Raw genomic sequence first — 57671 nt, forward strand, 5'->3', positions numbered from 1 at the left:
TAAAATTAGACCTAACCTTCGATCAATTTGAAAGAAAAACAAACTACCAACTTTACCAAGTTGGATTAACAGATGCCGCTAACTTAGACAATAAAAGCTCTAACTTAACTTTATCTGTTACTTTTAATATGTAAAAAATACATCTTAATACACAATCATAAAACTCAGACTATAAACGTCTGAGTTTTTTTTACATTAATGTTTATGAATACTATCTACTGAAAGCTATAAAACAAACACTCTTTAAGCAGTTTCACACTTGATATTAAACAACAGTCCCTAACAATAGTCAAACAGAAACCTTAATAGAAACAACAAATCATAGAAACAACCTCAGCAAAAGAAAACATAACACATAGGCTTTTAAAACAGTAAGCTTGCTCTACTTTAAACATTCACTTACAACATAAGAAAGAAATAGCACGACTAATTTTAATACCCTATGATAATTCCATTATCAAATTATTATACTCCAACAAATCACAGTCCTTATAAAACAAAAAACTCAGATACTTAAAGTATCTGAGTTTTTATCTATGGAATAATATTTAAATTATCTTTTTAAACTAAAGTGGGCTTTAAATTCTTTTTGCTCACCTGTAGTATCTCCTAGCTCTCTATACTCTACCGTAAACCAGTAATCACTAGAAGGCATTAACTCTCCATTAAAAGTTCCGTCCCATGCTGCACCACCTATTAATTGTTTCAGTAATTTACCGTAACGATCATAGATATAAATTTTAGCATCGTATTGACCATTCAATCCTGGTATAGACCAAGTGTCATTATAACCATCGTTATTAGGCGTAAAGAATAATGGGTAGTCCATAACAAACACCGCAGCACTGTTAATACCACAACCATTAATATCTCTTACCTGTATAACATGCTCCCCAAAAGAAACATTAGTAAAGGTATAGGTATTATCATTTGGCTCATTACTTAACCAAGGGCCATTATCAATACTAAACTCAAATACTGCTGCTCCATCTCCTGTTGCCGAAACTTCAATGATATGAGTATCAGCAAAAGCATCTGTAGTTACTGTAGCAGTTACTATAGGTGGCGAACTAATTTGAGCTACTGCAGAATCAAAACTTTCACATCCATTATTAATATTTGTAACCTTTACCGTGTAGTTCCCAGGAACTGTTGGTTCAAAGAAAGAATCCACACTTAAAACAGTAGCAGGATCTGCATCTTCATACCATGCAAAAGTATAATCAGCAGTACTTAATCCTGTGTCCATTATAGGAGCTCCTACAACTTCGGTTCCATTTACATTTTCACAAATAGTATACATATCATCTAAATCGAAAGATGGAATTGGATCTACTATTAAAGTAATTGGTTTAATATCATAACAGATAGAATCTGCATTGGTATCATTATCAATTCTAACCCAAATAACTTGCGGGTTTACAATATTGAAATAAGGAACAGATGTATCAATTGGATTATCTGAATCTTCAGCTTGTTGCTGTGACTCATAATATGTCACCGTGTAATTAGCAGGGTTTTGACCATTTAATAAATCTGTATTTTGAGACGCTAAATCAAATCCTACAGTATCATTTGTTGTATCTGCATCAAACTCCATAGTATCATCACATAACACATAAGTATCATAGTTTGGATTTACTTGAGCCGCTTCTTGTACTTCAATAAAGAAACTTACTGTTGCAATATCACAACCTGTTGTAGTATTCAAAATATTCACAAAAATCTCTTGCGGATTAACAGCTTGTCCTGGGTTTGCAGGATCTGCCATATTCGTATAAGCAGATGGGTTTGCTATTTCACCTGTTCCAGATTCAGCTGCAGCCAAAGTTGTATAGTAATTTACTGTAAACTCTGAAGCTGGTTGCCCGTTTAATATTGCTGCTGTTTGTGTCGTTAAATCGAAAGTATAGAAACCATCTGTATTTAATTCACAAGCAATCATATCATCTACAGCAACAGTTTCTGGTAATGGATTTACTACAATATCAAAAGTCACAACTGTATAACATCCAGTTCCCATATCTGTTGGATCAGCAGGATCTCCTGTATTAGTTACACGTACATATATGGTTTGTGTAGGACTAGTATTAGGGTAAGCTGTTGGATTTGGAATTGCATTTGTTCCAGACTCTGCATCATTCATATTAGTATGGTAGGTTACAGACTCGTTAAACGCATTAAGCATTGCAGCTTCATTAGCTGTTAAATCGAAATCTTCCTGTAAATCTCCCGTATTATTATCATCACATAACTCTAAGTTAGGTAAATTATCATTAGGTGTTGGGTTAGTATTTACTACTAAAGTTAAAGTTGATAATGCATAACAATCTACACCATTTGCTGTTGAAGAAACTGTCACAAAAATTGTTTGTGGGTTATGTGGTGCTCCTCCAATAGATACATTCTCATAAGCTTCATAATCTGCAATAGGATTGTTTGCTGCCACATCTGCCATAGTTTCAAAATAATCAACAGACCAGCTAGAGTTTCCTCCGGTAATAATTGCATCTTGATTCGTTAAATCGAAAATAGCAAATCCATCATTATCAGCTGTATCATCACAAATTTCATATTGTAATGCTTCGGTAGTTGTTACTGGTACTGGTAACGGATTCACAATTAAGTCTAATGAAGTTACCGTGATACAGTTTGTTGTATTATTCTCCACACGAACCCAAACCGTTTGATTTGGTGCAACCGTATTTGTGAAAGCTCCCGGAGTTGCAATATAAGTTGGATCTGTTGTTCCTACCTCTGCTCCTGCTTGCGATGTGTAATAACTTACCGTATAATCTGCAGCGTTTAATCCGTTAAGAATTTCTGTATTTCTTACTGTTAAATCAAACGGTGTCATTCCATCTGCTACACCATCATCATCACATAACACAATTGGTTCTGGATTCATTTCAATTTCTGGTGTCTCATCTACTATTAATTCTAATTCTAAAATAGTTGGACAATTAGTACCTGTACCGTAATCTACACGAATATAAATAGTCTGACCTGCAACATTTGTAAATACATCTGGTTGCGGAAGTACATCGTTTGTAGCATCTGTATTCGTTAGGTGGAAAGAAACTTCGTAAGTTGAATCAATCGCTTCAATATCATTTCTAATATCTGTTAAATCGAAAACTCCTAATCCATCATTATCAGGATCACAGTAATGTAAAGCTGCCGGTGTTGGTACTGCAGGTGCATCCACTACACTAATATCTAAAGTAGTAGTATCAAAACATCCTGTTGTAGCATCTTCAACTCTTACCCATAATGTTTGACCATCTGTACCTATAAAGGCATCATCTGAAGGCAATACTTCTGGAGTTCCGTTTTCAGCAGAAACTTGATCTAAATAATAGGTAACTACATAGTTCGCGTTTCCTCCTGCTATTTCATTGTTTTTTACCGTTAAATCCATTTCAGTTACACCATCTGCTACGTTATCATCACAAACAACTAATGGAGTTGGAACCACAATAGTTGGTAACGGATTGATAGTAACTACAAAGCTATTCTCTGCCGAACAGTTTGGAGTTGTTCCTGTTTCTGCATAAACATAAATAGTTTGTGTTGAAGTTATAACATCACCTGCGTTTAACACAGTTCCTGCACCTCCAGTTTCTGTATAATAGGTTCCGTCTGTTAACGCTGGTAAAGTATAACTAACACACATAGCAACATCAGCCGGATCATCTACTTCTGGAGTATTATTAATAGTGATATCAAAACTGTTTTCATCAGAACAATTTGGATTGGTAGCTGTTTCAGCATACACGAATAATGTTTGCGAAGTTGTAATTACATCTCCTGCGTTTAACATTGTTCCTCCTCCATCTGTAGCTGTATAATAGTTTCCAACATTTAAAGCAGGTAAAGTATAAGCATCACAAGCAACAACATCTGTTGGAGCATCTACTACTGGAGTTTCATTTATAGTTACTTCAAAACTATTCTCATCGGAACAATTTGGATTCGTTCCAGTTTCAGCATACACATAAATAGTTTGTGAAGTTGTTATAAGATCTCCTGCAGCTAAACTAGTACCTGTTCCATTTGGACCTGTATAATAAGCTCCACTTGTTAAAGTTGGTAATTCATAAGAATCACACATAGTAACATCTACTGGTGCATCTACTACTGGCGTAACATTAATTGTAAGTTCAAAAGTATTTTCTGCAACACAATTTGGCACTGTTCCTGTTTCTGCATATACATATATAGTTTGTGAACTAGTAAGAACATCCCCTGCATTTAAAAGTGTTCCTGTTCCTCCAATACCTGTATAATAATCACCCCCAACGGTTAAAGCTGGTAATACATAAGAATCACAAGCAACAACATCTGTTGGAGCATCTATAGTTGGTGTATTGTTTATTGTTACCACAAAGCTATTTTCATCTGTACAGTTAGGTGTTGTTCCTGTTTCTCCGTACACATAAATAGTTTGTGATGTTGTAATAGCATCTCCAGCATTTAATGCTGTTCCTGTTCCTCCTGTACCTGTGTAATATGCTCCACTTGTTAATGCTGGTAAAATATAGGTATTACATTCTGTAACATCTATAGGAGCATCTACTACTGGCGGATTGTTTACCGTTACAGTAACGGTATTGGTTGCTACATCATTTGGTGCTACCAAACCACTATCGGTTAAAGTAACCTCATAAGTTGTAGTGGTTGTTGGAACAGTTGTAAGCACTAAAGTTGCATTTGTTCCTAATACAGTTGGATCACCTTGTACTGTCCAACTATATGAATAAGTCCCAACTGCTACCGTAGGTGAAGGATTCGCTGTTAAAGTAATATCTGCTGGAGCAGCATCACTACAAAAAGCAGGCGTGTCTGCTGTTGCTGTAACAGAAGTTGTACATTCCTCGATAGTTAGTACAAAACTATTTTCATCAGAACAATTTGGATTTGTTCCTGTTTCAGCATATACATATATAGTTTGTGTCCCTACAGTAGTAATAGTATCACCCGCATTTAGTACCGTACCTGTACCTCCTGTACCTGTATAATATGTTCCGTTAGTTAGCGCTGGTAAGATATACTCATTACAAACGGTTACATCTGCTGGTGCGTCTACCGTTGGTGTAGTATTAACTGTTACTAAGAATTCGTTTTCTACAGAGCAGTTTGGATTAGTACCTGTTTCAGCATATACATAAATATTCTGTGTAGAAGTAATAACATCACCTCCTGCAAACATAGTTCCAGTTCCTCCTGGAGCACTATAATAATTACCTTCTGTTAAAACAGGTAAAGTATAACTATCACAAGCAGTTACATCTTCAGGATCTACAATAGTTGGTGTATTATTTATGGTTACTAAGAATTCATTTTCATCTGAACAGTTTGGTGTAGTGCCTGTTTCTGCATATACGTAAATAGTTTGAGTAGTAGTAATTGCATCTCCTGCATTTAACTGAGTTCCTGAACCTCCTGGTCCTGTATAATAGTTCCCACTTGTTAATGCTGGTAAAGTATAGGTGTCACACTCTGTAACATCTGTTGGAGCATCTACCACAGGTGTATTGTTTACCGTTACCGTAACAGTTGTTGTTGCCGTATCGTTTGGTGGCGTTAAACCATCATCCACTAAAGTCACTTCGTAAGTAGTAGTTGTAGCTGGTGGTGGAGATAAAACTAATGTTGGGTTTGTTCCCCATACAGTTGCATCCCCTTGAACAGTCCAACTATAAGTATAATTCCCTACTGGAGTTGCTGGAGTAGCTGTTGCAGCTAAAGTAACATCTGCTCCTGCATCACTACAAATCACAGGTGTATCTGCTGTTGCTGTAACAGAAAGCGAGCAACTATCAATTGTTAAATCAAAACTATTTTCTACAAAACAGTTAGGAGTTGTACCCGACTCGCCATATACATATATAGTTTGTGTTCCAACAGTGGTTATAATGTCACCAGCATTTAGCTGTGTACCTGTTCCTCCTGAACCTGTATAGTATGTTCCTCCTACTGTAAGGGCTGGTAAGGCATATTCGTTACAGGAGGTTACATCAACTGGAGCATCTATAACAGGTGTAGCATGCACAGTAACTGTTTCTGAAACTGTTATAGCTCCACCACATGCAGAGTTATAATTATCTACGGTTAATAAATTAACCGTTTGATCTGTAGTTACACCAGTAAGCGTAATTATTTCTTCTCCGGAAGCATCTAATGTTACCGTTTGCGTTGCTCCGCCATTAATATTGTATTCTACGATATCTCCTTCAGCACCTGAAATTGTAAAAACAGCATCGCCTGCATCACAAAAATCATCACTACTTGCTAAAGTCACTACTGGTGTTGGAGAAACAACCACCGTAATTGGTTTATAAGCCACATATTCTACTCCAGATAAAGCATCAGTATAAGTTACTTGGGCAATATAAGTGGTAGTTTCACTTGGTGTTACTGTTAAGTTTGTTGGATCTGTACCTAATACAGTACCGTCTTCTGCTAACCATTCAAAACTTGTAATTGGTGCTCCATCAGGGTAAAACTGCCAAGCTTCTGGACTTGTGAAAGGAATATTCCATGCACCTGTATTCCTACCTGGTGGTGCAATACCTTGTGTTCCTGCTGGGTTTTGAATACCTATGGCTGCACTACCATTATTCCAACTTGAACAAAGATCTTTTTGAAAGATATAAGTCTCTATGATGTTAGTTGTTTCATAAAAAATAATCATTTGAGAAGTCCTTGTACTACCCCAACAACTTGAGCCAAAATGACCTACATTATAAAAAGAAAAAACAAAGGCTCTAAAAGGAGCTTCCCCTTTCACACTGTATGTGGTTCTATAATCTCCAGCAACAATAGGGGCTCCTCCACCACCCCCTGGATGCGGTGATGGGTACAAATCATGCATTGCTCCAAAAATATTACCTCCTGCAAAAGCCGGGGCATTATTAGGTATCTGTTGACTAGCATTAAAACCCCATGGATGAGTTTGATTAGCTAATCCTGTATTAAAACTCACAGCTCCGTTTGTAGATAGAACACATTGCGTATAGTTTTGTTGATAAAATTCAAATTCAAAATCTAAAGCCAAAGGTCCGTTCCATCTATCATCTTGATTTAAAGGTGTATCTGTAGCTGTATCTGCAAAAGAAAATGGAGGGTTCATTGGTATTGATCTAACACCATAAGCATTAGACTCTCCTACTTCCTGATATGCAGCACTAAGAGTTAATGGTGGAATGGTCCCTGTATTTAAATCTATACATCCTGCAGAGGTAATTGCTCCGTTAGAACTGTTGTTTATGGAACCATAACTTGTAGAAATATCCATTTCAGAAGAACCTTGTCCTGAACTCTGTGTTGCAGGAAAAATTCTAATCTCAATTTCAGCTGTAGCACAGTTTGTTGGATTAGCATTTTCGCAAATTTGATAAGTTATATAATATATACCTTGAGGGGTGTTTGGTTGAATTGTTACAAATTGTCCCCCTCCATTAAATACGGTGTTACCAGTAGGGTCTGGTATTTGTTCTGTAAAAGTAAAATTATTACGTGTAGCAAATGTGATTTGATTGCCATCAAAATAATCGTTTAAAAAAATACGATCCCCAATAGCAGTATGTGAATTAGGGTTATCTGCTCTACCTACAACTACATCATCTATGGCAACAAGCTGCCCATAGGTAGTACTAATAAATAAGAAACAACATAGAGTAATTAACTTTCTCATAATTGATGATTAAACGGGTGTTTTCCTAACACATTACATGTTAGCTGGTTAGTTATTTTGGTTTATGTTTTAATGTCGAAAATTAAGGAAATTATATTAAAAAATAGTTAAAATTGAATACAAATTAAATCTGTGTTAAGAGGATGTCAATAAATATGGAAATTCATATCTTTGTGGATTAAACACTTATTAAAATAATTCGGATGAAATTTGATGAAAAGTTAGAGGAATTTGAGTCTTTAGGAGAAAACCATATTGGCACATCTTCAGACACTCCTATGCGAAAAGATGCTTTTAAACTCTCAAACGATGAGAAAATTGAAATTATCAAAGATGATGTAAGACATATCATGGAAACCTTAGGTCTTGACTTAACAGATGATAGCCTTAAAGGAACGCCTAACAGAGTAGCTAAAATGTTTGTGAAAGAAATTTTTGGAGGTTTAGATCCAAAAAGCAAACCTAATGCCTCTACTTTTGATAATAAATATAAATATGGCGAAATGCTTGTAGAAAAAAACATAACCGTTTACTCTACTTGCGAGCACCATTTATTACCTATTGTTGGAAGAGCGCATGTTGCATACATATCTAACGGAACTGTAGTAGGATTATCTAAAATGAATAGAATTGTAGATTATTACGCAAAAAGACCACAGGTGCAAGAGCGTTTAACAATTCAAATTGTAAAAGAACTTCAAGAGGTATTAAACACCGAAGATGTTGCATGTGTTATAGATGCTAAGCACTTATGTGTAAACTCTAGAGGAATTAGAGATGTAGATTGTAGCACTGTAACTAGTGAATTTGGAGGAAAATTTAAAGATCTAGAAACTAGAAGAGAATTTTTAGACTATATTAAATTAGACACTACTTTTTAAAGAAATCAACTTTACAATATTTAGACAAACAACCTAACAACCATGCAGATTTTCAAAAATCAAAACATAGAAATTTACAATTCTCTTTCTGGTAAAAAAGAAACTTTTAAACCAATAACAGAAGGTTATGTTGGCATGTACGTTTGCGGACCTACAGTTTACAGCAATGTGCATTTAGGAAACGTAAGAACTTTTATGTCTTTTGATGTTATTTATCGTTACCTATTACATTTAGGCTATAAAGTTCGCTATGTAAGAAATATTACAGACGCAGGGCATTTAGAAAATGATGCAGATGTTGGGGAAGATAAGATTACTAAAAAGGCAAGATTAGAAGCTATTGAGCCTATGGAAATTGTACAGCGATATACTGTAGATTTTCATAATGTACTTAATACTTTCAATTTTCTCCCTCCTAGTATCGAACCTACTGCAACAGGTCATATTATTGAACAAATTGAACTAATTGAAAGCATTATAGAAAACGGATTTGCTTATGTAGTGAATGGATCGGTGTATTTTGATGTTCATAAATATAACGAAGCTAATGACTACGGAATATTAAGCAAACGTAAGTTAGAAGATTTAATTCACAATACTCGTGAGTTAGACGGACAAAGCGACAAGAAGAATCCGCAAGATTTTGCACTTTGGAAAAGAGCAGAACCTACACATATTATGCGTTGGCCTTCACCTTGGAGCGATGGTTTCCCTGGTTGGCATTTAGAGTGTACTGCAATGAGCACCAAATATCTTGGTGATTATTTTGATATTCATGGTGGAGGAATGGATTTAAAATTCCCACATCACGAATGTGAAATTGCACAAAACAAAGCTGCAAGAGGACAAGACCCTGTTAAATACTGGATGCACGCCAATATGTTAGAACTTAATGGTGCACGTATGAGTAAATCTACAGGAAATTACATAAACCCTGCCGAATTACTTTCAGGAGAAAACGATATCATGTCTAAAGCATATAGCCCAAGCGTAGTTCGTTTCTTTATGATGCAAGCTTCATATAGATCTGTTTTAGATTTAACCGATAACGGATTATTAGCAAGTGAAAAAGGTTTAAACAGACTTTTTGATGCCATTAGTTTATTAAAAGACTTACCAAGTTCTGCAAGTTCAAGTATTAACGTTTCAGAATGGAAACAAAAATGCTACGACGCAATGAACGATGATTTTAATACTCCAATTTTAATAGCAACATTATTTGAAGGGGTGAAATTCATCAACCAAATAAAAGATGGAAGTGCAACCATTACAGCATCCGATTTAGAAGAACTAAAAAACACTATTCATGTTTTTGTTTTTGATATTCTAGGTCTAGAAAATACAGGTAAATCTGAAACTAGCACCGACAAGCTTTCTGGTGCAGTAGAACTTTTAATCAAATTACGTCAAGAAGCTAGAGCAAATAAAGATTTTGCCATGTCTGATAAAATTAGAGATGAATTAGCCGCTGTTGGTATCCATTTGAAAGATGGAAAAGAAGGGACTAGTTTTTCTGTGAATTAAAAAATTAAGTGGATTTTGTATTTATCTCAAAATCCACTTTTACTTTAAGTAGATTCCTGCCTTCACGGGAATAACAAACACTAATAGAATCTATCACAAATAAGATAAATGTTTTGAGAAACTACTTTTTAAACAACTAACAACTCCACAACAATCCATCATCAATTTGAAGAAAATTCTAATAGCGCCTTTTTTATTCTTAATTAAAGTATATCAAACGGTAATTTCACCTTTAACCCCTCCTACTTGCAGGTTTCAGCCAACGTGTTCGCATTATGCGAAAGAAGCTTTAGAAAAGCATGGTTTACTTAAAGGGGGTAAATTAGCTATTATTCGGATTTTTAGTTGTCACCCATGGGGTCGTTCGGGTTATGACCCTGTTCCAGAAAAGGAAGAACTTTAATGATATTCCTTTAGTTTCTTTTTACCTATACCATTTCCACTGCTTTTTCGGCTTCAAGAAAATAACAATTCATTAGCTTTACTTTCTTTTTAATCCATTTTCATTTTTCTATATTTACCACTATAAAATAAAATCTATGCATTTATTAACTTTCGATTGGAATCCACAAAGTGGAATTGACCTTTTTGGTGTTTTCAAATTACATTTCTACAGTGTTATGTGGATTATTGCTTTCCTTTTAGGACTTCAAATCATGAAGTATATTTTCAAAAAAGAAAATATAAAAGCAGAATACCTGGACCCTTTGTTTTTATACACCATTTTGGCAACTATGCTTGGTGCGCGTTTAGGCCATGTTATTTTCTACCAATCGGAACTTATTACACAAGACTTTTTTAGCATCTTTTTACCTTTTCGCTTTGTACCAGAAATTGAGTTTACCGGTTTTCAAGGTTTAGCAAGTCACGGTGCAGCAATAGGGATTATTATAGGAATGTATTTATACCGAAGAAAATATAAGTACAAATCTTTAATGTGGATTTTAGACAGGGTGGTTATTCCTGTGGCAAGTGGTGCTATTTTTATTCGTTTGGGGAATTTTATCAATTCTGAAATTATAGGAAAAATCACAGATTCTTCGTTTGGAGTTCGTTTTATTCAAGATGAATATGCTCCAGGAGAAGCAATGCAACTAACCGGAATGAAAACACCTACCGAAGCATACGATGCTATTGCTAACAATCCGCAGTTTCAAACCTTATTAGAAGCAGTTCCTTTTAGACATCCAGCCCAATTGTATGAGTCTTTTAGTTATGTGTTTGTTTTCTTAATTCTATGGTATTTCTACTCTAAAACAAACAAAGCAAACCAAGCCGGATTTTTATTTGGTATCTTCTTAGTTATGCTTTGGACGATTAGATTCTTTGTTGAATTTGTAAAAGAAGCGCAAGTAGATGAACGTGCTACCTGGTTATTAAATACCGGGCAGTGGTTAAGTATTCCTTTTATTCTTATTGGTTTTTACTTTATGTTTGTTTATAAACCGAAAAACGCTGTAAAATAAACACTATGAAATTTAGATTTCTTTCCACTACTCTATTATGTACAACGATTTTTTTCAGTGCATGTAAAGAAGAGAAAAAAGACATAAAACCTATTGAAATTCCTTTTACAAAGGAAGGAGAATTAACTATTTTTAAAGCAGCAACAGATTCTATTGTAGCTAATATAGATATTGAAATAGCAGACACCGATTACGATATTCAAACCGGACTGATGTACCGAAACTCTATGGAAGAAAATCAGGGAATGTTGTTTGTTTTTCCTAGCATGCGCGAAAGGTTTTTCTATATGAAAAACACTAGAATTCCTTTAGACTTAATCTATTTAGATAACAATAAATATATCGTGAGTTTTCAGGAAAACGCAGAACCTTTTAACGAAGCTTCTTTACCATCTATTGCACCTGCACAATATGTATTGGAAGTTAATGCCGGGCTTGCTCAAAAATGGTTTTTAGAGGTTGGCGACAGAATAGAATACACCGATAACCAAAAGAAATAAACAGGTTTTTCCTTGTTAAAATATCTTAAAAAAAAAGCTATAAGTCTATAAAGATTTACAGCTTTTTCTTTTGTTATACTACTGTTGTTTCTTCAATTAAAAACGACCTATCTACGTTTCAATTAAGTACAAAGACTTCTCTTCTTATAAGTTGGTTCCTTAGTATATAAAAGGCGTCTTTAGCTTCCATAGAAAAATGAAACTCCAGACTACATTCCATTAAAATCTTTAGGGAGAATTAGTTTCATCAAAACAGTATTACTAAATAAAAAAGCCTTTCCGCATAAGACGGAAAGGCATTTATAACTTTATAAAGTTTCTAGTTGCTTACGCCTCTAGTTCTTCTTCAACTTCTTTGTTTTTTAATGCATCTGCTGCATTTCCTTTTTTCACTGCATCATACATAAGTGGAGTTGCAATAAATAAAGAAGAATAAGTACCTACAAGCACACCTACTATTAAGGCAAACATAAATCCTCTAATAGAATCTCCTCCAAAGATAAAGATTGCTAATAATACTACTAATGTAGTTAAAGAGGTGTTTAATGTTCTACTTAAAGTACTGCTCAAAGAGGTATTAATTACTTTATCAAATGCCCATCCTGTTTTCTCGTTAAAGAACTCTCTAATTCTATCGAATACAACAACCGTATCATTCAGCGAGTAACCAATCACGGTTAATATTGCCGCGATAAACGCTTGGTCGATTTCCATAGAGAATGGCATGAACTTGTATGTGATAGAGAATACCCCTAATACGATTAATACATCGTGGAATACTGCTGCAACCGCACCAAGTGAGAATTGCCATCTTTTAAAACGGAATAAGATATATAAGAATACAACTATTAAAGAACCTAAAATAGCCCAGAAAGATGCTCTTTTAATATCATCTGCAATAGAAGGACTTACCTTATAAGACTCCATTACACCAATTTGTTTGTTTACATCGTTAAGATCTACAAACTCGTCGTAAGAAATATTAGATAAGTGTGGTTGTAATGCGTTGTATAATTTATGTCTGATTTCTTCATCTACTTCAGAAGCAGTTTCATCAATTTTATATTTCGTCGTGATTTTTACATCATTACTATTACCAATTAACTTAGCATTTGCACTTCCGAATACTTCTTCAGAAGAAAGTACATCTGTAATTTCGGAAGCACTTACTGGTTGCTCAAAACGTACTTGGTAAGTTCTACCTCCAACAAAATCTACACCTTGGTCTAATCCGTTAGTAAATAACGATCCTAAACTTCCAAGAATTAATATTCCTGAAATCACAAAGGCAACTTTTCTTTTGTTTAAGAAGTTGATGTTGATGTTTCTGAATAAGTTTTTAGTTAATCCTGTAGAGAAATCTAATTTACCTCCTTTATCTGCATGCCAGTCAATTAATAATCTAGTGATGAAAATTGCTGTAAATAATGAAGTTGCAATACCAATAAGTAAAGTAGTAGCAAAACCTTTAATTGGTCCTGTACCAAATACGAATAAGATTAAGGCAGTTAAACCTGTTGTAATGTTTGCATCTAAAATAGAAGATAATGCATTTGCAAAACCGTCTTTAATAGAAGTTGCTTGGTCTTTACCTTTGGCTAACTCTTCTCTGATACGCTCGAAGATAAGTACGTTTGCATCTACAGACATACCAATAGTTAATACGATACCCGCAATTCCAGGAAGTGTTAATACAGCTCCTAAACCAGAAAGAATACCAAAGATTAATAAAATGTTTAAAGCCATTGCAATATCTGCAAATAACCCAGCTTTACCATAGTATAAGAACATCCACACTAACACTAATGCTAATGCAATCATGAAAGATAATTTACCACTATCAATAGCTTCTTGACCTAAAGATGGTCCTACAACATCACTTTGAATAATGTCTGCTCTAGCAGGTAATTTACCTGCACGTAAAACGTTTGCTAAGTCGGTTGCTTCATTAAGTGTGAAGTTTCCAGAAATTTGAGAGTTTCCTCCAGCAATAGCTCCAGTTGTAACACCAGGCGCTGAATAAACGATATCATCTAATACAATAGCAATTTGACTTCTTTGCGTAAAAGCTCTTCCAGTCATTTCTTCCCAGATTTTAGCTCCTTTACTATTCATTTGCATACTTACAAGAGGCTTCCCTAATGGGTCGTAATCTTGTCTTGCATCTACTACAACTCCTCCACCTAATTCTGGTACATTTTCTCTGTTACCTTTTAAAGCGTATAAGTCTACTAATTCACTATTTGCTTTTGCTTTTCCGAATGCAAACTTTACATAACGTAACTCAGCAGGAAGTAAACTTCTTACTTGTGGCATATTTAAATACTCAGCTACTTTATCTTTATCATTAATGCTTACTAAAGCTAAAGCTGCTGGGTCTGGAGAACCAATTAATTTATCTAATAATGGATTTGCTTGAACAGCTGTAGAATCTGGATCGTCTCCTAAAAGATCTGCGATTTTATCTTCTTCAGCAGTAGTTTCTTTTTCTACTTCTTTATTTACTTCGTTAGATTTTTCAATGCTCTTGATAGTTTCGTTTGCTTGAACTAAGAAGCTATTGAATTGCTCTTTGTTATACACATCCCAAAACTCTAATTGCGCAGTACTTTGTAATAATTTTGTAGCACGTTCTGCATCTTTAACTCCTGGTAGCTCTACTAAGATACGCCCTGAGCTTCCTAAACGTTGGATGTTTGGAGATGTTACACCAAACTCATCAATACGTTTACGTAATACTTCAAAAGCAGAAACAATAGACTCATCGATTTTTCTAGAAATTACAGGTTTTACCTGCTCATCTGTCATTGTTCCATCAATTTCTCCATCTAAAGCTCTAGTGTAGAAAATATCAGCAGAAGCTAATTTAGTATCTCCTTTAATAGCATCAAAAGCGATATAAAAATCTTCTAAATAAGTGTTCTGGCTACTTTTTTGAAGTTCTGTAGCATCATCTAATGCTTTGTTGAATATTGGGTTAGTTGTATTGTTAGCTAATCCTTTTAATATGTCTTTTACAGAAACTTGTAAAATAACGTTAACCCCTCCTTTAAGGTCAAGTCCTAGGTTCATAGCATTTTCTTTCACTTCATTATAAGTGTATTTTGCTATTCCTATATTATAAACTTCTTGGTTAGATATAGAATCTAAATACTTGTTTTCTTTTACAGCATCACCCTTTGCGAAAGCGGCTGCTTCCTTTTCAATGCTGTTGTTTTTAAACGTGAATGAAAGTTGGTAAATACTTACCAATCCAAACAACAAGGCAAATAACTTTACTAATCCTTTGTTTTGCATTTGTATAATTTTTTTGTGTTAGTTTCTCACTTTAGTGAGCGTTACAATTTTAATAGGTTTTACAAGGGGAAACCTTGCTCAAAAAACTGATTAATTTTTTAAAACGTGCAAATATATAATTTACGCGTTTCAATTAACAATTAATTGAATTTAAATAGGCTTAAAGCTTTTTAAATTGGAAATCACTTCCTAAAAAGCATTAAGCTATAATTATGAAGTTTTATTAAGAGTAGGACCTGCTCTAACCTCAGGTATTTTATAAGAAAAAGTATCTATTGCAATCGCAATATTGGAAGATACTTTATAAGCAGTTTCAATATCTGTATACACAGGTTTTTCTTCTGAAAAACATGCTAAAAAGTTAACATTAGGATTGAAGAACCTATCGCTCTCTAATCTTGGCTCAATTGCTAGTTTCCCAGCAAAACCAGAATCAGCATCTGAAGCATCTTGGATTTTAAAAACATCTAAGTTATAATTAGCTGTTTCAGGATGCGATGGTAGCTTAGGTGATTCTTCTTTATTTGAAAGAAAACCTAAGGCTATTTGCGTTTCTTGTGAAAGCGTATCTTTAACAATAACAACATCCACATCACTGTAATAGGTGATTTTTAGCTGTCCGTTTTCAATTTCATGAATCTGAATATTATCAACACCAATTTCTAATAATTGTTTTTCAACAATAGAAATAGTGTATTTTATTTCAGAAGAAGATACGGTGGTATCGGAAAATTGTAGAACAATTTTCTGATTTGGTAATACCGCTTGGTCTTTACTAATAAAGCCTAGTAAAGTAAAAGCAGTAATTAAAGCACCTATGTACCATTTTTTCATGTTCCAAATATAAAAAATAAAGACTGTATTTCTACAGTCTTTATTATAATAACCAATAAATTTTAAATTATTTGGCAAATATGTTTAATAGAAGATTATAATTCTAATAATCCGTTTGTTTTCTTAACACCTTCAGCAGACTCTGCTAATTTTGCTTTTTCTGCATCGCTTAAGCTAATTTCAACGATTTTTTCTATTCCGTTAACACCTAAAACACAAGGAACTCCAATAGATAAATCACTTAATCCAAACTCGCCGTCTAATAAGGCAGAGCAAGGGAATATTTTCTTAGTATCACAAGCAATTGCTTGAACCATTGCAGACACTGCTGCACCTGGAGCATACCAAGCTGAAGTACCTAATAATCCAGTAAGAGTTGCACCTCCTACTTTAGTATCTTGTACTATTTGTTCCATTCTTTCTTCTGATAAGAATTCAGAAACTTTTACACTGTTTCTAGCTGCTTTATTGATTAATGGCACCATTCCTTTATCTGAGTGTCCACCAATTACCATACCGTCAACATCACTAATAGGCGCACCTAAAGCTTCCGCTAATCTATATTTAAAACGAGCAGAGTCTAAAGCTCCTCCCATTCCTATAACTCTATTTTTTGGTAAGTCTGTAGTTTTGTGCACTAAGTAAGTCATTGTATCCATTGGGTTACTTACTACAATGATGATTGTGTTTGGTGAGTGCTCAATTAAGCTAGAAGAAACTGTTTTTACAATTCCTGCATTAATACCAATTAACTCTTCACGAGTCATTCCTGGTTTTCTTGGAATACCTGAAGTAATTACACAAACATCAGAACCTGCTGTTTTAGAATAATCGTTTGTTACTCCAGTGATTTTTGTATCAAAACCATTTAAAGATGCTGTTTGCATTAAGTCCATTGCTTTACCTTCAGCAAAACCTTCTTTAATGTCTAATAATACTACTTCTGAAGCAAAGTTTTTAATTGCGATATATTCTGCACAACTTGCACCTACTGCTCCTGCTCCTACTACCGTTACTTTCATAATTATATGTTTTTATTTAATGTGAAACTATATATTTAAAACGAGTGTAAAATTACGAATAAAATTACTGTTAACGAAAAAAGCACAAGAGTAAATCTTATGCTTTTTAGAATTTAATATACATTTAATATTTATCTGAAACCAAAATTCACCCCTACAGAGAAAGCATGGTATTCTGAGATATGATACTCAGCATTAAGCCTAAAGAACCCTAACTTCAATCTTGTTCCTATAGAAGCTCTAACATCGGTCACTTCACTTTTAACCGAAAACGGATCTACAATGGTTTCTGAAGTTAACAACCCGTTGGTCACTCTATAATTTCCTAATAAATCAGATTGCGACTCGCCGTTGACATAACCAATTCCACCATAAAAATTAATAACCGGTAATTTGGTAGAAGCTATTAACTGAAACAACCAAGTGTTCGTGTCATTTTCAATTCTTTGGTTTTCTCCTTCAATTCCTGAAGATCCTGTAAGATCATACGAACCATCAATATGGTTATAGGCAACCAAACCTGAAACTGCTATAGGCCAAAGTTTACTTGCTGGAAGCCAATCTGTAAACTCCATTTGTATACCTGCACCATACATACTTAAACTCACATCATCTGTTTTAATATTTGGAACAAAACGAGCCTTTAGCTCTAATCCACTACTTAAACCAACAGCTCCTTGAATAAATGCCGTTGGCAATAAATTTTTACTTCCAGAACCTATTCCTTGTGGGAGTTCAAATTGTGTGGTTTGTGTACCAAAAATAGGATCATCGTATTGTACTTCTACAAATATATCTGGCTCATTTTCTCCCAAGACAGAAGCTACTGATTGTACGTTTGGTCCTTGAACAAATTGTACGTTATTATATTCGGAAGTATTTAAAGTAAATGCTTTATGCTCGTCTTTTATCATGACTGCATTTGCAATAACGGAAATTTCAAAACCTCCAAGCGGCTTTACTTTTGCTGAATTAAACCAATTAGCATTCATGCTATGCATGATTCCGTTAGTTCCAGGTGCTAGATAATCTTTAGCAAAACGTTGTGCATCTTCCACACCAGCAGCTAATAGTACATCTATATCATTTTGAGCTTTTACTCCGATAGATACCATAATAAGGGTAACATAAATTATAATTTTTCTCATAAAAATTGATTTTTCTGTATTAGTAAATATAATGATTTTGAATTTAAACTAGTTAAAACCCAATCCTTAAACTTAAATTAGGAGTAAACCCTAAAGACTTATTATTATTCTCAATTATTGTATTAAAATCATTAGGATTAACCTCATAATACTTATTTATGTCATTTTCTCTATCAAACAAATTAAGCACTCCAAATTTAGCAGAGAGCTTGCTATTTTTAAAATTAATATTATAATTTATAGAAGCATCTAATCGCATAAAATCATTTATGTTTTCACTATTAGGTGAATCAAAATTTACATATGTATTATTCCCGTCTTGAACCATTTCATTTCCTTCAATTGTTTTTGTGTACGGCTGACCTGATCGCCAAATTCCTCCTATGGAAACCCCTAAACTTTCGAATATATCATAATTAAAAGCTAGCGAAACTGAATGCCTAATATCTAAATTATTAGGGAAAACAGAAGGAGTTAGTGTTCTAAACTTATAATTATTTATACTATAAGTATAACTTAACCAAGCACCGTATTTATTGGTGCTTTTATTAATTAGAAGTTCCACACCTTTAACATTATATTCACCAATAGCATTAATAAACTGAAAATTATTATAGAATCCTTGGTTTGGAACTGTAATACCATCAACTACCTTATAAAAACCTTCTATATCAATAATGAAATCATTTTTATTGTAACTTACTCCAAAAGAAACCTGCTTACTTTCTGAAATAGGAATACTCTCTTCATTAGCTAGTGTCCATCGCCTATTTTCGACGCCTAAAAAGTCATATTGAAAGTCGATTATTTGTGTTGCTGATTGGTTTTTAAATTCCCCTTGCAGTTTCATGGCAAAGCCATTTGACCATTTATACCTTACATTAAGTCGAGGTTCTACTAAAAATTTCTCAAACTTTTGAAAATAATTAGACCTTATTCCCGCTCTAATAAAAAGAGAGGAATCATGATACTCAACCTCGTTAAAAATCGCATGATTTAAAAGAACATCCTTTTTTGTTCGACTAAATTCTGGTTTACTAACTTCTGTACCATTAAGTATTCCAACTTCTGTGAATTGATAACCATTCAATAGTTTTAAATGATCATTTAAAATATAAGTAGATTTCAGCTTTAGGCCTGTATCTATTACTTCATTTTCTTGATTTAATTGTTGATTTGTTTCAAGCTTATAATCAATTGCGTATACATTATACTGTGAATAATATAAATTTAACTCCGTAGATAGAACTGAATTCCACTCTGCAGACCAATTTCCACCAAAACCAATATTCTCTTGTTTCAAATTATTTGTTTTTGTTTCCGTTTCATTTGATGTATTAGTAAAGCTCTCATTATAATCTAAGCTATTACTGACACCAATAACATTTACTCTTAACTTATGACTGTCGTTTCAGCTGGTGTAGATTCTGCTAATGAGTTTTCGGAATTTACTATAAACTTTGCAAACGATTTATCCGTAACGACACAAAATACAGTTAACACAACTGTTGCCGATGTTAACGGAACCTACCAAGTGGTTTCAGAAATTGAAGTGCTTTTAAACTTAACGTTTCACGGAAACAGCTCATTTCAAGCCTTAAACAACACATGGGAAGTAACAAGCTATTCTAACACAACTGTTTCGTTAAGAAGCACAACTAATGGAGCTGTAACTTTAGTTTTATCAAAAATATAAAGTATTGCACCAAATCTAAGCAGTTACTAAATCAGTAACTGCTTTTTTTTATCTTTAAATAACCATTATGAAGAAGACATATTATATTCCTTCCTTTTCATTTTATTATTTAATTTTTCAACGGAAGAAACTAAAGGAATTTATATTTCTTCTGAAGAACAAACTAGCTCAAACACACAATCTATTGGAAGTTTGGCTAACTATATTTTATTTGGTAAAACTTTCAAAAGTTTAGTATTGGAGATTGTTTATGTTGCAGGATTTGATTCTAATGAATCTACTGTTTATAATTTAGTAGATTTTATAAGCCTAACTGAATAATAGTAGAAAAAAGTGCTTTAGCTTCTCCTCGTTTAGAGGCTTATTCTACACAAGACATAGTAAGTGTTAAAATAGAAAATACTATAATACAGAAAATCAGATTACAGTTTGGGTTTTTATTGCAGATGCAAAATCGGCAAGTGACACGGAAAACAACTATGTATTAGGTTCTGCTTATTGAAATACCCCCTTTGCAGTTTTTGAGGAAAGAATCCAAGAGCTAAGCAATAGTCCTTTAGAACCAAACAGAGTTGTTTTAGAAGCAACCGTTATGACTCATGAATTTGGTCATATTCTTGGCCAGACCAATTTAGGACCTGAAATGCAAACAAATCATGAAGACGAAACACATCCAAAACATTGCAAAAAATCAAGGTTGTTTAATGTATTGGGCTACAGAATCCTCACAAGGAATGATAAACCTAGTAAATATATCATCGGCACCACAAATTGACAGCCAATGTATTGCTGATTTAACAGCCAACGGAGGTATATAACAAATTAATAAGTAAAGAAAACAATACAAATCAAAAAAAGCTGAACAATCATATGATTATTCAGCTTTAAATAACAAATTTAATCCTTTAATAATCTGTATTTATTATTTAGGACTAGACAGACACTAATTAAGCATCAATATTTGCATAAATTGCATTTTTCTCGATAAACTCTCTACGAGGTGGAACCTCATCTCCCATTAACATAGAGAAGATTCTATCGGCTTCTGCTCCATTGTCAATTTGTACTTGACGTAAAGTTCTGTATTCAGGATTCATAGTTGTATCCCAAAGTTGTTCAGCGTTCATTTCCCCAAGACCTTTATAACGTTGGATCTTAGCTCCATCTCCATATTCTTTCATTAAAGCTATACGCTCTTCGTCTGTCCAAGCATACTCTTTTTTTGCTCCTTTTTTAACTAAATAAAGAGGTGGCGTTGCAATATAAATATGTCCGTTTTCAATTAGCTCCCTCATATAACGGAAGAAGAATGTTAAGATTAAAGTTTCAATATGTGCACCATCGATATCGGCATCACACATGATTACAATTTTATGGTATCTTAGCTTAGAAAGGTTTAATGCCTTAGTATCATCTTCTGTTCCGATAGTAACACCAAGTGCCGTATAAATATTTTTAATCTCTTCGTTTTCAAAAACTTTATGAGACATTGCTTTTTCTACGTTAAGAATCTTACCACGTAAAGGTAAAATAGCTTGGAAATTTCTATCACGACCTTGTTTTGCAGTTCCACCTGCCGAATCTCCCTCGACTAAGTAAACTTCACATTTTGAAGGATCTTGTTCTGAACAGTCAGATAATTTTCCAGGTAAACCACCTATACTCATTACTGTTTTACGCTGAACCATTTCACGAGCTTTTTGTGCTGCGTGACGTGCTTGAGCGGCAAGAATTACTTTTTGAACAATTGTCTTAGCATCTTCTGGATGCTCTTCTAAGTAATCGGTTAGCATTTCTGAAACTGCCTGACTCACAGAAGCAGAAACTTCACGGTTTCCTAATTTCGTTTTTGTTTGTCCTTCGAACTGTGGCTCTTGAACTTTTACCGAAATAATTGCAGTTAATCCTTCACGGAAATCATCTCCAGCAATGTCAAACTTTAACTTGTCTAACATTCCAGATTCATCTGCATATTTTTTAAGAGTATGTGTTAATCCACGGCGGAATCCTGATAAGTGTGTTCCTCCTTCATGCGTATTAATATTGTTTACGTATGAGTGTAAGTTTTCGGCATAACTAGTGTTATACACCATCGCAACCTCTACAGGAACGCCATTTTTCTCTCCTTCAAAAGCTATTACTTCTCTTGTAATTGGCTCACGGTTTCCGTCTAAGAATTTGATAAACTCTTTAAGACCTTCTTCTGAATGGAAAGTTTCTCCTTCATAAGATCCATCTTCTTTTTTAGATCGCTTATCAATTAAATGAATAGTAATTCCTTTATTAAGGTAAGCTAACTCACGCATTCTGCTTGCTAAAGTATCATAGCTATACTCTAATGTTTGTGTAAAAATTGTTGGGTCTGGCTTAAAAGTAACAATTGTTCCTCTTTTATCTGTATCTCCAATTTTCTTTACAGGGTACATTGCTTTACCTTTTTCGTACTCTTGTTCCCAGATTTCTCCTTTTCTGTAAACTGTAGCTTTTAAGTGTGTAGACAGTGCGTTTACACAACTCACACCTACTCCGTGCAGTCCTCCAGAAACTTTATACGAATCTTTATCGAATTTACCTCCCGCACCAATCTTAGTCATTACAACCTCTAATGCAGAAACTCCTTCTTTTTTATGTAAATCAACAGGGATACCACGACCATCATCTTCTGTAGTAATCGAGTTATCCTCGTTTATAGTAACGCTAATATTATCACAATGTCCAGCTAAAGCCTCATCAATAGAGTTATCTACAACCTCATATACTAGATGGTGTAAACCTCTAACTCCGGTATCTCCAATATACATGGAAGGACGCATGCGCACATGCTCCATTCCCTCTAACGCCTGAATACTATCCGCTGAATAGTTATCCTTGTTAAATTCTTCTCTTTTTTCGCTCATTATAAAACGTTTGATGTTTGTTATTTAATTAATTTGGTTTCCGTTTTGCAACGGAGTTCATGTGTTTTCTATGTTTTAAAAAAACTTTCTTGTAAAAAACATCGTTGGTCATTTTCACAAAAAAATCCCGGACTTTTCGGGACACCTGAACATAACAAATATACAACTTTTTGACGCTATTTGAAAGCTTTTCAGCCTCTGAAACGGATAATTATCAACAATTGTTAATTATTTAAAAGTGTCTTAAATCGCCTAAAAAACACCTTAAATTTAATTTTAACGATTTTTTACATTCTCGGAATTGTAAAAAAAGACAAAATCCCGCAGAAGCGAGATTTTGAATAAAATAAACTAACCAATTTTAACTAAAAACAACCAAATTCTTCTAGATTTTCACATAGGAATCTGCATGCACCTTCGCCACAGCTCTACCAGACGGATCATTCATGTTTTTAAACGCCTCATCCCATTCTAATGCTATTTTGGTGCTACACGCTACACTTGGCTCTTGAGGAACGCTTAAAGCAGCTGCATCGCTTGGGAAATGATCTTCAAAAATTGTTCTATAATAATATTCTTCTTTATTTATTGGTGTTTGAATAGGATAACGGAATTTGGCATTTGCCATTTGCTCATCGCTTACTTCTTTTTCTACCAATGCTTTTAATGTATCTATCCAACTATATCCTACTCCGTCACTAAATTGTTCTTTTTGTCTCCAAGCAACACTTTCTGGAAGCATGTCTTCAAACGCTTTTCGGAGTACCCATTTTTCCATACGTTCGCCATTAATCATTTTATCTTGAGGGTTGATGCTCATAGCAACATCCATAAATTCTTTATCTAAAAACGGAACACGTCCTTCAATACCCCAAGCAGCTAAACTTTTGTTTGCTCTTAAACAGTCGTACATGTGTAACTTATCTAATTTACGAACCGTTTCCTCATGGAAATCTTTTGCACTAGGAGCTTTATGAAAATATAAATAACCACCAAATAATTCATCTGCCCCCTCACCAGATAGCACCATTTTTATACCCATAGATTTAATTACACGAGCCATTAAACACATAGGTGTAGAAGAGCGAATAGTAGTAATATCATAGGTTTCAATATTATAAATCACATCTCGAATAGCATCTAGGCCTTCTTGAATAGTGAATTTTATTTCATGATGCACTGTACCAATATGGTCTGCCACTTTTTTTGCTGCAGCTAAATCTGGAGAACCTTCTAAGCCAACCGAAAAAGAATGCAACTGGGGCCACCATGCTTTTTCTTTATCATCTGCTTCAATTCTTCTTTCTGAATATTTTTTTGCTATTGCAGAAGTTATAGAAGAATCTAATCCGCCAGATAATAGTACGCCGTAAGGAACATCACTCATTAACTGTCTGTGAACGGCATCTTCTAAAGCTTGACGAACTTTAGCAATACTAGTTTCATTGTCTTTTACTGCTTCATATTCTCTCCAATCTCTTTTATACCATTTAACAAATTCTCCGTTTCGGCTAGACATATAATGCCCTGGAGGAAACAATTCTATTTTAGTACAAATTCCTTCTAAAGCTTTTAATTCGGAAGCCACATAAAAGGTACCATGTTTATCCCAACCAATATATAGTGGTATAATCCCCATATGGTCTCTAGCTATAAAATATTCCTCTTTTTCTACATCATAGATTGCGAAACCAAAAATACCGTTCATATCATCTACAAAATCAAATCCTTTATCCTTATAAAGCGCTAGTATAACTTCACAGTCACTTTGTGTTTGAAAATCGTACTTACCCTTTAATGATTCCCTTATTGCGCGATGGTTGTAAATCTCACCATTAGCTGCTAACACTACGGACTTATCAGCACTCAATAAGGGCTGTTTCCCTGAAGCAGGATCTACAATCGCTAAACGCTCATGTGCCATAATTACTTTTTCATCACTATAAATTCCGCTCCAATCTGGACCACGATGACGAATCTTTTTTGCCATCTCCAGAACCTGAGGACGTATATCTTCTACTTTTTGCTTTACATCAAACGCACATACAATTCCGCACATAATATTCTTTTTTATAAGACTACTCCAAAAGAAGTCTTCTTGTTAATAATTACAGCACAAATATGAAACAAAACTATACAAATGAAAATAGATGACTATATAATGGTTTCAATTTGATACTTAAAATTAATAATTAACTTAAATAAATAACTTTGAAGCTATTAAAGCTATAAAGCAAGTTTTAATCTGTTATTTACTTGCATGGAGATTAAATTGATTATTTTTATAGAAAATCAATATTAAATATTATGAAAAAACTAAAACTTATTACCGCTATTACTTTTGCATTTACCTTGTTACTATCCGTTAACACAACTGCTCAAGAATTTAAAGGCTTAGATAAAAGCCCAATGGATATGGCTTCATACCCTAGTTCCTATAAAGAATCCAATAAACTAATAAGAATTTCTTACGGTCGCCCACAGTTAAAAGGTCGTACCTTAAATGAGCTAATGAAAAACGGCGAAGTATGGAGAACCGGAGCTAATGAGGCATCAGAACTTACACTTTATAAGGATATGTATTTAGGCGATACTCTAGTAAAAGCTGGAACTTATACATTTTATATGATTCCGGGAGAAAAGGAATGGACAGCCATTATAAACAAAGACATCAACGTATGGGGAAGTTATTATTATAACGAAGCAAACGATGTAGCAAGATTAAAAGTCCCTGTTTCGGAAGGAAAAGAAGGTTTAGAAGCATTCTCTATAGCATTTGAAAAAGGCAAAGAAACTATAGACATGCATTTAGGATGGAGCAAAACTAGAGTTGTTGTTCCTTTTAAAATGTAATTAAATAATTGTTATAACTAAAAAGTTCCGAGGATACATCATCTTCTCGGAACTTTTTTATTCTATTTACTTACATCCTATTCTAAGGAATATTCAAGTATTTATGTGTTTGTAAAGAAACTTTCCACTTCGGGTTTTTCATGACATAATCAACAATTTGTGGCATCATTTTATCACGCTTACTCCATTCTGGTTGCAGGTATAATATGCAGTCGTCATTAATCTTTGCTGCTTGTTCTTCAGCAAATCTAAAATCGTCTTTATTGTAAACAATACACTTAAGTTCATGTGCTTTTGCGTACACTTCTTCGGTAGGGAGTTTGTTTTTCTTTGGCGATAAGCAAATCCAATCCCAAATTCCTGTAAGCTTATAAGCTCCAGAAGTTTCAATATGAATTTGAAGTCCTTTATCTTTTAACTCTTTAGTTAAAGGTCCCATATCCCACATTAACGGTTCTCCACCAGTAACCACAATTGTTCTGCTATATTTAGCTGCATTTTCAGCAATATCAACAGCTTTAGTTGCAGGATGCAATTCTGGCAACCAGCTTTCTTTAACGTCACACCAATGGCAACCAACATCGCAACCACCAATTCTCACAAAATAAGCAGCAGTCCCCTTATGGAAACCTTCTCCTTGAATGGTATAAAACTCTTCCATTAAAGGCAATAATAATCCTTTATCTAGTAACTCTTGTCTTTCACTTCTTGTCATAGCCTGCAAAGATAGTTATTTATGTGTGTAAAAATTAATTGCTACTTAAGTATTTAATCCAAAATAAACTTCTACTTTATAAAACAAAATAGGTGAACCTTAATCCATTAAAGGTTTTTAGTTAAAAAGTTGAGAGCTTTTTTAAAAGGTTTTAACTGAAAGATTACTATTTTTATGCAAATTTTTAATCATATTATGAGTAAGAAGGAAGAATTTATTAAACATATTACAGAAGGCAATAGCACCAAAGGGGATTATATCACTTTAGGTTCTGCAATGTTAGATGGCGAAACCATTACAGATGCTTTTATAAAAGTACCTCTAAAAACCATGAATAGACATGGTTTAATTGCTGGTGCAACTGGAACAGGAAAAACAAAAACCCTTCAAGTTTTAGCTGAGAATTTAAGCGAAAAAGGAATTCCTGTTTTACTTATGGATATAAAAGGGGATTTAAGTGGATTGGCACAGCCAAGCCCTGGTCATGCGAAGATTGATGAACGACATGCAAAAATTGGTTTACCATTTGAAGCAAAAGGTTTTCCGGTAGAAATCATGTCACTTTCACAACAAGATGGGGTTAGACTTCGAGCTACAGTAAGCGAATTCGGACCTGTTTTATTATCTAGAATTTTAGATCTTTCTGAAACGCAAACCGGAGTTGTTGCCGTAATTTTCAAATATTGTGACGATAATAAATTACCTCTTTTAGATTTAAAAGATTTCAAAAAAGTATTGCAATACGCTACACAGCAAGGAAAAAAAGAATTTGATGAAGCTTATGGAAGAATCTCTTCTGCTTCTACCGGAGCTATTTTACGTAAAGTCGTAGAAATTGAACAACAAGGCGGAGATATTTTCTTCGGAGAAAAAAGTTTTGAAGTAGAAGACTTAGTGCGTACAACAAGAGACGGAAGAGGTTATATCAATATTATCCGATTAACAGATATTCAAGATAAACCGAAGTTGTTTTCAACATTTATGCTAAGCTTATTAGCTGAAATATATGAAACCTTCCCAGAACAAGGTGATTCTGACAAACCAGAATTAATCATGTTTATTGATGAAGCACATTTAATTTTCAACCAAGCTTCCAAAGCATTGTTAAATCAAATTGAAAACATTGTAAAGCTTATTCGAAGTAAAGGAATCGGGCTATACTTTGTTACGCAAAACCCAACAGATGTACCTGAAGCTGTTTTAGGTCAGTTAGGTTTAAAAATCCAACATGCTTTACGTGCGTTTACTGCTAAAGACAGAAAAGCAATCAAGCTAACTGCGCAAAACTATCCGCTTACAGACTATTATGATACTGCAGAAGTACTAACCTCTCTTGGTATTGGTGAAGCACTAGTTTCTGCTTTAGATGAAAAAGGAAGACCTACGCCACTAGCAGCAACCTTGGTTCGTGCACCAATGAGCAGAATGGATATTTTAACGGAAACCGAATTAAATGCTCTTTTAGACGATTCAAAATTAGTTACAAAATATAACGAAACTATAGATAGAGAATCAGCTTATGAAATGCTTAAAGCAAAAATTGAAAAAGCAGAAAACATAAAAGAGGAAGAAGAAGAAAGAGAAGCTAGAGAAAAAGAAAGACAAAGGACTCAAAGAACCACTAGATCTAGAACTACAAGTAATAGAATGAATCCTGTAGTAAAAGTACTAACTAGCGCAACCTTTATACGTTCTGTATTTGGTATTCTAAAAAAGGTTATGAAATAACCGCCTCAAACAAAAAAAAAAAAAAATAATTAATCCTAAAAGTTCCCATCATCTTGGGAAATACACATGAAAAAGACAATAATAGCAATTATCACTTTAGCACTTTTTAGTGCTTGTAAAAAAGAAATTAACCCATACACCATTTCAAAACAAAACATTGGTTTACTTACAGATTCTACTCAAGTAAAAGATATAGATGCCATTTACACTAATGATTCTATTGTAAAAAGAATTGCTGGCGATGAATTTATTGGAGGTATAAACGATATAGAAATCTATGATAAAAACGGTAAACTTTTACTGTTACTTACCCCTAAGCAGGTTTTAGATTCTACCTCTACTATTACAACCATTAAAGTAGTTGATCCAAGATTCAAAACAGATAAGGGCTTAAATACTGCAAGTACTTTTGCAGACATAAAAAATAATTATACCATTTCAAGTATTCAAAATACCTTAAGAAATGTGGTTGTGTTTGTAAACGATATCAATGGCTTCTTTACCATTGATAAAAAAGAATTACCTGCAGAGCTTCGAATTGATATGAATAAAAAAATTGAAGCGGTTCATATTCCAGACGGAGCTAAAATCAAACATTTCATGATAGGCTGGTAATTCCCTCCACTTATCAATAAAGATAAATTTCAACAAGTATTTAGGTATAACATTAAAATAATAGATGAAGCAATTCTTAGGTAAACTAATAACAAATATTGCCCAAAAAAGGCTAAAAACAGAGAATCAAAACGCTACAGTTTCAGATATCACTTTAGCGCCAATAATCGATAATATCAAGGTTGAAGTTTCTCATGCTATAAAAGAATTCATCTTTATTATTATAGGTGTTTTTTCAGCAGGATTTGGGTTAAATGGTTTTTTATTACCTAATAATTTTATTGATGGTGGAGCAACAGGTATTTCGCTTTTGCTACAAAACACAACTTCTCTATCATTAAGTGCTTTATTACTTATAGTTAATATTCCGTTTTTAATTTTAGCCACAAGAACGATTGGCGTAAAATTCGCCATAAAAAGTGTACTTGCAATTGCATTTTTAGCGGTAGTAGTACATTTTGTAGACTACCCAATCATTACAGATGACAAATTACTTATAGCAGTCTTTGGTGGTTTCTTTTTAGGTTTAGGAATAGGAATGGCCATGAGAGGTGGTAGCGTTATTGATGGAACAGAGGTTTTGGCAATCTTTTTAAGTAGAAAACTTTCTATTACCGTAGGTGACGTTTTACTTTTAACAAATATTGTTATCTTTTCCTTTGGGGCTTACATCCTATCTATTGAGGTAGCTTTATACGCTATCCTAACCTATTTAGCTGCTGCAAAAACAGTAGATTTTGTTGTAGATGGTGTAGAAGAATATGTAGGTATTACTATTATTTCTGAAAAACATGAAGAGCTGAGAGTAATGATAACCGACAAGCTTCAAAGAGCCTGTACTATTTACGTAGGAAAAGGAGGTTTTAACGAAAAAGGAAGCAGCGAATCTAAAGACATTATCTACACAGTAATGACAAGATTAGAACTAGCAAAACTATATACTGAAGTAGATAAAATAGACAAAAATGCCTTTGTAGTAATAGGTTTGGTTAAAGATTTAAAAGGCGGAATGATTAAACGCAAACCATTAAAGTAAACATAAAATAGAAGCATCATGAAAGATAAAAAATATACCATTCAAAAAGCACCATTTGTTGTTCCTACAACCGACGGAAAAGTTATTGAAGAGCATTTTGGCTTAGCAAGTAATAATAATTCAGAAGTTAGTATTGCACATATGATCGCTCCTCCAGGTTGGAGTGAACCTTTTCAAACTCCTAAGTTTGATGAATACACTTACATCATCAAAGGAAAAAAACAATTTATTATAGAAGACGAAACCATTGTTTTAGAAGCTGGCCAGTCTATAAAAATCAACAAAAATACTCGCGTACAGTATTCCAACCCTTTCACTGATGCTTGTGAATATTTGGCAGTTTGTCTTCCTGCGTTTTCTATGGACTTAGTAAACAGAGAATCCTAAATGAAATTTCTACCAAAAATCATAGGTTTCTTTGTCAACTTCTTAAGTTATATATCACCAAAGTTAGCCGGAAAGCTAGCTATATATTTATTTTCTACTCCTTTAAAAGGAAAACCTACCGAAAAAGATATAGACTTTCTAAATACAGCCTTTAGAGAAAGCTTGAAATACGATGATTTAAGCATCATGACCTATCGCTGGCTTGGTAAGAACAAAACAATCCTTCTTGCTCATGGTTGGGAAAGCAATGCCGCAAGATGGAGACCATTAATTGAAAGTCTTAAAAAACACGATTATAATATTATTGCACTAGATGCTCCTGCTCACGGACACTCGGGTAGCAAACGTTTTGATGCTATTTTGTATGCGGAATTTATTCAAATAGTTTGTAAAAAATTCAAACCAGATGTTATTGTTGGGCATTCGGTTGGAGGCATGTCAACCATTTTTTATCAGCATAAATACAAAAACAAACAATTAGAAAAATTAATACTCCTTGGAGCACCTTCTAATATTTCAGATGTATTTACTCGCTATATTAATATGATGGGCTACAACAAGCGAGTTGGTAAGCAGATGAATAAAATTGTGCAACAGAAATACGGAAACCTTCCCGCCTATTATTCTGCAGCAAATTTCACAAAAAACATTGATACTTCTGCCCTTATCATACATGATGAACGCGATAGAATTATCCCGTATGAAGATGCAAAGCAATATGTTGAAAATTACCAAAATGCAAAACTGATTACAACACAAGGCTTCGGTCACTCTTTAAATAACGAAACCATTACAGAGTATATAAATAATTACCTTTCTAAAGAAGCAATTTAATTCAGTCTAAAGTTTATAGTATCTTTGCAATATGAATGAGAATTTTAAACGTATAAACAAATACTTAAGCGAAGTTGGCTACTGCTCTCGTAGGGAAGCCGACAGACTTATTGAAGCAGGAAGAGTAACCATTAACGGAGTTGTTCCAGAAATGGGCACTAAAATAGCTCCTACCGATGTGGTTCATGTAGACGGAAAACCTGTTGTAAACACCAAAGAATCTTTTACCTACTTAGTTTTCAATAAACCTGTAGGAATCGTGTGTACAACAGATACAAGAGTAGAAAAAGATAATATTATAGATTATATAAATTATCCGAAGCGAATTTTCCCTATCGGGAGACTAGACAAACCTAGTGAAGGACTTATTTTCCTAACCGATGATGGAGATATAGTAAACAAAATTCTTCGCGCAAGTAACAACCACGATAAAGAATACATTGTTACTGTTGATAAGCCTATTTCCCAAACTTTTATAGAGAGAATGTCTAATGGGATTCCTTTAGAAGAACTAGGGCAAACCACAAAAAAATGTGTCGTTGAAAAATTAGGAACTTATAAATTCCGAATTATTCTAACACAAGGATTAAACAGACAAATTCGTAGAATGTGTGAGTATTTAAACTACGAAGTGCAAACACTGAAACGTATTCGTATCATGAATATTAAACTAGATATTCCAATTGGAGAAATCAGAGAGTTTACCGAAGAGGAATTTAGAGTATTAAATGAACTTCTTGAAGATTCTACAAAAGAATACGAAGCCAATAACAAATAACACAAACTTCTTTTAAAATAGTAATGCTTGTTATGATTATAAGAATAATTATAACAAGCTTTTTTATACAGTACTACTAAGTATAAGTTTACTATTACACCTCTACAAAACAAAATAACAATTTTCTAAAAATCAACATTTTACTGTATTTTCATGTCAAAAAACAAGAAGTGCTGTATGAGGATTGCTATTATAATCAAAAATTTAAATAAATTAACCAACTACGAATTAAGATTAGCTAACAGAATTAAAATGGACAGCTCGTTTGAGTTATGCCTATTAATTCATGATGGCAGAAAGAATTCCAACGGGATTAATACTAAAAACACCATTAGTAAATCCCTATTAAAACTTCAATTACAATTAGAATCTAAAATATATAAAAGCAGCTTTATAGCGAACAAACAGGAAATAATTGACTACCTCAAAGCAACACCAAGCATTTCTTTCCATCCAACAAAAAAAGGGCATCAAGATATTTTCAGCAAAGAAGATGCCGACAAAATAACACCTTACGATCTTGATATTATATTAAATCTAGAATTTGATTCTATTCAAGGAGAAATTCTAAAAACTACAAAACATGGTATTTAGAGCTTTCACCATGGCTATAATCCTAATAATGAAAAAGGTCCACCTATATTCTAAAATAGTCACTAGATATACTATTCAAAAACATTAATCTGTTACAAAACAACCAATTACATTATCAAGAAATTCCGATTGATTCCAACCCTTTATTAAAATCACCAGGCATCAAATATACTCTAAAGTATATTGCTCATTTTCTTTCCAATTTTATAAGCAGAATAAAAAGAGCGTATTGCTGAAAGATTTTTAGGAACTCGTATCCATCGTTGGACATTATTTACAGGAAAAGGACCCTTTGAGAAAACCGCATTGCAAAGTTTAAAACCCATAAAACTACCTAAGGATGAGTTTTGGGCAGACCCTTTTCTTTTTCCATATAAAGGAGAAGCCTATGTGTTTTTTGAAATTTATTCTTATAAAACCAAATTAGGAAAAATCTCTTGTGGAAGAATTCAAAATAATGAAATTGTAGAGGTTCAAGACATATTAGATTTTGACTATCATCTTTCCTACCCTTTTATTTTTGAGGAAGATGATTCGATATTTATGATACCAGAAACTAGCGACAACAACCAAGTTGAAATATATAAGTGCGAGTCCTTTCCTAATAAATGGAGTTTATACGCCACAGCTTTTGAAGGAGAAAAAATAGTGGACACAAGTTATTATAAAGATGAAAACGGACAACGATGGCTCTTTTTAAACAAAGCTTTTGGTGAGCATTCAAGCAATCTATACATCTACAAAATAGATTCTTTAAAACTTAATAAAATAGAAACTCATAAGAAAAACCCTGTAATTATAGATACTAGGCTTGCTAAAATGCAGGTAAGATTTTCAATTTAGAAAACAAGAAAATCAGACCTTCGTAAAATAACTCTAAAGGGGTTTACGGTTACGGATTAAACTTAAATGTTATAAAAAAACTAACTATTGATGATTATATAGAAGAAAAAATAGTTAGTATTGAACCTGACTCCCACAAAGGCATTAAAGCAACACACAACCTTAGCCTTTTAGATGATTTTATATTATAGATGGCTCCTACAAACGTCTATAATCTCTTTATTTGGAATTCTTGTTGCTTTTGTTTCGGGTAAGATAAAATGGCAAATATATTAGCAAGAAAAACGGAATTAAAATAAGCTCAACCACTAATAAATAGTATGGCCAATCTCCTAAATAATCTAAGGCCGAAGCAGATGCTGGTTTTCTATTTAAATAAAAATAATTAGATTTTAAAAAGTAGTTTATGGCCATAATAACTACAACATAAACTTGTAAAGCCATAAAGGATTTAAAAATACTTTTAAATCTTGGTCGCATTCGCAAAGCGAAGACAGCATAAAAAATAATAGTGAGCAGACCTAAATGTACAATCCAATACCTGAAATAATCAAAGCTTGGAAAACCAACTGCAATATCTGGCGTTAAAACACCTTGTGTAGTACCTGCAATAACCCAAAATAACAAAATTTCAAACATCCAATACTTTCTAGAAAAAGTAAAAATCGGAATGATTAAAGCCAAGAAACTACATAAAAACAAAGGGAGGTCTGTGGTGATAGAGTAATTTCCTAAACTAATCAAATAACTATGATAAGTTATAATAGCACCAGAAACAAAAACACCGAAATATTTGAATACCTGTTGTTTTTGCTCTACAGATAAATTTCTATTGGAAAAACGAATTATAAAGACACAAAAAAGGGTAGCAATTAGAATTGGCAATATATGTTGCACACTTCCAATGATTACCCTATTTGTATTTAATACTAGTACTTGAAGCAAATTCACGCTACAATATAAGTTTATTGTAGGTGTCTTTCTCTAGCTAAAAGTGTATTTTTAAGAAGCATCGCAATAGTCATTGGTCCTACTCCACCTGGAACAGGTGTTATAAAACTTGCTTTTTTGCTTACGTTTTCAAAATCTACGTCTCCAGTAATAACATAACCTTTTGGTGCGTTTTCATCTGGAACACGAGTAATTCCAACATCAATTACTACAACATCATCTTTCACCATTTCAGCTTTTAAATAATTAGGTTGCCCTAAAGCTGTAATAATAATATCTGCTTGACTTGTTATTTGTGTAATATTCTTAGTGTGACTGTGTGTAAGTGTTACCGTAGAGTTTCCTGGAAAACCTTTTCTTCCCATTAAAATACTCATTGGTCTTCCTACTATGTGAGATCTTCCAATAACTACAGTATGTTTTCCTTTCGTTTCTACACCATAACGATCTAGTAACTCTAAAATACCAAATGGAGTTGCAGGAATAAAAGTTGACATATCTAAAGCCATTTTTCCAAAGTTCATTGGATGGAAACCATCAACATCTTTATCTGGGTTAACAGCCATTAAAACCTTTTGTGTATTGATTTGTGGAGGCAATGGTAATTGAATAATAAACCCATCTATATTACTATCTTGGTTTAATTCTTCAATTTTATCTAATAATTCAATTTCACTTGTGGTATTAGATAATCTTACCATAGTAGACTCAAAACCTACACGTTCACAAGCACGAACTTTACTAGCAACATAAGTTAAACTTGCTCCGTCATTACCAACAATAATTGCAGCTAAATGTGGTACTTTTTCCCCTTTAGCTTTCATTTTTTTCACCTGTTCGGTAATTTCATCCTTAATGTCGTTGCTGATTTTTTTTCCGTCTAAGATTGTCATGTTGTTTGAGCTTTAGTCACTACGAATACATGAATTTATTCAAGTAATTTCGCAAAGACACAAATTAATATATTTATAATGATTCAGAAATAGTTTAAAACTCTCTAAGGAATTACCTCATGTTTTTCATTGCTTGCATCATGCGTTTTCCGCCTCCGCCTTGCATCATTTTCATCATCTTCGACATTTGGTTGAATTGCTTTAACAGTTGATTTACTTCTTGTACCGATGTACCAGAACCTTTACCAATTCTTTTCTTTCTACTTGCGTTAATAATAGAAGGGTTAGAACGCTCTTCTGGAGTCATAGAGTGAATAATAGCTTCAATACCTTTAAAAGCATCATCATCTATATCAATATCTTTCATCATTTTTCCAGCTCCAGGAATCATTCCAATAAGATCTTTCATGTTCCCCATTTTCTTGATCTGTTGGATTTGCTTTAAGAAATCGTCAAAACCAAATTGGTTCTTAGCAATTTTCTTCTGTAGCTTACGAGCTTCCTCTTCATCAAATTGTTCTTGTGCTCTTTCCACAAGAGATACAACATCCCCCATTCCAAGAATACGGTCTGCCATACGTGAAGGATAGAAAACATCAATTGCTTCCATTTTCTCTCCGGTACCAATAAACTTAATTGGTTTATTTACTACCGTTTTAATAGAAATTGCTGCTCCACCTCGCGTATCACCATCTAATTTTGTAAGAATTACTCCGTCAAAATTTAAAACATCGTTAAAGGCTTTTGCTGTATTAACAGCATCCTGACCTGTCATAGAATCTACTACAAACAATGTTTCTTGTGGCTGGATAGCTTTATGAATGTTTGATATCTCGGTCATCATTGCCTCATCTACAGCTAAACGACCCGCGGTATCAATAATAACTACATTGTGTCCGTTTGCTTTTGCATGAGCAATACCTGCTTCTGCAATAGCAACAGGATCTGTATTTCCTTTATCGCTAAAAACCTCCACTTTAATTTGATCTCCTACAACGTGTAACTGATCAATCGCAGCTGGACGATAAACGTCACAGGCAACTAATAAAGGTTTCTTTGTTTTTTTATTTTTAAGATAGTTGGCTAGTTTACCAGAAAAGGTTGTTTTACCAGACCCTTGTAAACCTGACATTAAAATAACCGTTGGTGCACCAGATAAATTAAGACCTTCTGCATCACCTCCCATTAATTCGGTAAGTTCGTCTTTAACAATCTTAACCATTAATTGTCCTGGCTGAAGACTTGTTAATACGTTTTGCCCAAGTGCCTTTTCTTTTACTTTAGTGGTAAAATCTTTAGCAATTTTAAAGTTAACATCCGCATCTAGTAAAGCTCGACGTACTTCTTTTAGGGTTTCGGCAACGTTAACTTCTGTAATACTACCATGACCTTTTAAGATATGTAGGGCTTTATCTAACTTTTCACTTAAATTATTAAACATACTTTTTTTGCTTTTAGAAGTTGCAAAAATAAGGATTTACTACGTTTAAATGAAGTATATTATTTAAAAATATTCTTGATACTGCATAACCCGAAAATCAAAAGTGTTAAATTGTGGGTTACTGGCCTTAAGTTGCTTATACAAAGGCATACTACCAATGGCTCTATTTGCAGATCCAGACGATGAAGTTAGCGAAATGGTTTGTATATATCTTCCTTGGAAATGAAACTGATGTTCTCTTAGAATTTCATTAGAAACTAGCTCTAATTTTAATCCGTATTCCTTTAAATGTTTTCGAAAGAAATACTCGGGTCCGTTTTTGCTATTTCCTCCTATAAACAAAAGTGTTTCAATAGATGGATACTCTCTTAAATAGCCTAAAATATTTCGAAGTTTAATATTACGCATACCTAAATCGGAAGCATCAATTTTATTTCTTTCGGCACTTTCAACAATATCACAAACCCCTATTTTATGTTTTATTAAGAATGCTTTTCGTTCTTCAATTGCTTCTTTCGAATTATCGTAACGTAAATTTAATTGATGGATTTTATCCATATACAGCCACAAGGAATTATAGTAACTGCCATAGCAGAAATTTACATCTTTTTCTAAAAGTTCGCCTATGCTAAAGCGCGGAGGTGGCAAAGTACCAACAATCAACTTTTTAGTGTTCTTTTCTTTTGGATAAAAGGTGGATATGGATGTTTATGTAAAAACATAGAGACTTACAAAGTAAGAAATCTTTTTGGTGTTTCGTATTATACTTTGCTTTTAAAAGTCCCTAAATCGTATAGGTTTTATTTTAAGAGTTCTAAAGCTTTTTCTGTCTTGCTAATTGTTGTTTTATAAATTGCTTTATTGCGTTTAGTCATGTGTTGGTATTCAGACATTAGTTCTTCTAGAATTTCTTTTCCTTCCTCTTTATTATTTCTAGATATTAAGAATTCAGCTAAATACAGTCTTTCATTATAATTAGAAAAACGAACATCTATAGCTCGTAACTGTGCTTCTGCTTCCTCTTCCTTTCCTTGTTTTTCTAAAGCCATTCCGTAGAAAAATGGTAATTGAGATTTTTTAAATTCGGTGTGATCTAAAATTCTTTCGGCATACATAACAACCTGATCATAAGCTTGAGTATGATAATTGCTCACAATTAAACCTTTGATGACATAAAAATCATTTTGATAGTAACCATCCAGAGCAGACTCGTAAACTCTAATAGCATTCTGATAATCTTTCACTTCTAGATAAGCATCTGCCAAATTTATTTTATTCTGAAAGGTGTCGGAAAACGCTAGTTGTTCCTCTAACGCTTTTATCTTTTTAAGAGGTTGTACAACAGAAACGACTTCTTTTGTTATCGTTTCTGTTTTTTGCTTGTTATAAACTTGTGTTATTAAATAAATAGCGCAGCCTATTAGAGGTAAAAAAATGATTAAAAAGATCCAATAGTATTTATTTCTATTTCTAATAAGGTGATATAAGCAATAAGCTTGTAAAGCAATTAATAAGTAAAAAGACATAATTGTTAAAGTATTTTTAAATCGTTAATTTAAGCAAAGTAAGAGCTGAAAATTTCTTATATTATTGCTACTAATAATTAAATTGAAAACTATGGGTAAAGGAGACAAAAAAACGAGACGCGGAAAAATACACAGAGGAACTTTTGGTGTTAGAAGACCAAAAATAAAAAAACGTGTTAGACCGGAAACTAAAATTAGTGTAGATAAAAAAGCTAAAATCTAACTACCTAATAAATACTAATTCTTTGTCTGTTGATTGGCTTTCGCTAAATCCGTAGCCTTCGTAATCAAAGCCTTTTAAATCATCAATTGTATTTGCATTGGTATCTACAATATATCTTGCCATTGCTCCTCTTGCTTGTTTGGCAAAAAACGAGATTACTTTGTATTTACCATTTTTAAAATCTTTGAAATTGGCTGTAATTACAGGCACTTTTAAAGATTTAACATCTACTGCTTTAAAATACTCATTACTTGCAAGATTTAAAAACAATTCCTCTTCTTTTAACTCATCGTTAAGTGCATTGGTAACTTTCTCTTTCCAAAACTCATACAGGTTTTTGCTTTTACCAACCGGGAATTTAGTTCCCATTTCTAATCGGTAGGCTTGTATTAAGTCTAATGGTTTTAAAACGCCATATAAACCTGAAAGAATTCTAACGGTATCTTGAAGTTTATCTAGTTTTTCTAAAGGAATGCTGTTTGCATCTAAACCTTTATAAACATCTCCAGAAAAAGTATAAATAGCTGGTCTTGCATTTTCTTTTGTAAATGGTAAACTCCATTCTTGGTTTCGCTCATAATTAAGCTGTCCAAGATTATCGGAAATCTTCATTAACTTAGATAGATCTTTTGCAGACTCTTTTTTAAGCAATTTATTAATACGCTCGGCTTCTTTTAAAAAAGGAGCTTCGGTACTTTTTATTGTTGGTAGCTTTGTTTCAAAGTCTAATGACTTAGCTGGAGATATTACTAGTTTCATATTTATTTCCTAGAAATGCAGGAATCTCATTAAAGGTTAATTAATTCACTTTCAATAAAACCAAATTTACAATATAGTTTCTTCATTTTGAAATACTACAAACTGAAAAATTCTATACATCTATAAACATTTACTATGCATTTATTTATACTAGGTGAAGCAAGAAAAACACTTAATCACCTAGTTTAAAAAGACTTAAGAAACTACAAGTCTAAAGTAAATCTTGGTGCTTAGAGTAGTGTTTCCATTTTACAATACATTGCTGCATATCCTCTGGAACCTCTGTTTCAAAACGCATAAACTCTCCTGTAACAGGATGTTCAAAACCTAAAGTTTTTGCATGTAGGGCTTGCCTTGGTAATATCTTGAAGCAATTATCTACAAACTGCTTATATTTTGTAAAAGTGGTTCCTTTTAAAATTAAATCACCTCCGTAACGCTCATCGTTAAACAAGGTATGACCAATATGCTTCATATGCACACGAATTTGGTGTGTTCTTCCTGTTTCTAATTTACAAGAAACTAAAGTAACATATCCAAGGCGCTCTAGTACTTTATAATGTGTAATTGCAGGCTTACCTTTGTCTGCTTCATCATCTAAATAAACCGTATTTTGGAGTCTGTTTTTAGGGTGTCTACCAATATTACCTTCAATAGTTCCTTCATCTTCTTCCATATTTCCCCAAACAATAGCAACGTACTCTCTTTCACTAGTTTTCTTAGCAAACTGATTGGAAAGGTGCGCCATTGCTTCTTCGGTTTTTGCAACTACAAGAAGTCCGCTTGTGTCTTTATCAATTCTATGTACCAAACCTGGACGCTCACTAGAGTTATTAGGCAGGTTATCAAATCTATAAATAAGTGCGTTAATAAGAGTTCCAGAATAGTTTCCGTGACCTGGATGCACAACCATTCCTGCAGGTTTATTAACCACTAATAGATGATCATCTTCATAAACCACATCTATAGGAATATCTTCTCCAACCAATAGATTTTCAAATGGTGGGTGCTCGAACATCACACGGATTTCATCAAAAGGCTTTACCTTATAATTGGATTTTACAGTCTGTCCGTTAACAAAAATATTTCCGTTTTTTGCAGCTGTTTGTATTTTGTTACGAATTGCGTTTTCAATTTTATTCATTAAATACTTGTCAATTCGTAAAGGCGCTTGGCCTTTGTCTACAGTAAATGCATGATGCTCATATAAGTCATCATCCTTCTGATTTTCTGGTGTAAAGTCTTCTATCATTTTTAGTTTCCGCGAAAGCGGTAATCTTGTAATCTTTTTTTTTAATTAGAATCTGGTCTATTTCCGTTTCCTAAAACAATATCAATTTTAGATGTTTTAGGTAATAACTCACCTGCTTCTAATTTTTCGCCTTTAAAGCTTAATCGTACAACCTCGTCTTTTCCTAAATAATCCACATAAGTGATTTTTCCTATTTCAAAACCTAAAGCTTCTAACATTGGTTTTGCTTGTCTGAAAGTACGTTCTGTTAAATCTGGAACTTGAATTTTTCTGTAACCAGAAGGATTCAGCGTAATATAAATTTTTCTGTTTTCTTTTACTTTTTCTCCAAATGCAGGATCCTGCTCAATTACAGAAAACTTTGGGTAGTCTGGATTAAAGTTTGCCGAATCTTGAATCTGCATTACTAAGTTATTCTCTTTCAACTCCATTTCTGCAACTTCAATAGACTTTCCTTTTAGGTCAGGAACAGTTTCAAATTCGCCATGATTGGTAGTATAACTCAACCATCTTAACATAAGGAAAGATATAACAACTACAGCTAAAACAGCTAATACTAACTGCTTTAAAAATGTCTTACTAACAAGGAATTTTACAATACTCATGATCTTATTTTAGTTAAGCAAAGATATAAAAACAGAACTGTTTTTACTTTTGATTATTTAATGATATTTTAGCTTAACGAATATTTTCATCGTTTCTTATTTATATGAAAAAAAACATTGCCATTATAATGGGAGGATTTTCTAGCGAATATAAAATCTCCCTAAAGAGCGGAAACGTAGTGTACCAAACGCTTGACACAAATAAATACAACGCATACAGAGTTCATATTCTTCCTGAAAAATGGGTTTATGTAGACAAAAATGACCAGGAATTTCCTATAGATAAAAACGATTTTTCTGTTACAATTAATGACGAAAAGATCACTTTTGACTGTGTATTTAATGCTATTCATGGTTCTCCTGGTGAAGATGGCTATATGCAAGCCTACTTTAATCTGCTAAAAATGCCACATACAAGCTGCGATATGTACCAAGCAAGTATCACTTTTAATAAGCGCGATTGTTTAAGTATTTTAAAACCTTACGGAATTAAAACAGCAGAAAGTTTTTACATCAACCTTGGCGATACTGTAGATGAAGATGCCATTGTAAATAAAGTTGGTTTACCTTGTTTTGTAAAGGCAAATAAAGCTGGAAGTAGCTTTGGTATTACGAAAGTTTATAAAAAAGAAGATTTACAAAACGCCATAGATTTTGCTTTTAAGGAAGATGATGAAATTATCATAGAATCCTTTTTAGATGGTACAGAAGTTTCTGTTGGAGTAATTTCGTACAAAGGAAAAACAAAGGTTTTACCTATTACTGAAATAGTTCCTAATAACGACTTTTTCGACTATAAGGCGAAGTACCTTGGGCAATCTCAGGAAATCACTCCTGCTAGAATTAGCAACGAGGATACGGAGAAAGTAAATAGTATTGCTAAAAAAGTATACGAAATTTTAAAAATGAAAGGCTTTAGCAGAAGTGAATATATTTTTAAAGATGGGGAGCCACACCTATTGGAAGTAAACACTGTTCCTGGACTAACCAAGGAAAGTATTTTACCTCAACAAGCAGAGAAAGCAGGAATATCTTTATCCGATTTATTTGACAACGCTATTACCGAAGCTTTAACCGCATAAAAAACTTCCGCTAATTAATTAGTATATTTGATTCTATAACCTTTTAAAATCTCCTTGCAAAAGGAAACATATATGAGACGAGCACTTTTCCCTGGATCCTTCGATCCTATTACACTTGGGCATTACGATGTGATAAAACGCGGAGTAAAACTATTTGACGAAATTGTAGTTGCAATTGGAGTAAACTCTGAAAAGAAATACATGTTTTCTTTAGAAGAAAGAAAGCGTTTTTTAGAGGAAGCTTTTAAAGGCGAACCGAAAGTACGAATAGAAACCTATACAGGTTTAACTATTGATTTTTGTAAAGAAATAGATGCTAAATTCCTATTACGCGGTTTAAGAAACCCTGCCGATTTTGAATTTGAAAAAGGGATTGCACATACCAACAGCAAACTCTCTGAAATTGAAACCGTATTCCTACTTACAGCTCCAGAAACTTCTTTTATAAGCTCTAGTATTGTTAGAGATGTTATTAGAAACAATGGGGACTACACCATTTTAGTCCCTGAAATTGTTAGAGTAAATAGTAAGTAAGAAGAAACAATATCTTGAAATAATAAAAAAGCCTCCACTTTAAATAAGGGAGGCTTTTTCTATAGCTATAATTTTCTAAAATTTATATTCTGAAAGCGGTTTTTCAAAATCCTCTGGATTTGCTGCTAAATGATAACGAGGATCATCTACATCTTCAATAATCACAGATTTAAATTTTGGTGAAGCCTTATACAGAAGTATTTTACAATCTTCACTCAAATGCTTCAGCTTAATGCTTTTTCCTTCAGCTTCGTACTTTTGAACAATATTAAATATAGCTTCAATAGCAGAATGATCACTAACACGTGACTCTACAAAATCTATCACTACTTTTTCTGGATCGTTTTTAGCATCAAATTTCTCATTGAACGCAGTTATACTTCCGAAGAAAAGTGGCCCCCAAATTTCGTAAACTTTGGTTCCATCTTCTTTAAAACGTTTTCTAGCTCTAATCTTCTTAGCGTTTTCCCAAGCAAATACTAAAGCAGAAATTATTACTCCAATAAATACAGCAACTGCTAAATCAACAAATACCGTAACTAAAGAAACTGTGATTAAAACTATGGCATCAGACTTTGGTATTTTCTTTAATACTCTAAAACTAGACCATGCAAAAGTTTCAATTACCATCATAAACATTACACCAACTAAAGCTGCAATAGGCACCATTTCAATTAACTTATCTGCAAATAATATGAAAGACAGTAAACTAACAGCCATCATAACTCCAGACAATCTTCCACGTCCACCAGCATTTACATTAATTACTGTTTGACCAATCATTCCACATCCTCCTGTTCCACCAAAAAGTCCACTCACAATATTACCTGCTCCTTGCGCAACACATTCTTTGTTTCCGTTTCCTCTAGTTTCTGTTAACTCATCTACTAAATTCATAGTCATTAAAGTCTCTATCAATCCTACAGATGCAGCTAAAAACGCTGGTAATGCAATAAATTTTAAAGTATCTAAGTTAAATGGAAGTTTTTCCCATAACTCTAAATTTGGTGTTGGAAATTCTCCTTTTAGTCCAGTCCCACCACCTTCAATAATATAAGATCCAACGGTTGAAACATCTAGATTAAAACCTATAACAACAAGAGTAGTGATTAAAATTGCAGTTAATGCTGCGGGTAATTTTTTAGTTAGTCTAGGTAATCCCCAAATAACACCCATAGTTAACAACACCAATCCAATCATGGTATATAACTCGGCTCCCTGCATATAAGTGTTTATATATTCTTTTACGCCTTCTGGAGAAACTACTAAGGATTTATGGGAGAACATTTTTATTTGTGCCATGAAAATCACAATAGATAACCCATTCACAAACCCCATCATTACTGGATGCGGAATCAAGCGCACAAATCTACCTAATTTAAATACTCCTGCTAAAATCTGAATCAATCCCATCAAAACCACACAGGCCATCAGGTAAAAGAATCCCATATTTTCTATAGGCGTATCCATCAACATACCTTTGGTATGCCCTTCAGCAATCATATTAACAAAAATAACAGCCACCGCTCCGGCTGCACCAGTAATCAGTCCTGGTCTACCTCCAAAAATAGCAGAAATTAAACCTACAATAAAAGCTCCTGAAAGAGCCATTAAAGGATCTATTTGCGCAACAAAAGCAAAAGCTACTACTTCGGGAATCATTGCTAAAGACACTGTAATTCCAGCTAAAACATCATCTTTGGCATTTGGCACTATTTTTCTAATAAACTCCGTCATATCTTTTATTTTTGAGGGTGCAAAAGTACAGCTAATTCAGAAAAACACAAGTTGTATTTATTATTATTTGATTAAGTTTGATTACTAAACCAATTGAAAATGAAGAAACTCTTAATACTTTTAGTTTTACTAACTTCCTGTTCTTCTGAAAAAAACATCTCAAATTTTGATTTCACAACTACTTTTGAAAAAAGTCAAGGCACGGAAACTCCCACCTATTCGGAAGTAATAAATTACTTTACACAATTAGCTGAAACATATTCTGAAATTTCTATTCAAGCTATAGGAGAAACCGACTCTAATGAACCATTACATATAGTCACGTTAAATCCGGATGCAGAATTTGATTTTTCAGAAATAAGAAAAAGTAAAAGAATTCTTTTTATCAACAATGGCATACACCCGGGAGAGCCAGATGGAATTGACGCTACCATGATGCTATATCGCGATATTGCTCAAGGAAAAATAGAAGCTCCAAAAAACACGGTTTTGGTTAGCATACCAATTTATAACGTAGGTGGCGCATTAAACAGAAACATTTCGTCAAGAACCAATCAAAACGGACCAAAAGAATATGGTTTTAGAGGAAATGCTAGAAACTATGACTTAAACAGAGACTTTATTAAAAGTGACTCGAAAAACGCAAAGACCTTTGCTGAAATATTTCACTTAGTTCAACCAGACATTTTTATAGATAATCATGTAAGCAATGGCGCAGATTACCAATACACGCTCACCCACTTATTTACACAACACAACAAACTAGGTGGCGATTTAGGCAAGTACCTACATCATGAAATGATGCCGAAATTGGAAGAGAAACTGAAAACTAAAAATTGGGACATCACGCCTTATGTAAATGTATTTAATAATGTTCCTGAAAAAGGTTTCAGCCAATTTATGGATTCGCCAAGATATTCTACAGGATATACCGCTCTATTTAACACCCTAGGAATGATGGTAGAAACACACATGCTAAAACCATATAAACAAAGAGTTGAAGGCACATACGAACTCCTAAAAAGCATGATTGATATTTTAGAGGAAGATGGAGAAAACATTAAATCGCTTCGATCTATTATGAATAAAAAACTCCTTGCAAATGAAACATATCCTCTTAATTGGGAGATAGATACAATAAAAACCACGACACTTTCCTTTAAAGGTTATGAGGGAACGATGATTACAAGTGAAGTTACAGGGCTTCCACGTTTAAAATACGACAGAAGCAAACCTTTTACAAAAGAAGTTATCTATCAAAACTACTTTAAACCTACAGATAGTATTGTAATTCCTTCCGCTTATATTATTCCAAAAGCTTGGTGGAATATTATAGAACTTCTAAAACTTAACCATGTAGAAATGCAGGAATTAAAAAACGATACTATTTTGGAAGTGGAATCCTATAAAATTGCTTCATACGAAACAAGAAAGCAGGCTTACGAAGGACACTACCAACATTATAATACTTCTGTAAAAACTTCAACTGAAAAGATTTCCTTTAAAAAAGGAGATTATATGATAAAAACCAACCAGCGAGCGCTTCGATATTTATTAGAAACCTTAGAACCACAAGCAGCTGATTCTTTTTTCAATTGGAATTTCTTCGATACGATACTACAGCAAAAAGAACATTTCTCTCCTTATGTATGGGAAGATAAAGCAAAGGAACTCTTAGCTAGCAATCCGAAATTACAGATTGATTTTAACCTAAAAAAATCCTTTGATACAGACTTTGCAAATAATTGGTATGCACAATTAGATTGGCTTCATAAACAAAGTAATAATTACGAAAAACCACATTTACAATATCCAGTTTACAGACTAAAATAAAGACGGTTACAGCAATATCGTTTATTTTTTAAGTTTTGTAAAACCAATTGAAAAATAATCTAATTTTGTATAAATTATATATCGCGATTATCGCTTTTAATGAACAAATACATTGTTGTCAATCAACCTGAAAAATGGAATTTTTCGATTGAGAATATTACAGTAATCTCCTCGCAAGAGTATCTTACAAACCCAAAGTTTTCCCTTTTAAAAAAAGCAAGAATATTTAATCTTTGTAAAGATTACTCTTACCAATCAAAAGGGTATTATGTTTCTCTTTTGGCAGAAGCTAGAGGACATTTAGCAATTCCTACAGTTAAAAACATTGTAGATTTAAAAAACCTTAAACTTGTCCGAATTGTATCCGATGAGTTTGATGATACTATTCAGCAAAGCTTAAAAAACATTAAATCTAGAGAATTTACATTAAGTATATACTTTGGTCAAAACGTTGCTTTAAAATACAAAGAACTAAGCGGATTATTTTACAAACACTTTCAAGCACCATTTTTACGTGTAAAATTTAACCACACCACAAAATGGAATATACAAAGCATCAAAGCCATTTCAGAATCCGAAATCCCTTTAGAGCATTTAGAAAGCGTTCACGAATTCGCTAATCAGTATTTTGCAAAAAAGCGTTACGATACACCAAAACTTACAAAATCTGATTTTGATTTAGCAATTTTAGTCAACCCGAATGATCCTGCGCCACCAAGCAATTCAAAAGCATTAAAAAAGTTTATTGACATTGCTGAAAGAATGAATATTTATGCCGAAATTATAGAGCCTAAAGATTTATCACGTCTAAATTCATTTGATGCACTTTTTATAAGACAAAGCACAGAAGTTAATAACGAAGCTTATGCTTTTGCTAGAAAGGCACAACAAGAAGGCATTGCAATAATTGATTATCCAGATGCTATTCTAAAATGCTGCAATAAAGTTTATATGGCTGAGGCATTAAACAACGCCAATATTCCAACACCAAAAACAGTTATAATTCACAAAGACAACAGAAATGAAGTAATCCAACAGGTTGGTTTACCTTGTGTACTAAAAGCACCAGACTCTACATTCTCATTCGGAGTGAAAAAAGCAAGCACAGAAGAAGAATACCATAATCTTGTTTCTAATATGCTAAAGGAATCTGATTTAATCATTGCACAAGAATATTGTCCTTCAGATTATGATTGGCGAATAGGAATCATTGACGGAAAAGCTTTTTATGCCTGTAAATACTATATGGCAAAAGGACATTGGCAGATTTATAATTGGAAGGCAAAAAAGAAGAACGAGCAAGACGGAAATGCCGACTGCTTAGCCATAGAAGATGTACCTAAAAAAGTTCTTGATATGGCCATAAAATCTGCTAAGCTTATTGGAAACGGTCTTTATGGTATAGACATAAAAGTAATTAACAACAAACCAATGGTTATTGAAATTAATGATAACCCAAATATTGATTACGGAGTAGAAGACCTTCATTATGGAGACCTTGTTTATACCGAAATTCTTAAAGCTTTAAAACAACGATTAGATTAACCATGGGTAAAAAATTTCATTTATTCGAAGTTTTCGGTATTGAACTAGAATACATGCTGATTAACAAAGGAAACTTTAAAGTTACTCCTATTGTTGATGCTTTATTGACTAAAAAAACAGGGGAATTAACTGCAGATATTGATAACGGGAAAATCGCTTGGAGTAATGAATTGGTCGCTCACGTGATAGAGTTAAAAACAAATGGACCAACTTCAGATTTAAATTCTCTATCTAGCTTATTCCATGAAAACATTCTAGAAATCAACAATATATTAAAAGAATTTGATTCAGAACTCCTCCCTACAGCATGTCACCCACTAATGAATCCGTTAATCGACACACAACTATGGAAGCATAGTTATAGTGATGTTTACGAATTATATAACCGAATATTCAATTGCAAAGGTCATGGCTGGAGCAATGTACAAAGCACTCACATAAACCTTCCTTTTTATGATGACAAAGAATTTGAAAAGCTACACGCTGCAATTCGAATTATATTACCTTTAATTCCTGGTTTATGTGCTAGTTCACCTATTTTAGAAGGAAAGAATACGGGATTTAAGGACACTAGATTAGAGTACTACAAAACCAATCAGAAGGAAATTCCGGAAATGACTGGTTTAGTAATTCCTGAACGAGTTTTTAGTAAGGTTGACTATTATGCTACCATTTTTCAACCAATAAAAAACGCCATCAAACCTCACGATACAAAAAACATTCTAGATCATCATTTTTTAAATTCTCGCGGAGCTATCGCACGATTTGACAGAAACGCCATCGAAATACGTTTAGTAGATATTCAAGAGTGTCCGAATGCAGATATTGCCATTTGTGTATTAATTATTGAAGTCTTAAAACTATTAGTAAACAAGAAACTCGGTTCGCTACAAAATCAAAAAAAATGGTTAAAGCAAGACTTATTCGCTATTCTAAACCCTATCATTAAAGATGCTGAAAACTATAAAATCTCTAATCTTGAATATTTGAAAATGTTTCATTTAAATAATAGTGCTACTGTACAAAATATTTGGAAACACTTATATGAATTAGCAAAACCAAACATTCATGAATCCCATTATGAAGCACTGGATATTATTTTAAATCAAGGAACATTAGCAACAAGAATTTTAAAAGCAATTAATGAAGATTATTCAGTAAAAAACATCACCAAAGTTTACTCCCAATTAGCTTCTTGCTTACAGGAAAACAAAATGTTTACCCCATGAAACTTATTCTAACTTGTGAGCATGGCGGCAATAAAGTTCCGAAGAAATATCAATCGTATTTCAATAATCAAGAAGTAGTTTTAAATTCCCATCGTGGCTACGATATTGGCGCTTTAGATGTTTTTAATCATTTAAAACCTCTAGCTAATTTTTCAAAACATAGCGAAACTACTCGTTTATTAATAGAACTAAACAGAAGTCTACATCACAAAAATTTATTTTCAGAATTTTCGAAATCTCTAATAGAAGAAGAAAAAGATGAATTAATTACTCAATATTATTTAGATTATAGAGATGAAGTAGAAGCTGTTTTAAAAAAACACACAGAAGCAGCTATAAAAGTGACGCATCTTTCCATCCACACCTTCACCCCTATTTGGAATGAAACAGAAAGAAACTGCGATATAGGTTTACTATTTGATTCAAGGATTAAATCAGAAAAAACTTTCTGTAAAAATCTAAAGAAAGAAATCCAGAAAATAGATAAAACTCTAAACATTAGATTCAACTATCCTTATTTAGGTAAAGCAGACGGATTTACAACGTATTTAAGAAAACAGCTCCCTTCTAATTATTTGGGTATTGAAATTGAAATAAACCAAAAATTTGCTTCAAACAACAAAATTGACCTTAATCTAAAAGCTACTTTATTTTCAGCTATTCAGTCACTTTGCAAATAATTCTCAACGAAATTTACACTGTTAAAAATAATAAAATTCTTTTCTGTAAAATTTATTAATCGTAACATTGCTATTAAACAATAAACTATTAATGACAATAGCTAAAACAGAAATGTATACTAGTAACCAAAAAGAAATAGCATTATTTGCTAAGGTTTTTGGACATCCTGCAAGAGTTACAATACTGCAACATCTTTTTGAAATTGACGCATGTGTTTGTGGCGACTTGGTTAACGAAGTCGGACTTGCACAACCTACAATTTCACAACATTTAAAAGAACTAAAACACTTAGGACTCATTAAAGGCAAAGTAGAAGGAACTAGCGTATGTTATTGCATTGACAAAGAAAACTGGTCTAAAATGAAAGATGTAATGCTTCCATTTTTAAACCTAGACATTACTAAATAAAAAATTATAATTAATAGTGTAAAGCTATTACAAAACAACACACAAATGAATAAAGAGCAAAAATTAAAGAACATCGTTAAAGAACGTTACGCGAAAATTGCAGAGCAAGGAAAAGCTGAAAACGCAGCTTCCTGTTGTGGTGCTACTACGCCATCAAATAAAGTATATAATATTATGATGGATGATTATTCTGAAACATCAGGTTATGTAGCTGATGCAGATTTAGGTTTAGGCTGCGGACTCCCAACAGAGTTTGCACTTATTAAAAAAGGAGATACCGTAATAGACTTAGGCTCTGGAGCAGGTAATGACTGTTTTGTTGCAAGACATGAAGTTGGCCTAGAAGGAAAAGTTATAGGTATTGACTTCACTCCTATCATGATTGAAAAAGCCAGAACCAATGCAGAGAAACTAGGATTCAACAATGTTGAGTTTAGAGAAGGTGACATCGACAATATGCCTGTAAATAATGATACTGCAGATGTTATTGTAAGTAACTGTGTACTAAACTTAGTTCCAAACAAAGAGAAAGTAATTGCAGAAATTCACAGAGTATTAAAACCAGGAGGCCACTTTAGTATTTCAGATGTGGTGTTAGAAGGTCAATTACCAGAAGCACTTAAACAAGATGCCGAAATGTATGCAGGTTGTATTGCAGGAGCCATCCAGAAAAAGGATTATTTAAAATTAATTGAAGACCAAGGTTTTCAAAATATCAAAATTCAAAAAGAAAAAGCTATTAGTATCCCTGAGGATATTTTAGAAAAATACCTTCCGGAAGAAGAGATGCATGCTTTCAACAATAAAGGAGCAGGTATTTATAGTATTACTGTTTATGCAGAAAAAGCAGGAACACAACAAGAAAAACCAAAACTAAAATTTTCAGAATTACAAAACGGAAGCACTTGCACACCAAACAGTGGTTGCTGTTAAAATGTAGATTGGAAATCAACAAATACAAGAAATGGAACTGACTATAATAAGTATATAGTTAGTTCCATTTTTATTTTAGTAGTATTTGATCTTTCCAAAACCCTATAAAAGTAATCGAATATTAGCGTAGCTATTTTCCAAAGCCTTTTTACTTTCCTCTTGGTTAAGCCACGAAACTTTAGTAATTCCTTCGTTTTCTTGCGGGTATAGTTTTCCGGTAAAGCTTGTTTTCATTTCAAACCAATAAGTGATTTTGATTTTATGCTTTCCATTTCGCTTAAAAATGTGATAGGTAGTTTCAATAGGTTTAACAATTTTTAAACCAGCAACGCCAGTTTCCTCAGCCACCTCTCGAAGCGCAGTTTCTTCAATAGTCTCATAGCTTTCTGCTTTTCCTTTCGGAAGATCCCACTTATCATTTCTATAAATAAAAAGAATTTCGCCTGCATCGTTATACACCTTTCCTCCTCCTGCTACCACATTTGGTAAGAGTTTTAGAAACTTCTTTAAAAGCTTGTTCGGATTTTTGTGTATTAGCCTTACCGCTTTAAGAGAAGTAGTATTAAGCTCTTTAATTACTTTACCAATTTGCACGGTCTCTAACAGGTAGTTTTTAAAACCAGACTCCTTTTCTACAATCGTGGTAAGTATAATTGGTTTGTCGTTTACAAAAACGCTATACATTAAATTTGTTTTGATTAAGAATTGTAAAAATATCATTTTTTTGCTCAAAACAAATAGCATTAAATTTAAATTTATATGTAATTTTGCGCTTATGATTTTGAATAAAGACACCGCTAAAAAAACAGCTGAAGTTTTATTGCAAATAAACGCTATAAAACTTAGCCCGAAAGAGCCATTTACTTGGGCTTCAGGATGGAGATCACCTATTTATTGTGATAACAGAATTGTTCTGTCTTATCCTCCTATTCGTAATTATATTCGTGAAACAATGGCCAAATTCATTGAAGCTGAATATGGTAGACCAGATGTAATTGCTGGGGTTGCTACAGGAGCTATAGGAATTGGAATGTTGGTTGCCGAATATCTTGGTTTACCTTTTGTTTATGTAAGACCAGAAGCAAAAGCACACGGAAGACAAAACCAAATTGAAGGTTTTATTGAATCAGGACAAAACGTAGTAGTTGTTGAAGATTTAATTAGTACTGGTAAAAGTAGCTTAAACGCTGTAAAAGCGCTTAAAAAAGCAAAAGTAAACGTAAAGGGAATGGTTGCCATATTCACTTATGGATTTCCTATTGCCGATCAAAACTTCAAAGAAGAAAATATTACTTTAAACACATTAAGTAACTATCAAAATCTTTTAGAACAAGCATTAGACACAAGGTACATTACAGAAGAGGAGTTAAAAACTTTATCAGAATGGAATGCCAATCCTAGTGAATGGAACGCTAATTGATACACAATACACAATGTTTAGAAAAATACTTCTAAACACTTAATAAAAAATAATTCTAGAATATTATGAAATTAGAATCACCTAAAGTAACCATTAATAAATCACCACAAGAAACTTTTGATTTTTTAAGTGATGTGAAAAACTTTGAAAGCTTAATGCCTGATAACATTAGTAAATTCGAAGTTTTAGATAATGACAAATTCCTTTTTGCTTTAAAAGGAATGCCTGAAATTGTACTAAAAAAGAAAGAATTAGAAGCTCCTAATAAAATTGTTTTAGGTGCTGCTGGAGGAAAAATTGACTTTTCGTTAACTGCCAATATTGTAGAATTAACTGAAACTTCAAGTGAAGTACAACTAACTTTCGAAGGAGAGTTTAATGCAATGATGGCTATGATGATTAAGAATCCTATCAATAAATTTATTGAAACTTTAGCTTCAAAAATGCCTGAAGCTGTAGCTTAATTTGTTTTTTTTTCTGAAGATATAAAATAGATTAATACAATAAAGAAATTTCTTTAAATCCGTATTCTTTTATAATGGCATCCTCTAAAAGTACTTGAAGATTTCCAGTTTCTGAAACAGACTGAATAATTCCAGTAAACATATTACCTTCTGCGTCTTTAAACGTAGAAGGTTTCTTTTTTCTAAACATATAGGTTTCGTAGGTTTTTTTTAAATCTTCAGGTTTTCCTTCCTCTAAAACAGAAAAATAGTGTTTTAGGTTTTCTATAAAACTTAAAAGCAGTTCTTCTAAATCAAATACTTTTCCCGAAACAAGTTTTAAAGAAGAAGCTTGAGGCAGATTTTTAAAATCTGTTTGGTTTACATTCAGTCCAATACCAATAATTGAATCTTTAAACTTGTTCTGTTTGATACTATTTTCAATTAAAACACCACAAACCTTTTTATTGTCTGACAAAATGTCGTTTGGCCACTTTATATATAAATTAGGTATTTGATATTGCTTTAAAGTTTTTATTAAAGATAGAGAAACAGCTATACTAATATAAAAATGCTGATGAAAAGAAAGGAAAGAAATATCTTTCAAGACACTAAACATAAGGTTTTCACCCGAATTAGCTGTCCACGTAGTTCCCATCTGTCCTCTACCATTTGTTTGATAGTCGGTTTGCACAACAGTGTAGTCTGCAACAGCCTCTTCACTACTTAATTCTTTTAAAAAAGTATTTGTAGAGTTGATGGCATTAAGTTTGATTATACGCATTATATTAGTGCTTTGAAATCTTAAGGATTTTTAACAGTATAAAGAACTAAAAAAATAATAACTTTGCACAAATTTAATTCATATTAATGACAAATAAACAAACGAATTCAGACCAACTAATCACAACTATTTTAGCTGGAATTGAAGATGTAAAAGGAAAAGATATAAATATTCTTGATTTACGAGAAATTGACAATACAGTTTGTGACTATTTTATAGTTTGTGAAGGAACTTCCAACACGCAAGTAAATGCAATTGCTAATTCTATTCAGAAAAAAGTTAGTAAAGAATTAAAAGATAAACCTTGGCATATTGAAGGACTAGAAAACTCTGAATGGGTTTTAATGGACTATGTAAACGTAGTGGTTCATGTGTTCCAAAAGCATATCAGAGAATATTATGATATTGAAAGTCTTTGGGGAGACGCAAAATCTACAGTAATTGAAACAAACTATTAGAATAATTTAATGGCAAACGATAAAAATACAAAAAACAAAAAGCCTAAATTCAATTATTATTGGGTTTACGGAGCAATCATTGCAATTTTTATTGCGATGAATTTTTTAGGTGGCGGTGGTTTACAAGACACCAAAACTATTACACCTTCAGAATTTTTCACTTATGCTGAAAACGATGAAGTAGCAAAAGTAGTTATTATAAATAGACATGAAGCGAATGTTTATTTAACTAGTGAAGCTCAAGAAACCGAACAACACAAAAAATCTAAGCCTTCTAGCATTTTACCAAGTACTACACCATTACCTAATTACACATTTGAAATTGGTGATTTACAGAACTTTGAAAATGATTTAAAAGCAATTGGTAAATACGACATCCTAAGTAATAAGACAGAAACAAATGCTTGGGGAGACCTACTTATTGGCTTAGTACCATTTATATTATTAATTGGAGTTTGGATTTTTATCATGAGACGTATGTCTGGTGGTGCTGGCGGTGGCGCTGGTGGACAAATCTTCAATATAGGAAAATCTAAAGCAAAACTTTTTGACCAAAACACAGAAGTTAAAACTTCTTTTAAAGATGTTGCAGGTTTAGAAGGTGCTAAAGAAGAAGTTCAAGAAATTGTAGACTTCTTAAAAAACCCTGAAAAATATACTTCCCTTGGTGGTAAAATACCCAAGGGAGCATTATTAGTAGGGCCTCCAGGAACAGGTAAGACTTTATTAGCAAAAGCTGTTGCTGGTGAAGCTAAAGTACCTTTCTTTTCTTTATCTGGTTCCGATTTCGTTGAGATGTTTGTTGGTGTTGGTGCTTCTCGTGTAAGAGACTTATTCAAACAAGCAAAAGAAAAATCTCCTGCTATTATATTTATTGATGAGATTGATGCCATTGGTCGTGCAAGAGGTAAAAATGCAATGTCTGGAAGTAATGACGAGCGTGAAAACACCTTAAACCAACTATTAACAGAAATGGATGGTTTTGGTACAAACACCAATGTAATCGTACTAGCTGCAACAAACAGAGCAGATATTTTAGATAAAGCTTTAATGCGTGCTGGACGTTTTGACAGACAGATTTTTGTAGATCTTCCGGATATTCGTGAGCGCAAAGAAATTTTCGAAGTACACTTAAGACCTCTAAAGAAAGCAGAAGGATTAGATTTAGATTTCTTATCCAAACAAACCCCTGGTTTCTCTGGAGCAGATATAGCAAACGTATGTAACGAAGCTGCTTTAATTGCTGCAAGACAAGGTAAAAAAGCGGTAGACAAACAAGATTTCTTAGATGCTGTAGACAGAATTGTAGGCGGACTAGAAAAGAAAAACAAAATCATAACACCTTCTGAAAAAAGAGCTGTTGCTTTCCACGAAGCTGGTCACGCAACCGTAAGTTGGATGTTAGAACATGCAGCTCCTTTAGTTAAAGTTACTATAGTACCAAGAGGAAGATCTCTAGGTGCAGCATGGTACTTGCCAGAAGAGCGCTTAATTGTAAGACCAGAGCAAATGCTAGACGAAATGTGTGCAGCACTTGGTGGTCGTGCAGCAGAAAAAGTAATTTTCAATCAAATTTCAACTGGAGCTTTAAGTGATTTAGAAAAAGTTACAAAACAAGCTAGAGCTATGGTAACCGTTTACGGTTTAAGCGATAAAGTTGGAAACTTAACATATTATGATTCTTCAGGACAAGGCGAATACGGTTTCACAAAACCTTATAGTGAGAAAACTGCAGAGTTAATAGATAAGGAAATCTCTAATATTATTGAAACACAATACCAAAGAGCCATCAAACTTCTAGAAGAAAACAAAGATAAGCTTACAGAGCTTGCCGAAGTTTTACTTGAAAAAGAAGTAATTTTCAAAGATAATTTAGAAAAAATATTTGGTAAACGTGCTTTTGAAGTTGAAGCACAACCTACAGTAATTAAGGAAACCTTTTCAGAAGAAGAGTAAACTACCTTTATTATTGTTAACATTTGTTTAAAATCTTAAATTAACCTAGCGGTTAGTTTAAGATTTTTTATCTTTGATTAATACGCTATGCAAAAAATGTGTAATGCAAAAATCTTAAATGAGTCTATTTAGAAAAATTTTTGGTTCCAAATCTGATCATTCTAAAAAAGAATTACAGCCTGAAACTCGCAGTAAATACATGCCAGAGGAGAAACTCCCTGTAGATGAAAGATTTACTATTAACTTTAAAAATAACGGTGGAAAGTTCTTATACTGCGAAAACCTAAATGAAGTTTTCAATTGCATGCATGATATCATTATTGAAAACAAATGGCAAGATGCACAAGCACTTATTCTAGATAATAATTTGAAAGATAGGTTTTCAAGTTTAGAATTAAATCCTACAAGAAGTTTTTCTGAAGCAGAATACATGCTTACCACTTGTGAAAATCTTGTTGCAGACGATGGTTCTATTTTAATAAGTTCAAATCAAATTGCGGAAATAAAACTAAAAGAATATCCTAGTAACTTTATTGTTTTCGCTACTACAAGCCAACTTATTTCTAATATTGGAGAAGGTTTAAAAGGAATTAAGAAAAAGAATAAAAACAAAATACCTTCTAACATCACTACCATAAAGAATTTTAAAGCTTCCGATGAAAATGACTTCTTATCCTACGGAAGTAGTTCAAAAAACTTATATTTGTTGCTTTTAGAAGATCTGTAAAAATATTGTTATATTTTAACTTCTATTAAAGACTAACTATAAGACGATTTAATGAAAGACATAGCTATACGCGCTTTTTCAGGATTACTATATGTATTACTTTTGGTATTCTCTTTACTTAATGAGCACGCTCTTATTCTATTTTTTTATGTGGTTGGTATAATATGCTTAGCAGAATTCAAGAAGTTAATTCAGCTAAAAAACTTTGTACCTTATGTAATATTCACCATTATTTATTTATTCTTTGGATATGGGCATTTAGTTTTAAACAGAAGTCAAGGCCTTGATGAAGCTACATTAATTCTACAAGTGATAAGTATTTTTGTGCTTCTTATCTTAATTAAAGATTTATTTTCTGAAAAAACCATCCCTCTGTTTAGTTCAAAAAGATACATTCTAACTACATTTTACCTTTCTAGTGCATTCGTATTTTTAGTTCTTATTGGTAATTATTATTCCGATTCCGAAAAGTTTAATGCAATTATTTTATTAGGGAGCTTTATTCTTGTTTGGGTGAATGATACTTTTGCATATTTAGTTGGCTCTAACTTTGGTAAACAGAAACTATTCCCTAGTATTTCACCTAAAAAAACGGTTGAAGGATTTCTAGGAGGTTTATTCTTTGCCTGCATAGCAAGTTCAATTATCGCACATTATACAGACACTTTATCCTTTACTAATTGGTTAATTTTGAGTATTATTGTAAGTGTTTTTGGAACCATTGGAGATTTAGTAGAATCGAAGTTTAAACGTCAAGCAAACGTAAAAGACAGCGGTGTAATTATGCCTGGTCACGGAGGACTCTTAGATAGATTTGATAGTATTATCTTTGCAGCACCTTTTATTTATTTATTTTTAAGAATTTTATAGATTATGTTTCATAAAGAAGGTTATAAGATTATAG

52 protein-coding genes and 1 pseudogene (2 of these 53 running past the window's edge) are annotated in these 57671 nt (G+C 33.1%); 33 read left to right on the plus strand and 20 right to left on the minus strand.

Features of this window, described 5'->3' with window-relative positions; genetic code table 11:
* Nucleotides 1–134 carry the 3' end of a transporter gene (locus DU428_RS09655; RefSeq protein ID WP_113966452.1) on the plus strand. Its footprint begins 1381 nt before the window's first position, so the window shows 134 of its 1515 coding nt (coding positions 1382–1515); the start codon falls outside the window, past its left edge; the stop codon is at nucleotides 132–134.
* A 419-nt stretch (nucleotides 135–553) separates the two neighbouring features.
* Here DU428_RS09655 and DU428_RS09660 read toward each other — a convergent pair whose 3' ends face one another.
* Nucleotides 554–7699: a T9SS type B sorting domain-containing protein gene (locus DU428_RS09660; protein ID WP_113966453.1), complete on the minus strand. Its 7146-nt coding sequence runs from the start codon at nucleotides 7697–7699 to the stop codon at nucleotides 554–556.
* 203 nt (nucleotides 7700–7902) lie between these two features.
* Here DU428_RS09660 and folE point away from each other — a divergent pair, with 203 nt between their 5' ends.
* The 5 genes from folE (at nucleotide 7903) to DU428_RS09685 (ending at nucleotide 12070) form a co-directional block, all read left to right on the plus strand.
* On the plus strand, nucleotides 7903–8580 hold the full coding sequence (folE, locus tag DU428_RS09665; protein ID WP_072351290.1) for a GTP cyclohydrolase I FolE: 678 nt from the start codon (nucleotides 7903–7905) through the stop codon (nucleotides 8578–8580).
* Between the two features lie 42 nt (nucleotides 8581–8622).
* Entirely contained in the window at nucleotides 8623–10104 is a 1482-nt protein-coding gene (gene cysS / locus DU428_RS09670) for a cysteine--tRNA ligase (RefSeq protein ID WP_072351291.1), read from the plus strand.
* Between the two features lie 166 nt (nucleotides 10105–10270).
* Nucleotides 10271–10507 (plus strand): membrane protein insertion efficiency factor YidD, encoded by a 237-nt coding sequence (gene yidD / locus DU428_RS09675; RefSeq protein ID WP_113966454.1) that lies wholly within the window; start codon nucleotides 10271–10273, stop codon nucleotides 10505–10507.
* 136 nt (nucleotides 10508–10643) lie between these two features.
* Nucleotides 10644–11570: a prolipoprotein diacylglyceryl transferase gene (gene lgt / locus DU428_RS09680; RefSeq protein WP_113966455.1), complete on the plus strand. Its 927-nt coding sequence runs from the start codon at nucleotides 10644–10646 to the stop codon at nucleotides 11568–11570.
* Nucleotides 11571–11575: 5 nt separating this feature from the next.
* Nucleotides 11576–12070: a DUF192 domain-containing protein gene (locus tag DU428_RS09685; RefSeq protein ID WP_072351294.1), complete on the plus strand. Its 495-nt coding sequence runs from the start codon at nucleotides 11576–11578 to the stop codon at nucleotides 12068–12070.
* A 327-nt stretch (nucleotides 12071–12397) separates the two neighbouring features.
* Here DU428_RS09685 and secDF read toward each other — a convergent pair whose 3' ends face one another.
* From secDF to DU428_RS09710, 5 genes are all read right to left on the minus strand, one after another.
* Nucleotides 12398–15367 (minus strand): protein translocase subunit SecDF, encoded by a 2970-nt coding sequence (gene secDF / locus DU428_RS09690; RefSeq protein WP_113966456.1) that lies wholly within the window; start codon nucleotides 15365–15367, stop codon nucleotides 12398–12400.
* Nucleotides 15368–15577: 210 nt separating this feature from the next.
* Nucleotides 15578–16201 carry a hypothetical protein gene (locus DU428_RS09695; protein WP_113966457.1) on the minus strand — a complete coding sequence of 208 codons (624 nt, stop codon included), beginning with the start codon at nucleotides 16199–16201 and terminating at the stop codon, nucleotides 15578–15580.
* A 95-nt stretch (nucleotides 16202–16296) separates the two neighbouring features.
* Nucleotides 16297–17223, minus strand: a complete 927-nt coding sequence (locus DU428_RS09700; protein ID WP_113966458.1) for a malate dehydrogenase — start codon at nucleotides 17221–17223, stop codon at nucleotides 16297–16299.
* Nucleotides 17224–17354: 131 nt separating this feature from the next.
* A complete protein-coding gene (locus tag DU428_RS09705) occupies nucleotides 17355–18371 on the minus strand; it encodes a DUF6588 family protein (RefSeq protein WP_113966459.1) in 1017 nt (338 codons plus the stop codon).
* Nucleotides 18372–18423: 52 nt separating this feature from the next.
* On the minus strand, nucleotides 18424–19674 hold the full coding sequence (locus DU428_RS09710) for a TonB-dependent receptor (protein WP_113966460.1): 1251 nt from the start codon (nucleotides 19672–19674) through the stop codon (nucleotides 18424–18426).
* Nucleotides 19675–19770: 96 nt separating this feature from the next.
* Here DU428_RS09710 and DU428_RS09715 point away from each other — a divergent pair, with 96 nt between their 5' ends.
* Together DU428_RS09715 and DU428_RS13440 are read left to right on the plus strand one after the other, a co-directional pair.
* A complete protein-coding gene (locus tag DU428_RS09715; RefSeq protein WP_072351300.1) occupies nucleotides 19771–20067 on the plus strand; it encodes a hypothetical protein in 297 nt (98 codons plus the stop codon).
* Nucleotides 20068–20723: 656 nt separating this feature from the next.
* Complete coding sequence (locus DU428_RS13440; protein WP_165839158.1) at nucleotides 20724–20885, plus strand: hypothetical protein; 162 nt, start codon at nucleotides 20724–20726, stop codon at nucleotides 20883–20885.
* Nucleotides 20886–21014: 129 nt separating this feature from the next.
* On the opposite strand, the gene gyrB is transcribed toward DU428_RS13440, so the two are convergent.
* Together gyrB and asnB are read right to left on the minus strand one after the other, a co-directional pair.
* Nucleotides 21015–22964 (minus strand): DNA topoisomerase (ATP-hydrolyzing) subunit B, encoded by a 1950-nt coding sequence (gyrB, locus tag DU428_RS09720; RefSeq protein WP_072351301.1) that lies wholly within the window; start codon nucleotides 22962–22964, stop codon nucleotides 21015–21017.
* A gap of 385 nt (nucleotides 22965–23349) precedes the next feature.
* A complete protein-coding gene (gene asnB / locus DU428_RS09725; RefSeq protein WP_072351302.1) occupies nucleotides 23350–25023 on the minus strand; it encodes an asparagine synthase B in 1674 nt (557 codons plus the stop codon).
* A 248-nt stretch (nucleotides 25024–25271) separates the two neighbouring features.
* On the opposite strand from asnB, the gene DU428_RS09730 reads away from it, so the two are divergent.
* Complete coding sequence (locus tag DU428_RS09730; protein ID WP_072351303.1) at nucleotides 25272–25817, plus strand: DUF2911 domain-containing protein; 546 nt, start codon at nucleotides 25272–25274, stop codon at nucleotides 25815–25817.
* Between the two features lie 82 nt (nucleotides 25818–25899).
* On the opposite strand, the gene DU428_RS09735 is transcribed toward DU428_RS09730, so the two are convergent.
* A complete protein-coding gene (locus tag DU428_RS09735; RefSeq protein ID WP_113966461.1) occupies nucleotides 25900–26532 on the minus strand; it encodes a 7-carboxy-7-deazaguanine synthase QueE in 633 nt (210 codons plus the stop codon).
* A gap of 195 nt (nucleotides 26533–26727) precedes the next feature.
* On the opposite strand from DU428_RS09735, the gene DU428_RS09740 reads away from it, so the two are divergent.
* From DU428_RS09740 to DU428_RS09775, 8 genes are all read left to right on the plus strand, one after another.
* Complete coding sequence (locus DU428_RS09740; RefSeq protein ID WP_072351374.1) at nucleotides 26728–28260, plus strand: helicase HerA-like domain-containing protein; 1533 nt, start codon at nucleotides 26728–26730, stop codon at nucleotides 28258–28260.
* 66 nt (nucleotides 28261–28326) lie between these two features.
* On the plus strand, nucleotides 28327–28875 hold the full coding sequence (locus DU428_RS09745) for a hypothetical protein (RefSeq protein WP_113966462.1): 549 nt from the start codon (nucleotides 28327–28329) through the stop codon (nucleotides 28873–28875).
* A gap of 64 nt (nucleotides 28876–28939) precedes the next feature.
* Complete coding sequence (locus tag DU428_RS09750) at nucleotides 28940–29911, plus strand: YitT family protein (protein ID WP_072351306.1); 972 nt, start codon at nucleotides 28940–28942, stop codon at nucleotides 29909–29911.
* A gap of 18 nt (nucleotides 29912–29929) precedes the next feature.
* Nucleotides 29930–30298, plus strand: coding sequence for a cupin domain-containing protein (locus tag DU428_RS09755; RefSeq protein ID WP_072351307.1), 369 nt, complete (start codon nucleotides 29930–29932; stop codon nucleotides 30296–30298).
* Nucleotides 30299–31132, plus strand: coding sequence for an alpha/beta hydrolase (locus DU428_RS09760; protein ID WP_113966463.1), 834 nt, complete (start codon nucleotides 30299–30301; stop codon nucleotides 31130–31132).
* A 31-nt stretch (nucleotides 31133–31163) separates the two neighbouring features.
* Nucleotides 31164–31910: a 23S rRNA pseudouridine(2604) synthase RluF gene (gene rluF, locus DU428_RS09765; RefSeq protein WP_072351309.1), complete on the plus strand. Its 747-nt coding sequence runs from the start codon at nucleotides 31164–31166 to the stop codon at nucleotides 31908–31910.
* A 177-nt stretch (nucleotides 31911–32087) separates the two neighbouring features.
* Nucleotides 32088–32504, plus strand: coding sequence for a hypothetical protein (locus DU428_RS09770; protein WP_113966464.1), 417 nt, complete (start codon nucleotides 32088–32090; stop codon nucleotides 32502–32504).
* Nucleotides 32505–32810: 306 nt separating this feature from the next.
* The gene (locus tag DU428_RS09775; protein ID WP_072351311.1) at nucleotides 32811–33347 is read left to right on the plus strand and encodes a glucosamine inositolphosphorylceramide transferase family protein; all 537 of its coding nucleotides are present in this window, start codon (nucleotides 32811–32813) and stop codon (nucleotides 33345–33347) included.
* Nucleotides 33348–33566: 219 nt separating this feature from the next.
* On the opposite strand, the gene DU428_RS09780 is transcribed toward DU428_RS09775, so the two are convergent.
* The 5 genes and pseudogenes from DU428_RS09780 to DU428_RS09800 all read right to left on the minus strand — a co-directional run bounded on the left by DU428_RS09780 (nucleotide 33567) and on the right by DU428_RS09800 (nucleotide 38158).
* On the minus strand, nucleotides 33567–34298 hold the full coding sequence (locus DU428_RS09780) for a YwaF family protein (RefSeq protein ID WP_243633489.1): 732 nt from the start codon (nucleotides 34296–34298) through the stop codon (nucleotides 33567–33569).
* 14 nt (nucleotides 34299–34312) lie between these two features.
* Nucleotides 34313–35191 (minus strand): bifunctional 5,10-methylenetetrahydrofolate dehydrogenase/5,10-methenyltetrahydrofolate cyclohydrolase, encoded by an 879-nt coding sequence (locus DU428_RS09785; protein ID WP_072351312.1) that lies wholly within the window; start codon nucleotides 35189–35191, stop codon nucleotides 34313–34315.
* 112 nt (nucleotides 35192–35303) lie between these two features.
* The gene (ffh, locus tag DU428_RS09790; RefSeq protein ID WP_072351313.1) at nucleotides 35304–36632 is read right to left on the minus strand and encodes a signal recognition particle protein; all 1329 of its coding nucleotides are present in this window, start codon (nucleotides 36630–36632) and stop codon (nucleotides 35304–35306) included.
* A 63-nt stretch (nucleotides 36633–36695) separates the two neighbouring features.
* Nucleotides 36696–37354, minus strand: a pseudogene (locus DU428_RS09795) (uracil-DNA glycosylase family protein).
* A gap of 78 nt (nucleotides 37355–37432) precedes the next feature.
* Nucleotides 37433–38158, minus strand: a complete 726-nt coding sequence (locus DU428_RS09800) for a hypothetical protein (RefSeq protein ID WP_072351314.1) — start codon at nucleotides 38156–38158, stop codon at nucleotides 37433–37435.
* Nucleotides 38159–38249: 91 nt separating this feature from the next.
* Here DU428_RS09800 and DU428_RS09805 point away from each other — a divergent pair, with 91 nt between their 5' ends.
* Nucleotides 38250–38381 (plus strand): 30S ribosomal protein THX, encoded by a 132-nt coding sequence (locus tag DU428_RS09805; RefSeq protein WP_072351315.1) that lies wholly within the window; start codon nucleotides 38250–38252, stop codon nucleotides 38379–38381.
* Here the strand turns inward: DU428_RS09805 and yaaA are convergent, their stop codons facing one another.
* The 3 genes from yaaA to DU428_RS09820 all read right to left on the minus strand — a co-directional run bounded on the left by yaaA (nucleotide 38382) and on the right by DU428_RS09820 (nucleotide 40997).
* Nucleotides 38382–39140 (minus strand): peroxide stress protein YaaA, encoded by a 759-nt coding sequence (gene yaaA, locus DU428_RS09810; RefSeq protein ID WP_113966465.1) that lies wholly within the window; start codon nucleotides 39138–39140, stop codon nucleotides 38382–38384.
* Nucleotides 39141–39351: 211 nt separating this feature from the next.
* A complete protein-coding gene (locus tag DU428_RS09815; RefSeq protein ID WP_113966466.1) occupies nucleotides 39352–40392 on the minus strand; it encodes an RluA family pseudouridine synthase in 1041 nt (346 codons plus the stop codon).
* A gap of 41 nt (nucleotides 40393–40433) precedes the next feature.
* Nucleotides 40434–40997: a PASTA domain-containing protein gene (locus DU428_RS09820; RefSeq protein ID WP_072351317.1), complete on the minus strand. Its 564-nt coding sequence runs from the start codon at nucleotides 40995–40997 to the stop codon at nucleotides 40434–40436.
* Between the two features lie 104 nt (nucleotides 40998–41101).
* Between DU428_RS09820 and DU428_RS09825 the strand changes: the two genes are divergently transcribed.
* Both DU428_RS09825 and coaD read left to right on the plus strand, forming a co-directional pair.
* Entirely contained in the window at nucleotides 41102–42079 is a 978-nt protein-coding gene (locus DU428_RS09825) for a D-alanine--D-alanine ligase (RefSeq protein ID WP_113966467.1), read from the plus strand.
* Between the two features lie 72 nt (nucleotides 42080–42151).
* Entirely contained in the window at nucleotides 42152–42613 is a 462-nt protein-coding gene (gene coaD / locus DU428_RS09830) for a pantetheine-phosphate adenylyltransferase (protein WP_072351319.1), read from the plus strand.
* A gap of 75 nt (nucleotides 42614–42688) precedes the next feature.
* Here coaD and DU428_RS09835 read toward each other — a convergent pair whose 3' ends face one another.
* Nucleotides 42689–44350 (minus strand): SulP family inorganic anion transporter, encoded by a 1662-nt coding sequence (locus DU428_RS09835; protein WP_072351320.1) that lies wholly within the window; start codon nucleotides 44348–44350, stop codon nucleotides 42689–42691.
* 99 nt (nucleotides 44351–44449) lie between these two features.
* Between DU428_RS09835 and DU428_RS09840 the strand changes: the two genes are divergently transcribed.
* From DU428_RS09840 to DU428_RS09865, 6 genes are all read left to right on the plus strand, one after another.
* Nucleotides 44450–46183 carry a M14 family metallopeptidase gene (locus DU428_RS09840; RefSeq protein WP_113966468.1) on the plus strand — a complete coding sequence of 578 codons (1734 nt, stop codon included), beginning with the start codon at nucleotides 44450–44452 and terminating at the stop codon, nucleotides 46181–46183.
* 99 nt (nucleotides 46184–46282) lie between these two features.
* The gene (locus tag DU428_RS09845; protein ID WP_072351322.1) at nucleotides 46283–47728 is read left to right on the plus strand and encodes a RimK family protein; all 1446 of its coding nucleotides are present in this window, start codon (nucleotides 46283–46285) and stop codon (nucleotides 47726–47728) included.
* A gap of 2 nt (nucleotides 47729–47730) precedes the next feature.
* On the plus strand, nucleotides 47731–48957 hold the full coding sequence (locus tag DU428_RS09850) for a glutamate-cysteine ligase family protein (protein WP_072351323.1): 1227 nt from the start codon (nucleotides 47731–47733) through the stop codon (nucleotides 48955–48957).
* The gene (locus DU428_RS09855; RefSeq protein ID WP_072351324.1) at nucleotides 48954–49637 is read left to right on the plus strand and encodes an N-formylglutamate amidohydrolase; all 684 of its coding nucleotides are present in this window, start codon (nucleotides 48954–48956) and stop codon (nucleotides 49635–49637) included. Before DU428_RS09850 ends, DU428_RS09855 begins: the two co-directional genes overlap by 4 nt.
* Nucleotides 49638–49728: 91 nt before the next feature.
* Nucleotides 49729–50046, plus strand: a complete 318-nt coding sequence (locus tag DU428_RS09860; protein WP_072351325.1) for an ArsR/SmtB family transcription factor — start codon at nucleotides 49729–49731, stop codon at nucleotides 50044–50046.
* A 45-nt stretch (nucleotides 50047–50091) separates the two neighbouring features.
* Nucleotides 50092–50979, plus strand: coding sequence for an arsenite methyltransferase (locus DU428_RS09865; protein WP_113966469.1), 888 nt, complete (start codon nucleotides 50092–50094; stop codon nucleotides 50977–50979).
* 102 nt (nucleotides 50980–51081) lie between these two features.
* On the opposite strand, the gene DU428_RS09870 is transcribed toward DU428_RS09865, so the two are convergent.
* A complete protein-coding gene (locus DU428_RS09870; protein WP_072351377.1) occupies nucleotides 51082–51663 on the minus strand; it encodes an NUDIX hydrolase in 582 nt (193 codons plus the stop codon).
* A gap of 91 nt (nucleotides 51664–51754) precedes the next feature.
* Between DU428_RS09870 and pyrE the strand changes: the two genes are divergently transcribed.
* A complete protein-coding gene (gene pyrE / locus DU428_RS09875; RefSeq protein WP_113966470.1) occupies nucleotides 51755–52399 on the plus strand; it encodes an orotate phosphoribosyltransferase in 645 nt (214 codons plus the stop codon).
* Nucleotides 52400–52464: 65 nt separating this feature from the next.
* A complete protein-coding gene (locus tag DU428_RS09880; RefSeq protein ID WP_072351328.1) occupies nucleotides 52465–52863 on the plus strand; it encodes an SRPBCC domain-containing protein in 399 nt (132 codons plus the stop codon).
* 31 nt (nucleotides 52864–52894) lie between these two features.
* Here the strand turns inward: DU428_RS09880 and DU428_RS09885 are convergent, their stop codons facing one another.
* Nucleotides 52895–53626, minus strand: coding sequence for a biotin--[acetyl-CoA-carboxylase] ligase (locus tag DU428_RS09885; protein ID WP_072351329.1), 732 nt, complete (start codon nucleotides 53624–53626; stop codon nucleotides 52895–52897).
* An 86-nt stretch (nucleotides 53627–53712) separates the two neighbouring features.
* On the opposite strand from DU428_RS09885, the gene rsfS reads away from it, so the two are divergent.
* From rsfS to DU428_RS09910, 5 genes are all read left to right on the plus strand, one after another.
* Nucleotides 53713–54084: a ribosome silencing factor gene (gene rsfS, locus DU428_RS09890; protein ID WP_072351330.1), complete on the plus strand. Its 372-nt coding sequence runs from the start codon at nucleotides 53713–53715 to the stop codon at nucleotides 54082–54084.
* Nucleotides 54085–54093: 9 nt separating this feature from the next.
* Nucleotides 54094–56040 (plus strand): ATP-dependent zinc metalloprotease FtsH, encoded by a 1947-nt coding sequence (gene ftsH / locus DU428_RS09895; RefSeq protein ID WP_072351331.1) that lies wholly within the window; start codon nucleotides 54094–54096, stop codon nucleotides 56038–56040.
* Between the two features lie 118 nt (nucleotides 56041–56158).
* A complete protein-coding gene (locus tag DU428_RS09900) occupies nucleotides 56159–56767 on the plus strand; it encodes an LUD domain-containing protein (protein WP_072351332.1) in 609 nt (202 codons plus the stop codon).
* 51 nt (nucleotides 56768–56818) lie between these two features.
* Nucleotides 56819–57637, plus strand: a complete 819-nt coding sequence (locus tag DU428_RS09905; RefSeq protein WP_072351333.1) for a phosphatidate cytidylyltransferase — start codon at nucleotides 56819–56821, stop codon at nucleotides 57635–57637.
* Between the two features lie 3 nt (nucleotides 57638–57640).
* Nucleotides 57641–57671, plus strand: the start of a protein-coding gene (locus tag DU428_RS09910; RefSeq protein WP_113966471.1) for a phosphatidylserine decarboxylase family protein. The gene runs 620 nt beyond the window's last position; only the first 31 of its 651 coding nucleotides appear in the window; it begins with the start codon at nucleotides 57641–57643; its stop codon lies beyond the right edge, outside the window.

It is taken from the genome of Oceanihabitans sediminis (assembly GCF_003337215.1).
In the GTDB taxonomy this organism is placed as follows: domain Bacteria; phylum Bacteroidota; class Bacteroidia; order Flavobacteriales; family Flavobacteriaceae; genus Oceanihabitans; species Oceanihabitans sediminis.

Excerpts from the sequence above, each read along its gene's own strand:
- gyrB (WP_072351301.1), bottom strand. The coding sequence starts at position 22,964 with ATGAGCGAAAAAAGAGAAGAATTTAACAAGGATAACTATTCAGCGGAT.
- coaD (WP_072351319.1), top strand. The coding sequence starts at position 42,152 with ATGAGACGAGCACTTTTCCCTGGATCCTTCGATCCTATTACACTTGGG.
- DU428_RS09750 (WP_072351306.1), top strand. The coding sequence starts at position 28,940 with ATGAAGCAATTCTTAGGTAAACTAATAACAAATATTGCCCAAAAAAGG.
- DU428_RS09740 (WP_072351374.1), top strand. The coding sequence starts at position 26,728 with ATGAGTAAGAAGGAAGAATTTATTAAACATATTACAGAAGGCAATAGC.
- DU428_RS09900 (WP_072351332.1), top strand. The coding sequence starts at position 56,159 with ATGAGTCTATTTAGAAAAATTTTTGGTTCCAAATCTGATCATTCTAAA.
- DU428_RS09905 (WP_072351333.1), top strand. The coding sequence starts at position 56,819 with ATGAAAGACATAGCTATACGCGCTTTTTCAGGATTACTATATGTATTA.
- DU428_RS13440 (WP_165839158.1), top strand. The coding sequence starts at position 20,724 with ATGAAGACGAAACACATCCAAAACATTGCAAAAAATCAAGGTTGTTTA.
- DU428_RS09715 (WP_072351300.1), top strand. The coding sequence starts at position 19,771 with ATGACTGTCGTTTCAGCTGGTGTAGATTCTGCTAATGAGTTTTCGGAA.
- DU428_RS09860 (WP_072351325.1), top strand. The coding sequence starts at position 49,729 with ATGACAATAGCTAAAACAGAAATGTATACTAGTAACCAAAAAGAAATA.
- DU428_RS09840 (WP_113966468.1), top strand. The coding sequence starts at position 44,450 with ATGAAGAAACTCTTAATACTTTTAGTTTTACTAACTTCCTGTTCTTCT.
- cysS (WP_072351291.1), top strand. The coding sequence starts at position 8,623 with ATGCAGATTTTCAAAAATCAAAACATAGAAATTTACAATTCTCTTTCT.
- DU428_RS09785 (WP_072351312.1), bottom strand. The coding sequence starts at position 35,191 with ATGACAATCTTAGACGGAAAAAAAATCAGCAACGACATTAAGGATGAA.
- rluF (WP_072351309.1), top strand. The coding sequence starts at position 31,164 with ATGAATGAGAATTTTAAACGTATAAACAAATACTTAAGCGAAGTTGGC.
- ffh (WP_072351313.1), bottom strand. The coding sequence starts at position 36,632 with ATGTTTAATAATTTAAGTGAAAAGTTAGATAAAGCCCTACATATCTTA.
- yaaA (WP_113966465.1), bottom strand. The coding sequence starts at position 39,140 with ATGAAACTAGTAATATCTCCAGCTAAGTCATTAGACTTTGAAACAAAG.
- DU428_RS09805 (WP_072351315.1), top strand. The coding sequence starts at position 38,250 with ATGGGTAAAGGAGACAAAAAAACGAGACGCGGAAAAATACACAGAGGA.
- DU428_RS09755 (WP_072351307.1), top strand. The coding sequence starts at position 29,930 with ATGAAAGATAAAAAATATACCATTCAAAAAGCACCATTTGTTGTTCCT.
- DU428_RS09745 (WP_113966462.1), top strand. The coding sequence starts at position 28,327 with ATGAAAAAGACAATAATAGCAATTATCACTTTAGCACTTTTTAGTGCT.
- DU428_RS09705 (WP_113966459.1), bottom strand. The coding sequence starts at position 18,371 with ATGAGAAAAATTATAATTTATGTTACCCTTATTATGGTATCTATCGGA.
- pyrE (WP_113966470.1), top strand. The coding sequence starts at position 51,755 with ATGATTTTGAATAAAGACACCGCTAAAAAAACAGCTGAAGTTTTATTG.
- lgt (WP_113966455.1), top strand. The coding sequence starts at position 10,644 with ATGCATTTATTAACTTTCGATTGGAATCCACAAAGTGGAATTGACCTT.
- ftsH (WP_072351331.1), top strand. The coding sequence starts at position 54,094 with ATGGCAAACGATAAAAATACAAAAAACAAAAAGCCTAAATTCAATTAT.
- DU428_RS09695 (WP_113966457.1), bottom strand. The coding sequence starts at position 16,201 with ATGAAAAAATGGTACATAGGTGCTTTAATTACTGCTTTTACTTTACTA.
- DU428_RS09815 (WP_113966466.1), bottom strand. The coding sequence starts at position 40,392 with ATGATAGAAGACTTTACACCAGAAAATCAGAAGGATGATGACTTATAT.
- asnB (WP_072351302.1), bottom strand. The coding sequence starts at position 25,023 with ATGTGCGGAATTGTATGTGCGTTTGATGTAAAGCAAAAAGTAGAAGAT.
- DU428_RS09825 (WP_113966467.1), top strand. The coding sequence starts at position 41,102 with ATGAAAAAAAACATTGCCATTATAATGGGAGGATTTTCTAGCGAATAT.
- DU428_RS09700 (WP_113966458.1), bottom strand. The coding sequence starts at position 17,223 with ATGAAAGTAACGGTAGTAGGAGCAGGAGCAGTAGGTGCAAGTTGTGCA.
- DU428_RS09845 (WP_072351322.1), top strand. The coding sequence starts at position 46,283 with ATGAACAAATACATTGTTGTCAATCAACCTGAAAAATGGAATTTTTCG.
- DU428_RS09800 (WP_072351314.1), bottom strand. The coding sequence starts at position 38,158 with ATGTCTTTTTACTTATTAATTGCTTTACAAGCTTATTGCTTATATCAC.
- DU428_RS09870 (WP_072351377.1), bottom strand. The coding sequence starts at position 51,663 with ATGTATAGCGTTTTTGTAAACGACAAACCAATTATACTTACCACGATT.
- DU428_RS09730 (WP_072351303.1), top strand. The coding sequence starts at position 25,272 with ATGAAAAAACTAAAACTTATTACCGCTATTACTTTTGCATTTACCTTG.
- DU428_RS09880 (WP_072351328.1), top strand. The coding sequence starts at position 52,465 with ATGAAATTAGAATCACCTAAAGTAACCATTAATAAATCACCACAAGAA.
- DU428_RS09760 (WP_113966463.1), top strand. The coding sequence starts at position 30,299 with ATGAAATTTCTACCAAAAATCATAGGTTTCTTTGTCAACTTCTTAAGT.
- secDF (WP_113966456.1), bottom strand. The coding sequence starts at position 15,367 with ATGCAAAACAAAGGATTAGTAAAGTTATTTGCCTTGTTGTTTGGATTG.
- DU428_RS09885 (WP_072351329.1), bottom strand. The coding sequence starts at position 53,626 with ATGCGTATAATCAAACTTAATGCCATCAACTCTACAAATACTTTTTTA.
- DU428_RS09685 (WP_072351294.1), top strand. The coding sequence starts at position 11,576 with ATGAAATTTAGATTTCTTTCCACTACTCTATTATGTACAACGATTTTT.
- DU428_RS09735 (WP_113966461.1), bottom strand. The coding sequence starts at position 26,532 with ATGACAAGAAGTGAAAGACAAGAGTTACTAGATAAAGGATTATTATTG.
- DU428_RS09770 (WP_113966464.1), top strand. The coding sequence starts at position 32,088 with ATGAGGATTGCTATTATAATCAAAAATTTAAATAAATTAACCAACTAC.
- DU428_RS09820 (WP_072351317.1), bottom strand. The coding sequence starts at position 40,997 with ATGAGTATTGTAAAATTCCTTGTTAGTAAGACATTTTTAAAGCAGTTA.
- DU428_RS09835 (WP_072351320.1), bottom strand. The coding sequence starts at position 44,350 with ATGACGGAGTTTATTAGAAAAATAGTGCCAAATGCCAAAGATGATGTT.
- DU428_RS09865 (WP_113966469.1), top strand. The coding sequence starts at position 50,092 with ATGAATAAAGAGCAAAAATTAAAGAACATCGTTAAAGAACGTTACGCG.
- DU428_RS09850 (WP_072351323.1), top strand. The coding sequence starts at position 47,731 with ATGGGTAAAAAATTTCATTTATTCGAAGTTTTCGGTATTGAACTAGAA.
- DU428_RS09855 (WP_072351324.1), top strand. The coding sequence starts at position 48,954 with ATGAAACTTATTCTAACTTGTGAGCATGGCGGCAATAAAGTTCCGAAG.
- rsfS (WP_072351330.1), top strand. The coding sequence starts at position 53,713 with ATGACAAATAAACAAACGAATTCAGACCAACTAATCACAACTATTTTA.
- DU428_RS09660 (WP_113966453.1), bottom strand. The coding sequence starts at position 7,699 with ATGAGAAAGTTAATTACTCTATGTTGTTTCTTATTTATTAGTACTACC.
- folE (WP_072351290.1), top strand. The coding sequence starts at position 7,903 with ATGAAATTTGATGAAAAGTTAGAGGAATTTGAGTCTTTAGGAGAAAAC.